The organism is Hymenobacter sp. BT559, from assembly GCF_016427535.1.
Classification (GTDB): Bacteria; Bacteroidota; Bacteroidia; order Cytophagales; family Hymenobacteraceae; genus Hymenobacter.
The window spans coordinates 57,672-110,956 of record NZ_JAELXV010000007.1; the positions used below are offsets into that span (position 1 = coordinate 57,672).

Here is a 53,285-nt window from a genome sequence, read left to right on the forward strand (position 1 = left end):
CAGTAGCGTGTAGGGGCCGTATCGCGGCACGCCGATAAACAAGCTCACGGCCTGCGAGGCAGTGACGGCCGAATAAGGAAGTCCATTTATTGTCACTCGCCTTCCCTCTTGGGTAAGGCTGGCCAGGGTCAGGCCGTTGCCGCTGGGGGGCACCGCATCGTACTCATCGTCGAAGCCCGTCGTTGCTCCTTCCTGCGCGTAGATATTGGCCTGGGCGGGCACCTGGGTGTCGGTGCCCTGCAAATCGAGGCGCAGCAGTGGCGTTTGCGCCTGGGCTGCCAACGCCAGCAGGGTTAGCAGCAACACCACCCACAGCCGGGCACCCCCTCGGATATGTTGCATAGTCTTCAACCCTTCTTGCTACCTAGGTGCCCGCAGGCCCGGCCAGCGCAGCAGCGGCACCAGCACCATCACGGGCAGCAGTGATAAAAGCCCGTGCAACAAGCGGCTGGCCAGGTCGGTGAGCAGTGGCAGTCCAGCCGCGTGGCCCGCTAGCAACAGAGCCGCGCTCACCAGCCCAATGCCCCCATACAGCCGCAGTCCCCACCGCCAGCCCTCACCTGCTGGCAGTAGCGCCACCAGCAAGCCTAGGCTCAGGGCTACGTAGCTACCAGCAAATAGCAAGGCCGAAACCGCTTTGTGGGGCCGCTCCATGAGGGCGCCTAGGTTGCTACCAGCTACTTTATCTAGGTGCGTGGTGGCGGGTAGCACTTGGTTAACCCACTGCCAAGCGGTGTCAAGCCATGTGTAAATGGTTTCCTCGTAGAAGCGGCAACTCAGCAACATGGCTAGCAGCAGGGCGCTCACTACTAGGCGCGGCGCCGACAGCCCACCTAGGGGGTGAGCAAGCCGGGGCCCTGGGGCCGGTGGCGGGCTGCTAAGCTGCTGCATACGCATCGGCTGGCAGGCGGCTGGTGGCAGCGCCGCGCGTAGCCCACCACATCCACAAGCCGAAGATGCCCGCGTAGACTATCGCCGTGAACGTGTAGTGGTGGTTGAAATCAACTGATTGGTAGTCGTAGTAATTATTGAAGCTCAGAGCTATAATGCGCAGCACGTTCAAGCTATAAATCAGCAGAATGCCTAGGGGTATAAACCACAGCTTGCGCCGAACCGGCCCTGGAAAGGCGATGATGAACCCGCTAAACAAGGCATAGAGCACCAGCCCATTGCACGGGTGCCAAATAAACACCACCGGCTGCCCGGCCAAGCTAATAAGCGGCTGCGCCCCACCCGATACCGTGGCGTCGTAGCCCAGCAGCCGCAGCCCGGCCACGCCCACGGCAGCTAGGTTGTGAGTAAGGGCCGCATCGAGGCGCCCGTCGGCCGCCAGGTAGTGCTCGTAGCCCAAAAACCAGAGCAGATAGAGCCCGCTGGCCAGCACCGCAAAGCGGAGCAGGGGCGAAGTAGCTCGAGACGGGGTAGGCAGTAGAGGAGTTGACATACGCAAAAAGGCCGCGGCAGCCAGGGCTACAGCCAGCTGAGCAAATGAAGAGCCGCGCAGCTAGCCGCTAAGGTGGCTAGCTGCGCGGCAAGTAAAAGACGCTAGGCGCGGCGACGCAACCGGCGCACCGCATACACTGCCCCGCCAGCCAGCAGCACCGATATACCACCATCGATGGGCACCCCGGTGGGCGTGGGGCCACCCGACCCAGGTTGCGCTTGGCTAGCCAAGGCAATTAGAAGTAGCGCTGCAATGGGTACAAGGCGAAGCATGGGCAGAAGGATTAAAAGTGAAAATAGAATGTAAATAAAGTAATAAAAAATGATAAAAAATGCGCGTTAATTATTCAGTAACGAGTTCTTTATCACGCTTGCCACTTGGAGCCTGCTCATGTGGCGCTACCAACGGTGCACGGCTGCTAGTACAGGGGTGCCACACGATATAAAGCAACGCTGGCAAGGGGCCGGGCTATACCACCCCTAGGGGTAGTATAGCCCGGCCCCTTGCCAGTGACTTCCGCAAAGAAGCCGACCTAGGTGCTAGTTTTTTGGCGAGGCTTCCAGCACCAGCACTACCTCCTGCCGGAGCGCCAGCGGCGGGGCAGGTAGCGTGCGGCGCTGATTCTTAGCCGTGAAGTCGCCGAGATAAGCAAATTGCTGGCCGGCCGGCGCGAAGGCTTGCACCCGCAGCCTTTGGGTGGTGGACAAGCCAAACGAGACGGGCACGCGGGTGGCCGTGGGGCTGTCGTTGAGCAGGTAGATAAAGTACTTGTTACCGCAGCGCATGCCGAAGCTTTGCACCACGCTGGCCTGCACCGCGAAGGGCTGAAACTGCCCCCGACCGGCGGCCAGCATCTGGCCGCTGATGGTGCGCACCGCCCGGAAGTAAGGCGTCATTTTTTGGTCGTCGAACAGTTCCCACCACCACGTTATGGGCAGCACGGGCGTGGGGCTGAAGAGGCCGTACCAACCGCGCGCAGGCCACCGCCGGCGTGTATCCGGCACTCTGGAGCGGCGACTTCCTGTTCTCGGCCGATGACGTGGCCAACCGCCGAACCATGATAAACCCTGGCGGCTGCCTACCCCCTTGGCAGCCAACTCACCCTCAGCAATCACCTAGGGTAGGTAGTACATCGCCAAAACCTGGTCTGCCTCGAGAACAAAGTCGACTTGCAGGGCCTAGCCACCGGCATCTACCTGATAACCCTGACTGGGCCGCAGGGCCAAACTACCCGCAAAACCACAAGCAGTAGGCTACGCCTCATTACACTGAACCGAAACTAGCCATAAACAACAAGACCCGCCGAAATTCGGCGGGTCTTGTTGTCTTGAAGCGCTCCCTCCTGAACTAAGGGCGCTTTCCTAAGCGTGCCACTGCTTGCTAGTCCTTGCCAAAATCTACCAGCTAGGCCAGCGTCCCGGCCGCTACAACTGGCAAGCTTTGGCAAGGACTGGCGTAGAGTTACCAATAAAAAGGCACACTACGCAGGCACACTAGGGTGTGGTGTGCCTGGTGCGGTGTCGTTCGAATGCCTCGCGCATCGTGCTCAGTCGTTCCTTTTCGCGGCTCTTGGTATAGCGGCGCGTAGTGTTAATGTCAGCATGGCCTACCGTGTCCTGAATGCTCACCAGGTCTGCCCCACCTTCGTGCTGGGTGGTGATGAAGGTATAGCGGGCAATGTGAGCCGACACCGTTTGCCAGAGAGGCACGCGCACCTCGTGACGGGTGGCGCCTGAGCCGCGTACCTCCTTTACCGTGCGCGTGATGCCGGCCTCTCGGCACAGCAACTTTATTTCTTCGTTGAACTTGCCGAGGCTGGGCACTGGCAGCTGACCACCGTAGCGCGCCCATATCTCTAGGGCCACGTGGTCGAGCGGCACGCGCAGCTTCGTTTTCTTGCGCCGGTTCTTATAGTGGAAGTACTCGAGCACCGGTACCTCGGTCTGGCTTACCTCGTCCCACTCCCACACCAGGGCGTCGGGCCCGATTTCCAGCATCGAGCTGAAGCGCGGCCCAGTGCGGCACATGAAGACGAACACGTCCCGGAGGCCTGCGCGCTTGAGGGCGCGGGTGCCCGTGCCTTCGCGCGGCTCATAGACTGGGTGCGCGTAGAGCTGCTCGACCTCGGCATAGGTTAGGGGCTCCCGCTCGACCTCTTCCGAAAAATCATCTTCCAGCCACTCGGTGGCGTAGCGCCCGAACTTGAGCAGCTTGCTGAGCCGCTTCACGTAGGACGATAGCGTATTGTTAAGCAGGCCAGCCTCGCCCTTGCGGTTCTTCGCCTCAGTGAGGCAGTACTGGCAGAACTGCTCGAATAGCTTGCACCGGCCAGTGGCGTCGGGCTGTAGCTCATCGGGCCGGGTGCCCGGCCGCCAGCGCTCCATCTGGTCGATGAGGCCCTGCGGCCCGCCTAAGGTTTTAGCCGCGCGCCGGCCCTGGTAGGCCTGCTGCCATTCAGCATAGAGGCTGACCATAGTAGGGACCGCGGTGGGGACCACTTCGCCGGCTGCAGAGACCGCGGTGGCTTTCGCTAGCTTGGTGGCCGCTGCCTTCGGCTTGAGCAGCGCCAGCAGCGCCTCGGGCGTTAGCTCGGCTTCGTTGGCCTCTGCTAGCTCCAGTTGCTTTTCAACTGCACCCGCAAACTTGGTTAGCTCGCGCCTGGTCTTGGCATAGGCCGGGGCGGCGCTGCTCACCGTGCCGGGGCTGGCATCGGTAGCTGGGCGGAAGTGCTCAGGCCGGCAGCTCTGGCCGGTACCGGTGCGCAGCCTAGCCTCAGTCCTAGTGCTGGCCGCTGCGCCCTTACCCCAACGGATATCGGCATAGATAGGCCGCCTACCATCGGCGTAGGTTTTGGTGTGGAGGTAAAAACGGACGGGCATCGCTAGTCTCCGACTGGCTCACTCATTACACGCTCTGAGTATGCGTCTATATGCCTCCTTCGAGATTGCTTGAAAACTTGCCCTGAATCTTTGTAAAGCTCTGTTATTACGGCGTCTACTATCTCTTTGCGTATCCTTTCCTTATTGGAGGATGTTATAGAATCTCTAAGTGCGCTATATAACCTATCGAAGAACTCTCTTTCTAAGGCTGGCATATCCGATATAACAGATGGCTGTTTAGAGGCATTTTTTACGGGGCTATGTTGCAGCCTTTTGATATCCCCACGCATAGATGCTACTTCTGCAAGTATTGTTTCTAATGCTTCATTCACACTCTGAGTAGAAGATTCTAACCTAGCAGGTTCGATAGTAACCTCTTTGAAATGACTTAAGAACGGGGCATATTCTTTATTCTTTTGAGCTTCGTGCACTTGCTTAATCTTTTCTGCAAGATTGTCCACGAACGTTTCCATTTTAAAAATGTGTAAGCTCTTAGGATAACCCTCCCTCAAAATATTTTTAATGTCGAATGGATAATCTTTTTCGCCATCGAATACTAACACGAGGGGTAGTAGCGTGGCCATTCGCAATCCTAACTCTAGCATAACATTTGGATTGAGGCTACTCACGTCGCAGACCACAACATCATTATGGTAGATGTTGCGCACAATACTTGCTTGAATCATATCCTCGGCAGCATTTTCACTCACCATTGAAGCGGTAAATCCTGCTTTGTTAGCCGCACGAATAATTAGACGCTGAACTTGGCCCCAGTGGCCGGGAGTATATGCTTCAGTATCGCTTAATGGCATTATGATACCGCAATGTGGCTTGCGCTCAGTAAGTGCTGGCGGTATGATAGGCTCGGGTATGGAGTTAGCTTCCGTGCTCATTGGCTTGATATCCTTAGTACGTCAGTTTATGGTTAACTCGAAGTTTACTCAGTAACCTTTTTGCGATACTTCCACATCTCCAGCACCTCGTTCGGCATGATGATATCCGGCTTATAGGCTGGGTTGTCAGACTCTATTAATAGGTAGCCCTTTTTCTCCACCATATTGGTAACGCGCTTGATGCAGATGCCCTCTGTAGTTACCAGCACATAGGGGTGCCCGTCTATAATGTCTTCCGGTCGCTCGATGTGTTCGCACACTACCAGGTCACCAGGTTCAAAAGTGGGTGTCATCGACGTACCACTTATCTCGAAGGCCCGGAAGTCTCCTTTGTCGAAACCTGGCAATGACATCGTATCCAGATTACCTAGGTACTCGCTATCAGTGAGGTGCTGCCGATAACCTGCTGCGGCCTTGTGAGGCACTATCAGTATTTGCGCACGGCCTTTGTTATCTGTAACGATGTAGCGGGTGGGCATAGAGGAGAATGATTCCTTGCCAGTGCGAGAACCAGTATTTAGGTACTCGACCGTGGTATGATAAAGCTTAGCTAATGCTGCTAAGGTGGAGGGCTTAATTCTAATTGTATCGTCTGTTTCATAGCGGCGCACCTGCGAGAAGCTTAAGCTCAAGTCTTGACGCTTGAACTCCTCTTCTACAGAGCGCAGAGTATGCTCGGCCGCTTCGCGCGCTAGCCGCAGACGCTCACCCCTTCCCTTTGTCATTGTAAATAAAATACTGATTACGACACAAAGCAACACACCACGACACATGAGGGCAAACTTTGTGGCTTAATGTGCCTTAATGTGCCTATTGGTGCCTATATTTGCAATGAATCAAACGCCGCTAGCACATGGAAACTTCAACCACCCAGAAAGCAGAGCGCACTTATGATGTGCGCATCGTCTCGCACCCCAAAGTGCAGAAAGCGCTTAAAATAGAGCAGAATAAGCGCCATGAGGCCGCCAACTATGCCGGACCTGAACCGAGGAAAGTCGATATATTGGCTGACTGGGTAGAAGAAAAAGCCGATGCTATCATTAGCGGCGGCTCAGAGTAGCGTTTTTTTATTTGTCTTTTTTGTGTCTTTTTGTTTCTCTTTCACATTATGCTACGCACCACCTATTCCGACGGGACAATCGTCGAAGCCACTGACACGGCTAGCCAGCAAAACCTAGCTGAAGTTTTATTAAACAGTCGCACCTACACGGTTAAGACGTTGGCCCAGCGCTTAGAAATCAGCGAGCGCAGTGCCTACGAGCTAATCCGTCAAGGCCTCATTGGCTATGGCTGCGCTGGCGCCAAAAATTACCGTGTGGGTGAACCTGCTGTACAGCGTTTTCTCCTAGGCCTTGCTCCCCTGGCTGCCTAGGTAATGGCTAAGGTCAAGCTACACGATACGCCAGCGTGCACCGACGAGCAAAGCCTAGCCCACCGTGCTCAGGTGAGCCCGCCCCACCTGCGCCGCAAGCTGCCACCCCGGGCCCTGCCGCCCCTCGATGGCCCTAGCCCTGCCAAGGTGCTACGCCAGCTAGTCCAGAAGCTCGAAGGCCCCAACGTCAACCTCTACACCCGCATTGCTAATCGGGCCCTGGAAGATGGTGACACCGAGAGCATTGCCAATGCCACCGAAAAGGTACAGCGCGAAATCGACGAGCGATTAAAGTCCCGCCGCAAGCTGCACGAAACCTATCCACTGCTTTACCCCAAGCCCGCCGCCTAATGGAAGCTCACGACGAACAGCCAGGCCTCTCGGCCGCCAACCTACGCAATGCGCTCATCGGTCTGGCCTTCGTCGCCATCGCGGTGCTCGCCTACTGCTTTCTCTAACTCCTCACTGTCAACATTTTTCGCAGAAATGGACACTACCACCCAACAACAAGCACCGCTGGTGCTCGACGCAGGCCCCGCCGCTGAAGGCTGGCTGCACCTTCCCTCGCTACATGCCAAGCTACTGCCGTTGGCGCAGGCTGCTGGCCATGCAGCGCTACACCTCAGCTGCGAGGTAAGCGGCCCAGGGCCCAGCGACTACACCTACCTGGCCTCAGCTAGCGGCCCCAACAACTTCCGGCGCTACATCAGCACGTTCGAGCCCGGCGGTGGCTACAGCTGGCACGACTTCGAGCGCGTGCTGACGGCCAAGCTGGAGGAGCAAGCTACTTACCTGCAAACGGTGAAGGGAGGCCAGCAAGATGCTTAGCCGCCAGCAATTCCTCCGCTACACGGCCAGCCAGTCTAGCCCCGCACCCCGCCCGCCCCGCAAGCTCACCCTAGGCCAGCGCGTACTCGCCGGCTTGCTCTGGGCCTGCCTCGCTCCCTTTCTGCTCATCGGCTTCCTGGTGGTAGGCGAACTGCCCCGCCTCAAGTCATAGAAATGAAAATGCCCGGCGTTCGCAGCGCCGGGCATTTCAGGACAGGATTAAGAAAAGCATCAAACCCTCTAACGCCCTGCTGGGCACAAATATAATGTCTGTTGCTATCACTACCGCCCAGGCCACCCAAGTGCTCACTTCGCAGCACATCGACACCATCACCAACCTAGTCCTAGGTGGTGACCTCTCTAAAATGGATAACGCGGCGCGCGTAGCCTACTACGTGCAGCTCTGCCAGTCGCTGAGCCTGAACCCGCATACGCAGCCCTTCCAGATTCTCAAGTTTCAGGGCAAGGAAATCATGTACGCCACCAAGTCGTGCACCGAGCAGCTGCGCAAGCTGTGGGGCGTGAGCGTCACCAAGCTGGACCGGCATCAGGAAGGCGACGTGTTAGTAGTGGTGGCCTACGTAGTTGACGGTACCGGCCGCACCGACGCCGGCACCGGTGCCGTGCCTGTCACTAACCTCAAAGGTGAGGCCCTGGCTAATGCCTTTATGAAGGCCGAAACCAAAGCCAAGCGCCGGGCTACGCTCAGCATCTGCGGCCTTGGCATCCTCGACGAAAGCGAGCTTGACACCATGCCGCAGGCCACCCAGGTAGCCATGCCGGCTACTGCCGAAGTTGGTACCAGTGCCACCGTAGTAGAGGAGCCGACCCCTGTAGCAGCCACGCTCGACGAAGCCAAGGTAGCTGGCCACCGCACCCGCATGATGTATGCACGCTCGCTGGTGGAAGTGCAGCAAATCTGGAAAGAGATTCCAAAGCACCTAGCCCCGCAGTTGCTAGCCGATAAGGATGCCGCGAAGCTGCGCCTCAGCAAACAGCCCGCGCCCCAGCCTGTGCATGACCAGGAATTGGTGAAGGAGTTTGTCGAGCATCCTACCACGGGCATGAACCTGCCGGAGGCCAGTGAGGAGCAACGGGCCGAAATCACGCGGCTTATGAAGCTGCCCATCATCACGGCCGGCGAGCGCGCTGACATGCTGAAGGTGTTTTATAAGCTAGACGAGGCCCGGGCTGAGCAGGCCATCTTCAAGCTGCTCAATGAGCAGGCGGTACGGGAGGGACGTGATGCAGATAAGGAGTGGCGCCAGGCCCTGCACAAGTTCATCTATAAGAACTCGGCCCAGCTAGGCGACTACGAGGTCAGCCGCTTATCCGCAATGAATGAAGACGGCAATGTGCACTGGCAAACACTGCGGGCTGAGATACTCAACGCGATAGCCACCCTCAAGCAGGCGCAGGCACTCGCGGCCTAGTCAGTTGAACGAAAAAAGGCCACCCCAGCCAAGGCGACCCTTTCATTTTCTTAATAGTTGCATCGTGAATATATGGCATTCAACGCAATGTTGCCCGAGCCGCCGCCAATTGGACAGGACTCAGATTTGCCCTGGCTGGCTAGTATGAGAGTTGCCGAGACTCTCGATTTAGGTTCGATTCCTAACGCAACTCATGTATGAGCAGCCAGGCCTTCTACTTCCTGCTGCAGGAAACAATGAGCCACAGCAAGTACTCCTGGCGACGGGAGTACTTGAAGCTGTCCCTAGGCAAGAAGCTGCGCCTAGAGAAGGTGGTGGAGTACGAGGATAAGACCATCTACCGGCCTACCAAGCTGTCTTTTGGCCTGCCTTTCGGCTGCGTGCTCAGCACGAAGGCTGAGTACGTTGGGGCGCTGCTGCGCTTCCGTAAGGATGCGGCTGACCGCAAGCGCCTAGCTGAACTGGAGAAGCTACTGCGCAAGGAGACCGACCAGAAGATGGAGAAAGCACGTGGCGTAGGCGCGGCCTTCGGTGCCTCGCCCCTACGTGTGGCCACGACGCCGGCGCTGGTACCAGCTGCCAACCTCTTCGACGACTTTACTATCGTCGACACCGAGTTTCAGGATAAGCACCTACTTGAAATAGCCGCCATCCGCTACCAGAACTGGGAGCCAGTCGACCAGATGGTGAGCTGCGTGCGTTTCCGCGAGTGGGTAGCCCCTCGCACGACCCAACTCACTGGCCTCACGGCTGACATGCTGCACAGTGCGCCCCTGGAAAAGACCGTGCTACAGGCCTTCGCCAAGCTAGCCGGCGGCTCACTGCTCATCGCGCACAACATCGGCGCCGACCGCAGCCAGATTGAGCGCGCCCGCCAGCGCCAAGGCGCCGAGGCGGACTTGCCCAATAAATGGTTCTGCACGATGGCCCTTGCCAAGGCACGCCTACCCAAGGGCACCAAGTGCGGCCTAGGTGAACTCTGTGACCGCTTCGGTTTCTCGCGGCGTGGCCACCACCAGGCGCTTACCGATGTGCAGATGTGCTTCCAAATCCTGCGCCACTTCCATCAGGAAGCTGCCCTCACTTCGCTCGACCCCAAAGCCCGCAAGGCTGCGCCCACCCTCGATTTCGCTGCCTAACCTATGCTTCCTATCCGCCAAACCATCAATGCCCTGCCCGGCCTCAAGCGTACCGAGAAAGCGGTGCTGATTGAGGTGTGCCAGCTTGCTGAAAACAGCGAGCCGGCGGGCTGGTGCACGGCTAAAAATGATTACCTGGTGCAGGCCCTTGGCGGAACCGAGCGCACCATGTCGCGCACCATCACGGCCCTCGAAAGCCGTGGGCTGCTGCTGAGCAAAGGGCAGGGTAAAGCCCGCAAGCTAGGTGCTAGCCCTGCGCTTCGGGCCTGCTATGCTGGCGCCGATGAGGCTACCCGCCGGGCTGCTATTGCGACGCTGAACCTAGACAAAAATGGTCACCAACCTAGACAAATAGAGCCCACCAACCTAGACAAAAATGGCGCTCAACCTAGACAAAATGACGAGGTTAAGGCCGCTGAACCTAGACAAAATGGGTCTGCCAACCTAGACAAAAATGGTCACCAACCTAGACAAAATGGGTCGCGCGTAATAGGAGACCAGCAATACCAGCAATTAACCAGTTCACCCCCTACCCCCGAGGAGTGGGTGGCGGCTCAAAAAAAAATTGCGAAGCTCGAGTTGGAGAACTCCCAGCTGAAAGCCAAAATCGAAGAGTTAGTACCCCCCGTTGCGCAGCCCCCCCGCGAAATCGCGGCCGAGTCGCAGGGGCCGCAGCATTCGCTAGCTTCGAAGGCGTTGGCTGCCGAGATGGCTAAGCTCTGGCACATCACCCAGCAGGGCAACGCCCGCAAGTGGATGCAGCTGGCCCGCTTTACCCACCTGATGGAGCAGGCTGGCCGCCTGGCCGAAGTCAGCAAGCAATTCACTGGCTACGCCCTCTACCGCGAGAAGCGGGGCATTGAGCCCTACAACCTCGACAAGTATCTCGGCAGTGAGGGCGAAGGCTACTGCGGCGAGTGGTGCGCCTACGAGTGGTCAACCAAGGCCAAAGAAGCCAAGGCAGACCGCGATGCGCCCCCAGCAGCCGCCCCCGCCCGCGCTGCCACTTCCCCCACCAAGGCCAGGGCCCAGAACTGGAGCTAGGCCCCCAACCTCAACTTTCCGATGACTGCCATCCTTCAAAAAACCACCCACCTGCCACCCCAGGCCCTACCCATCGAGCGGGCGGTCCTAGGTGCAGCGATGCTCGAGGCCTCGGCTACCGCTACGGCACTGAGCCTGCTTGCCCCGGAGGCGTTCTACCAGCCCGGCCACCAGCTGGTATTCTCGGCAATGCAAGCACTACAGGCCAGCGGCTCGGCCGTCGACCAGCTCACCGTCGTGCAGTACCTGCGCGGCAAAGGCACGCTGGAGCGCGCCGGCGGCATCGGCTACGTGGCCGGCCTCACCAGCCAAGTCAACAGCGGCGCTCACATCGAGGCGCACTGCCGCATTCTACTCGAGTTCCATGCTCGGCGCACTGTCATCACCGCCGGCACCTTACTGCAAACCCACGGCTATGACGAGGGACGCGACGCGCTAGAAGTGCTAGCCGAGGCGCAGCAGCAACTCATGGGCCTGCACACCGTGCTCGACCAACGCCCAGCCCAAACAGTAGCCGACCACTTCGATGCCGTGTTTGCCAAGCTCGAGCAGGACGTGCTCAAGCCTGGCATGACGGGCGTGCCCACTGGCTTGATGGAGTTGAACGACTCAACCGGCGGCTGGCAGCCCGGCGACCTCATCATCATCGCGGCCCGCCCGGCCATGGGCAAGACGGCGGTAATGCTGCATGCAGCTCGTGAGGCAGGCCTCGACCACGACAAGCATGTCTTCATTGCCTCACTCGAAATGCCGGCGGCGCAGCTGGTGCAGCGCCTCGTCTCGTCGGAGGTTGAGGGCTACAGTAACTCCGACCTGCGCCGGGGCAACGTGCGCGGCGGCGTGGAAGAGGTAGCCAGCATCCGCCAGAAGGCTGCCCGCCTCAAAACCCTAGGCCACCGCCTACACGTCGACGACACGCCTGGCGTCAGCATTCAGCAGCTACGGGCCAAGTGTCACCGCCTGCACGCTGAGCACCCACTGGGGTTGATTATGGTCGACTACATCCAACTGATGAAGGGCGACGGCAAAGGCCGCGGCAACCGAGAGCAAGAGATTGCCAGCATCAGCCGCGGGCTCAAAGAGCTAGCCAAAGAGCTAAACGTGCCGGTCATCGCCCTCAGCCAGCTGTCGCGCGACGTGGAGAAGCGCGGTGGCCAGAAGCGGCCCCAACTAGCCGACCTACGTGAGTCGGGCGCCATCGAGCAGGATGCCGATATCATCATGTTCCTCTGGCGCGGCGAGTACTACAAAATCGACGAGTACGACGATGGCAGCCCGACCGCCGGCACGCTGCTCATGGACATCGCCAAGAATCGCAACGGCTCGGTGGGCGAAATCATCGTGGGCTGCAACCTGCGCCGCGGCCTCATCTACGACCTAGGCACCGAGCCGGGCACGTCGGCCGAGGAGTTGCCTGCAGCAGCCGAGTACCAGCCCCGTCGCATCACCACCAGCACCCAGGACGACTTCAGCCAGCCGCTGGTACTACCCGACGCCCCACCTGACGCCCCTTTCTGATGGAACAGTACTCGCCCCGCATGGCCGTCGCGGTACGCCGTGAGCTACGCCAGGCCAATGGCAAGCGCTTCGCTGAGCTACTGGCCTACTACAAAGTGCGCGGCGGCCCAGGCCTCGGCCTCGCTCCCAAGGAACTAGCTGAGCGTCAGTCCCGCCAAACGCATAACAGAATTTATAACAACCCACCTCAAGCGGCCTAGGGCCACCTACCCCATGCAGCCTACCACCCTCAACCCCGAAACCCACTGCCTCGACTGCGGCGAAGTGCTCAGCGAGTACGGCCACTGCTGGCAGCACCACTGGCCACCGATGGACCCCGCGCAGGATGCTACAACCTCAGCCCCGGCGTTGGCGCACCCAGTCCAACAGCAGCAGCCCCCCTGCCAGCAGTAGGCTACACACTAGCGAACCTGCCAAACTATAGATTAAAGCTGCTCTCATGCAGCAAATAAACATCAATCCACTAAGTATTTACAAAAATGCAACCCGAAACCACTTCCGAAACTAGTCTCGTCGAGAACTGGGCCATCCTTGAAATTATGGGCCACGAGCGCCTCGCCGGCCGCCTCACTGAAACCACCATCGCCGGCGTGCCCATGTTGCGCGTGGAAGTGCCCGCCACCGAGAAGCTGCCCGGCTTCACCCGCCTGCTCAGCGGGGCCAGCATCTTCTCGCTTACGCCAGTACCGCAGGACGTGGCCACCCTCGTCGCCGGCCAGCTGCAAAAGACCGCCGTCAGTGGCATCCCGGCCTATGGCTTCACCTTCGGCCAGCAGCTGCAAATGAGCCAGGCCCTAGGGCTGCCCGCCCCGAAGGAGCCCAAGGCCAGCATTTTTCCCGGCGATGATGACGAGGAAGAAGACGACCCTTTCGAAGATGACTGCGAGCAGTGTGGCGGCCCCACCCGCGAAGGCTTTTGTCGCACCTGCCAAGCATGAGCCCCTACGATGACCCCGCTGTGTCGGCTGGCGAAATAGCCGACTACCTCGACCAGTTGCGTCTGTCCTTACCAAGCTGTGCCTTAGATAGTGCCTCTAGTACGGATATGACTCTCTCGATTGATAGTCTACCACAAGCATATTCCTCCAATAGCCACTCTTCATAGCTATTAGGCGCTATCGCTGTGCCTTTTGTCCATGCTAGGGCAGCGGCTATTACTCGACGGCGTTTTTCTTCAGTAAGCATGGACCAAAGGACACACACAGTTTCCGCACTCTAGTAGGTAGAACCACCCATTTACCATGAGTAAAACCCTTAGATACTAATGCTCCGACAAGCTTCCCGCGTGGATGCTAACCAAGCCGATATCGTGCACGCGCTGCGCGGTATCGGCGCTTCGGTTTTCCACGTGCACCAACTCAAGAATGCGTTTGACATCCTCGTCGGCTACCGCGGCCGCACTTTCCTGATGGAGCTGAAGGTTTCCGAGAAGGAGAAGCTCACCCCCGGCGAGGCTGAGTTTAAGCGCACCTGGCGCGGCAGCGAGTACCACATCGTCTACACCGTCGACCAGGCTATTGCCATCCTCACCGCCCGCCCTGGGCCCGCTACCTGCCCGCACTGCCAGGGCAAGCTCACGCCATGAATATCCCACCCATCACCAACCCTAGGGCCTACGCCACGCACCTGCTGGTAGCCTGGCAAGCTGAACTTGAACAGCGCCAAGCCCCCGGCAAGCCAGGCCGGCCAAATCCCTTGCTGGCGCTGATTACGGTGGAACTGGCCCGCCGCAAACAGGCCACTAATTAGGAACGAAACTACTTGCTTAATCATTTCTGCATTTGTATATTAGATACCTTTTCCGCCCTGCTTATGCTACCCACCTACGACCCTGTTCTTAACTTACCCGCACCCACCCCGCTCCCCACCTTGCAAGTCACTTCTGCAGGGCGGCTTACTCTGAGCATCGCCTTGATGCACGAGCTTAAGCTGGAGAACGGTAGTCGCGTCAACCTGGTGCCGCCTGTCTATGGCAGCGAGTACTGGCACCTCGACCTGCGCCCTACTGCGGCCCGCACGGTGGAGTGGCACAATGGCTCTGCCCCTCGGGTGAAGAACGTCGACCTGCCGCCCTGGCTGGTGCCTAATGCCATTCGCCTCATGCTCGTGCGAGAGAAGCAGACGCATCCAGATTACTACCCCTTACTGCCTACTCATGCCCTCGCTGCCTAGGTCCCCACGTCGGCCCTGGCAGCCTGCCCCTGCTAAGCGAGAGTATGTGCAGCATGCGGCTCGTGATAGCCGCTACGACACGGCTAGGTGGCAGGCGGCCCGCAAAGCGCAGATAGCCCGCTGCCCGTGTTGTGAGGAGTGCGAGCGTCAGGGCCGTGTGACGGCCGCTACCGTGACCGACCACATTATCCCTGTGCGCCTAGGCGGTGACTTCTGGGACGCTCGCAACCACCAAAGCTTGTGCCGAGCCTGCCACCAAGCTAAGAGTGCGTCAGAGCGCACGCAAATAGCTCCTAGGGGGTAGGGGGTCGAAATCCTCTAGGCCTATTGGCTCTACACCGTAGCCCTCAGTCAAATTCTCGTGCTGTCAGGTTAGACAGGTTTTTCATAGATTGTATTTTAACAACTTTTATAGCATTATGCCAGGCCCACCCCCAAAACCCGCTCGACAAAAGCGGTTAGAGGGCACCCATCGCAAGGACCGAGAGGCGCCTAACGCGCTGGACTTCAACCCCGCTGTAGACTTACCTGCCCCACCCGACGACCTACGCCCCGAAGCTGCGCGCCAGTGCTGGGAAGTGTGTGCAAAGGAATTGCACGCCAAAGGCATGCTGGCCTCGGTGGACTTGGCGCTACTACGCGCCTACTGCTACCAGACGGCACTGATGCTGGAGGCTGAGGAGGAGTTGGAGCTGAATGGCAAAACCGAAACCCGCTTCACGGCTAACGGCTCGCACCAAGTGCGCTCGCCTTGGGTGGCCATCCTCTCCGATGCCACCGAGAAGGTGAGCAAGATTGGGCAACAATTTGGCTTTAGCCCCAGTAGCCGCACGCGAATCAGTGTGCCGAAATCAGAGAAAAAGGAAGCCGACCCCTGGGCTGATTTGTAAATGAGTACTCCCCGCAATTACTGCGCGATTGCCACCCGCTATGCCAAGCAAATGGTGGACGCTTATGCTAAGGAAGAGGCCATTAAGGTCGAACTGCGCCCCGTGCAGCTCGACCTTAAAAAGCTGCGCCAGCAGGAGGAGCCCGACGCCGACGCCGTAGCCGCCCTGGAGGCCGCGATTGCCCGCCACCAGCAGCGCATCTACAGCCTAAAGGTGCGCTGCAATAAGTACGTGGCCCTGGCCTGCGAGCGCCAGCTAAACGACTTGAAGCGCAAGCGTTTTGCCTACACCTTCAACGAAGAGAAAGCCAACCGCATCTGCAAGTTTATTGAGCTACTGCCCCATACCAAGGGCGAGTGGGCGGGCCGCCCCATCGTGCTGGAGCCCTGGCAAATCTTCATCCTGACCACCGTGTTTGGCTGGCTGGATAAGAAGGGCCGGCGCCGCTACAAGGTCACGTACCTGGAAATTCCGCGCAAAAACGCCAAGAGCACGCTCAGCTCGGGCGTAGGGCTCTACATGCTAGCCGCCGATGGCGAGGGCGGGGCCGAGGTCTACAGCGCGGCCACCACCAAGGACCAAGCGAAAATCGTGTGGAAGGATGCCAAGGGCATGGCCCAGAAATGCAAAGGCCTGCAGGCGCGCTTCGGCGTGAAGACGGCCGCCCACAGCATCTATACCGAGGAGGGCAGCAACTTCCTGGCCCTGGCCCGCGACCAAGGCGGCAACCTCGACGGCCTGAACGTACACTGCGGCATCATTGACGAGCTGCACGCCCATAAGACCCGCGAGGTGGTGGAAGTAATCGAGACGGCCACCGGTGCCCGCACACAGCCGCTGCTCTGGCAGATTACCACGGCCGGCTTCAACCTAGCCAGCATCTGCTACGAGCAGCGCACCTACACGGCCAAGGTGCTGCAGGGCCAGTTCACCGACCACCAGCACTTCGGTATCATCTTCACCATTGATGCCGATGATGACTGGGCGCACCCCACCAGCTGGCAGAAGGCCAACCCCAACTGGGGCATCAGCGTGAATGAGGAGGATATTCAGCGCAAAGGCAGCATGGCCGTGAAGGTGGCCGCCAAGCGTGGTGGCTTCAAAACCAAGCACCTCAACGTGTGGGTAAATGCCAAGGAAGCCTGGATGGACATGCAGAAGTGGGCGCTCTGCGCCGACCCGAGCCTGAGCCTGGAGCAGTTTCGCGGCGAAGAGTGCGTGGGCGCCGTCGATTTGGCGACCAAGGTGGACATTGCGGCGCTGGTGCTACTCTTCAAGCGTGGCGAGCAGTACTACCTCTTCCCCTTCTTTTGGCTGCCAGAGGAAGCTATCGAGGGTCAGGATAATGCCCACTATGCTGGCTGGGCCGATGAGGGGTATCTGCAACTGACGACTGGCAACGTGACCGACCAGAACCTGATTCAAGACCAGGTGCGGGCCCTAGCTGCCGCGCACCAATTGCGTGGCCTAGCTTTCGACCCCTGGCAGGCCATGAAGTTTGGTACCGAGCTCACCGAGGAGGGGCTGAATGCCTCGGAGTTTCGCATGACCGTGCAGAACATGAGCGAGCCCATGAAGGAACTGCACGCCGCCATCATTTCGGGCAAGCTGACCCACCCTGATAACCCCGTGATGAACTGGATGATGAGCAACGTGGTGGCGCACACCGATGCCAAGGAGAACATCTTTCCGCGCAAGGAGCAAGCGCAGAATAAAATCGACGGGCCAGTGGCTAGCATTATGGCCATGGGCGAGTGGCTGACAGGCGAAGGCCCCGAAACCAGCATCTACGAAGAGCGCGGCCTGCGCATGCTCTAGGGCTTGCCCCTAGTTTCCCCCGCCCAAAATTGCAGTCCACCTAGGCAGCGTCGGAGCTTTGACACAGTTCAAGCCCCGACGCTGTGTCTTTTTGGTCTAATCCGTTTTCGCGTTCTACCTCCACCCCGCTGCAAGCGGCGGTGTCGGTAGAGCGTGAGCAGCGCAGCGCTGGCACTGACGTGCAGGTTAGCACCGAGAGCAACGATGCCCGCCTGCTGGGCATGCTAGGCTTTGGCGGTGGTAGTGTCGCTGGCGTACCCGTCAACCAGCAGACGGTGATGAGCATTGCTGCAGCTTATGCCTGCGTCAATAACATCAGCCAGGATATTGCGGGGCTGCCCTGCCAGCTGTTTCGGCGCGACCAAGGCAAGCGCACGCCAGTAGATGAGCACCCCGCAGTGCCGCTACTCAACTTGCAAGCCTGCGGCCTGCAGAACGCCTATCACTTCCGCCAGTCGATGACCGCGCTCACGTTGCTGCGGGGCAACGCCTATGCGCTGATTGTGCGGGCGGCGAAGCTGCGGCCCATCCAGCTGCTCTTCAAGCACCCCGACGAAACAGATGTGCGCAAATCGGGCGGCCGGCTTTGGTACAAGTTTAATGGTGACCCCAAGACCTACGCTGACTATGATGTCATTCACCTCAAGGGCCTGAGCCTCGACGGTGTGATGGGCGTGAGCGTCATTCACTATTTCCGCGAAACTTTCGGCAAGGGCCTAGCTGCGTCGAAAGCCCACACCAACTTTTACCAGAACGGCGCCAAGCCGTCGGGCACGTTGGAAATGGACAAGACGCTGACTGACGCCGCGGCAGCGCGCCTCACGGCCTCCTTTGCTTCCCAGTATTCGGGTGTAGAAAATGCTGGCAAGCCAATATTGCTAGAGGAGGGCCTGAAATACAAGGCTATCAGCCTAACGCCCGAGGATGCCGAATTTATCAGCACCCACAAGCTGACGCGCTCCGACATCGCCAGCATTTTCCGCATGCCGCCGCACAAAATCGGCGACTTGGAGCGCTCGACTAACAACAATATTGAGCAGCAGAGCCTCGACTACGTGGGCGATACACTGCTGCCTATCCTACTGGCCCAAGAGCAGGAGTACCGCCTCAAGCTGTTGCGCACCGATGAGGTGGCTACGCACTATTTCCGCCACAACGTGTCGGCGCAGCTGCGCTCTGATGCCACGGCCCGCGGCAACTTCTACGCCAAGCTCTTTCAGGTGGGCGCGTTCAGTCCTAATGACATTCTAGCCTTAGAAGACCGCAACGGCATCGGCGAGGCTGGTGACGAGCGCTTTATCCCCGTCAACATGGCCCCGCTCAGCCGCCTGGCTGAATTAACTGATGCGCAGATAGCTGGCCGCAAGGCGCCTGCCACGCCACCCGCTAACACGCCGCCCCCGGCGCCCGAAAATGAGTAAGCCACTTCAGCTACCTGAAGGCCGGGAGGCCCGCGTAGTTACCACCCCACCCAGCATTGAATACCGCGCCCTTGACGGTGGCGGCCAAGAGCCTGCGGCTTTTGTGGGTCAAGCCATTGTATGTGGCGTGCGTAGCAGCCCACTAGGCTTTCCTGGCTTCCGCTTCGTGGAAATTATCGACGCCCACGCGCTCGATGGCACCGACATGTCGGACGTGATTGGCGTGTTCAATCACGACGCCAACCAGCTCCTCGGGCGGACCCGCAATAACACGCTCACGCTGGAGCGCACGGCGGACGGTGGCCTGAGCTACCGCATCCCCTACGACGCGCAAGACCCCGACCACCAGCGGGTAATGCGCAAAATCGAGCGTGGCGACGTGGACGGCAGCAGTTTCCTGTTTCGGGCCAAAAAGGACGACTGGCAGGAAGAGCAGGACGCCGCTGGTGGTAGCCTGTACGTGCGCACTGTGCTGGAAATCGAGACGCTCTACGACGTGTGCCCGGTTACCTCGCCCGCCTACCCAGATGCTACGGCTGCCAAGCGCAGCCACGACGCCTACCAACAGGAGCACCCGACCCCACCAACTGGTTCCTGCCCCGATTTGCTTACCCGCCAGCTAGCCCTTAAAGCCCGCCGCTAATCACTTTCTCACCTTTTTTCTGCAAAAAATAATATGTACGACCTGAAGAAGCTGCGTGAAAAGCGGCAGGCCAAGATTGACGAGGCTCAAGGCCTTATTGACGCCGCAAACCAGCGGGCGCCCGAAGCGCGCAGCCTCACGGCTGACGAAAAGACCAAATACGATGCCCTGGATAAGGAAATCGATGAGTTAGAGCTTGATATCAAGCGCGCCGAAAAGGCAGAGCAGCGTCAGAAAGACGAGGCTGGTAAAACGCCTTCGCTTAACAACAACCACCGTACCCAGGAGGCTCGTGACATTGCCAGCTATTCGGTGCTGAAAGTGGTGCGTTCTATGTCGGGCGGTCCCGCTCTGGATGGCATCGAGCGCGAAATGCACCAGCAGGCCGTAACTGAGGCCCGCGCTCTAGGTCAAGACGTGAACGGCGTAGGCATCCCGCAGATGCTGCTCAGCCGCCGTGATAACTCGATTACCCAGCCTACCCAGCCCGAGGATGGCTCGGCCGTTAAAGCCCAGGACACGGTGCGCCCCATTATCGACCTGGCTCGCCCCAAGTCGGTGCTGCGCGCCCTAGGTGTTACGTTCCTAGGTGGCCTGGTAGGCGACGTTGGCGTGCCTTCGCTCTCGCAGGGTGCTAAATCGACTTTTAAGGGCGAAATCGAAACGCTCGACAAGTCGAACCAGAAATTCAAGGATGCGAAGCTCAGCCCGCACCGGATGGGTACCTGGGTGCGCCGCAGCAAGCAGTTTTTAATTCAGACCTCACCGGGTGTCGAGCTCCTGCTGCGCTCTGACCTGGAAAAGAGCATTGTGCAGGAGCTGGAGCGCGTAGCCATCAACGGCGACGGCCAGGATAACGAGCCGCTGGGCATCCTCAATTACAGCGACATCCTGCAGCTGGTGCTAGGTGCCAACGGCGCAGCACCCGACCGCGATACGCTGGTGCTATTGGAGTCGCTGGTGGAAGGCCAAGACCTGGCACTCGACTCGGCTGGCTACCTCATCAACGTGGCCACCAAGTCGAAGCTCAAGCGCACGAAGGTGGACGCTGGTTCGGGCTTGTTCTTGATGAACGATAACCGCGAGCTGAACGGCTACCCCGTGCAGGTAACTAGCAACGTGCCGCGCACGCTGAGCAAGGGCACTAGCGCCAACAAACTATCGGCAGCCGTTTTCGGCGACTGGAGCCAACTGCTCATTGGTCAGTGGGGCGGCCTCGACATCACGGTGGACAACATCACGCTAGCCAAGCAAGGCCAAGTGGAAATCATCATTCAGACTTTCCACGACGTGCTAGCTGCCCAGCCCAAAGCCTTCGCAGCCGTGAAAGACATACTCACCGAGTAATCACAGGAAGAGGTCGCACCTCAAAAGCCCCGGCTGCCCTGCGCAGTCGGGGACTTTTGGGTGCCAGAGGTCTGGTTTTCACCCTTTTTTCTGCTGGTTATGAATGATACTGATGCTCCGCTGAGCAATTCGGCCGCCCCAGAAGGTGGCACTACGCCTGCGCCTGCCGCAGATGCTACTTCCACGCCTGCCTCTACAGGCAGCGACGCGCCTACGCCTGCGCCTGCACCGGCCCCAGCTGCGCCGCCAGCACCCGCCCCAGCGGCCCAAAAAGCCCCTGCGTCGGCCCAAAAACCGGCTTCAAATGCGTCCAAATCGACCGAAAACGTGTCAAAATCCACCGTTTCCGTGTCCGCAGCGCCTCAAGGTGTCGCTATCAAGATGCTGCGCTCGCATCCGGCCGTTGGCGCGTTTGCGGGTGACACGACCACGGTACCAGCGGCGCTGGCCACCAAACTGATAACTGAAAAGTTTGCCGAGCGCACCACGGCCGCCCCGGTGGTCGAACTGGTGAAACCTACCGACGCCCAGCTGGTGCAGGCCAAGGCCGCTTACGCCCGCTATGGCGCCGTGACCGACTTCAAAAACTTCCAGGGCAACCCGATGCCCGAGTTTGAGAAGCTGCCCGAGGCTATCCAGTGCGCTTGGGCGGCTGCCGCTAACCTCGAATACAGCCACAAGCCTGCCTAACCTCCGCCATGCTCACCCTCGACGCCGCCAAAGCCCATCTGAAGCTCGACCCCACTGATACCAGTGAGGATGTGCTGCTGCAGGGCTACGTCGATTCGGTGCAGGCAGCCTTCGAAATCGAAAGCAAGCGCCGGTGGCCCGTTGAGGGTGAGCCGGCGCTTGTGACGGTGCTCGACCCGACTACCGTGCCGCCTACTACCCGGTTCGTGGGCTATGTAGACCCGGCTGTGCTCAGCGAGAAAGAGCAGAAGGTAGCCGGTCAGTGGCTGCGCCTGGTGCTGGGCCACTGGTATGAAAACCGCGGCTCGGTGGCGGTGGGGCTGAACCTGACGGAAGTGCCGCAGACGGCCAAAATGCTGATGAACCTAGTCCGAGTGCCTACGCTATGATTCCTGCCGCGCTTTTAACCGCACCAATTCAGCCTTCAACTCGCTGTTTAATTGCTCATTCACTTGGCGCAGGTTTCTCATACCCCGCTCCAGAGCTGGGGCCATCTGCTTTACCCCTTCACTGATTCGCTGTACTAGCTCCGCTGTAGTAGGTAGTTGGGTTTCCATACCGCAAAATACATCAGAATGAATTTCGGCAAGTTCGACCGCAAGCTGCTGCTGCAAAAGCCTGCTGCTACCGTGCAGGATAGGTTCGGTGCGTCGAAGCCGGTGGCGAACGCCTTTGAAGACGTGGCCACGGTCTATGGTGAGCAAAAGCCAGGCACTGGTACCGAAATCTTCCTGGCCCAGCAGCAAACCGCCCAGGTTACGGTCAACTGGCAGATACGCTACCGCGCTGATGTGCGCCCCACCTGGCAGCTCATCTACAACGGTGAGCTCTACCAGATTGTGGCCGTGGTGGAGATTGGCCGCCGCACCGGCCTGCTGCTCATTACCTACAGCCGGGGGCCTGCGCCCAAACCCGTTACGCCTGCCGCCCCTGGTACTTATCAATCAAACTACCGCACTGCTTACTAATGTCGCTCGCTTCCTATACCGCCCCCGCCCAGCGCCGCGAAGGCGATAAGACGCTCATTCAAGACCTGACTGCTGCCTATAAGCAGATTCAGGACTTGACTGGGGCTATGCAGACGTTAATGAACCGCGCAGAGGTGGAACTGCCGAAGCTGGCCAGTGTGGCCACATCGGGCAGCTACGGCGACCTGGAAGACGTGCCGACCATTCCGGCTGCCTACACCGACGAGCAGGCGGCTGAGGCCAGCAAGGCCGTGGTGGATGCAGCCGTAACAGGGCTGGAAATAGGCCTGCCTATCAACGAGCAGGATTTCACCGTGACCACTGATGAGGCAGGCGTCGCCACGGACATCGGCGTGAACTACAGCCACGTCCTAGGGCGGGCCACGGCTAGCTACAACGAAACAACCAAGACGCTTACCCTGCGCCTATCGCCCGAGGTAGAGCCCCTCGTCTTGACGCTAAATATTACTAGCTCCACCAGCAGCGCCACGGCCCCTACAAGTCCGACATTTACTGCTCTCACCAGCAGCGGCTTTATCCAAAATGATGGCGCCAACCCGCTCACCTATAACGCTGGGCCGCCTGCTTACTGGCTGGCCGCGCAATCGGCCTGGAACGGTGGCGGCAATACGGGCAAATGGCCGTTACGCCTGCCCATCAATACCGCCGGGGGCCTGCGCCAGCGCGTTATCGACCCGAGTGTTTTTAACTCGCTGTGCGGCCTCACGCTGCGCACGGTTGATAGCACCAACCACGCCAGCAACGTGGTCAATATCGAGCTGTATGTCAACAACGGTAAGATAGGCTACATTCTGAATGGGACCGAAAACCTTACCAGCATCAGCATTGCGGCCGGTGAATACCTGCTGCTCATCATCGGTACGACCGTTAAGGGCTACCGTAGTGTCGATGGTACGGCGCTGACTGAGCTCGTGAAGGAATTCACAAACGTAGACCCCACTACGGCCGTGCTTTACCCCGGCCAAAACGGGCACTTCGGCAGCAAGCTCGGCGAGCCGGCACACTATGGTTTTGTAGCGTAGTAGTCCCATGGCTGTTCTTATCATCAAACAAGCCGCGCTGCCCCAGGGCCAGGGCGTGCCGCTCAAAACGAAGGTCGTAGGCTCCAAAGCCGTGCCGCTGCGCCCCCATAAGCCGGGTGGCGTGCCGTCGCTGACTTCGCGCGTGGCAGCTGGCGCCTACAACGCCAGCGGCCAGCTGCTGCGCACGCTCTACGCCGGCACGTCGAAAACGACCTCCCAGGTGCTGGGCCTGCTCAGCTTTGACGGCAAAGGCGACCGCGGCCAGACCGTGAGCGGCGCCACGCAGCTGCGCAAGCAGCTGCCCAACAAGCTAGCTGCTCGGTTTGCCGGCATCGTGGCCAACACGAGCCCGCAGGCGATGACGAACAAGATTCCGTTTGCCACCGACGACCAGGGCAACAACGTGACCGGCAGCAATGTCTGGTTTGGCTACCGCCCGTTCAACTGCCTCAGCATCGGCCGCACGGCCACCCGTGCCTACATCGGCCAGGGCTACACCGAAGGCCCGCAGTCGCACGGCGCCTTCGCGCTCAACGACATCCAGACTCGCGTTAATTACCAGAAAATTCCCGCGGCCGACCGCTTGACGCAAGGCACCTGCTACCAGGACCAAGACGCTACGCTGCTCTACCACCTCGGCTACGATGGCATTGACGGCATCGACTCGGGGCTCTCGGGTACGCTGCCCGCGTACTACCGGGACTATAAGAGCAAGTGGTTTATCTACGCCACGAGCCTGGCCACGGGCGAGCGCGTGACCTTCGCCAGCGGCACCAACTACGCCGTCATGCAGGGCGTGCGGCCGCAAATCAACTACAACGGCTACCAGTTCAGTGTCCGCTGTGCCGGCATGGCCGTGCAGAAGACGGGCAACCTACTTTTTGTCTCGCTGCCCGACACGAACGAAATCATCGTGCTCAATAAGACCACGATGGCCTACGTGCGCACCATTACCAGCTTCACCCGCCCCGGCGCGCTGTGGGTGGACTACGAGGAACGCCTGTGGGTGGCCAGCCAGAACCCGGGCACCCCCAACACAACACCCGTGAAGCTTTCGGGCCAGCCCGTAGGCGCCGCCGGCTACGGGGATGGGTTCGAGTTCAGCATTGACAAGGCCTTCGACGGCAACCCCAGCACCTACTACGCCAGCAGCGCCAACGCGCCCAATGGTTGGCTGGGCCTGTACGTGGGGCCAGGCGTGGTGATTACGGGCGTCGAGCTGCGCCCCTCGGACGGCCGCGAGGCTGACTGCATGGGCTGGATTCAGCTCAGCAACGCCAACAACAACGATGATGCGCGCGACCGCCGCACGGTCTACCAGATTGCCACTAAGCCCGCGGCTGGCCAGTTCACGCGCTACAACTTCACCAATACCCGGCCCTGGAGCTACGTGCGCGTGTTCAACCCCGGCAAGCCGCTCAAGCTGGCCGATATGGTGGTGTGGGGCTACCGGCTCACCGATACCCACGTCGTGGCCAGCTACACCATCAGCAGCACAGGCACGCTGACGGCTACCGGTGTGAGCCTTAGCGGCCACCAGGAGGTGACGGCCCTCACCGACGACGCCAACGGCAACCTCTACACCCGCGAGGGCGGCAGTAAGCAGGCCGTCTGCTGCTACTCGAAAGCGACGGGCGGGGCGGCTACCAAAACGTGGACGGGCACCGAGGGCGTCAAGTTCTACTTTACCGACGTGTACGGCACGCTGCTGCACAACCAGGAAAGCCCCGCGCCACTGGCCTGCGCCCCCGATGGCTCGGTGTGGGTAGGGGACACGGGCAATGAGCGTTTGGTGCACTTGAGCGCCACCGGCAGCTTTATCGAGGCCATTTATTACGCCAGCCACTCGCGGGCCTGCCTAGTGGATGGTAACGACCCGACCCGGCTGTTTGGGGAAAACCGCGAGTACACGCTCGACCCGACCAAGCCCCTGGCTCCGAACAACGGCAGCTGGCGCCTGGCTTTCAACTGGAGCCAGACCTACAACACCACGATATACCGCTACCTCAAGGAGGTCAATACGCTCGCCAACGGCCGCACCTATGGCGTCGTGGCCCACGAGGAATTTGCCGGCCAGCCCATGCGCTACGTCGTGGAGCTTGTGAAGGGCGTGGGCGTGCGCTTCACCCCCACGGTACTGCCCCAGGGCACGCGCCTGGAGGCAGACGGCAGCCTGCTGCGCGTGGCCTACACCCTAGGCCAGGCCGTGCGTTCCTATCGCCGGGCCCTTACGGGCTTCGATGCAAACGGCAATCCGCAGTGGGCGGCTGAAGTGGCCCTGCCCGCCGGCCCCGTGCCGCAGAGCAGCGACCCGCGCGCTACCACGATTCGCCGCTTTGCCAGTGGCTTGCACGTCGTGCACGATGGCAGCCGCGTACAGGCGGGTGGCAGTCCCGACTACCACGTAGGAGGCTGGCAGGAAGGCCAGAACTACTTTCTGTTTAAAACGGCGCTGGCCACGCCCACGGACTACACGGGCGGCTATCCGCTTGATGGCAGCTTCGATACAGGCAACAACGTGCAGGACCCCGGCGGGCCGATGACGCTGCTGGTGGACAAGACGACCAAGCCCCTGCGCCTGTTCGTGTGGTGCTACATGGGGGAAAACTGGAAGGGCAAACAGTGCTGCTATTTCCACCTCATCGACGCTGATACGGGCCTGCTGCTGCTCACCTTCGGCTCGGATGCGTTCGAGAACCCGCCCAGCATGACGAGCGTGGTTATCGGCATGGGCCTGATACGAGTCAGCAATGACGTGGCCCGGCTCTACGTGCAGGAAGAGGGCGGCCGCGGCTTCCCGGTCTGGGAGATTACGGGCCTCTCCACCCTGGCCTATAGTGTAACGCCCCTGTGACATGGCCAACAAATCCGGCATCAGCTTCAAGGGCTTTGATGAGCTCGACCAGGTACTGGCTGGCCTAGGCCCGAAAATGGGCCCGCGGGTAGTCAATCAGGTACTCAACAAAGCCGCTAAACCCTTGGTGAAACGCGCCAAGGAACTCAGCAGCAACGCCGACCAATCGGGCGAAACCACGAAGAGTATCGGCGTCCTGAATAACCGCAAAAACGGCGGCATTTCGGTCGGCCCCCGGCGCGGCAATGGCTACAAGGGCTACACCGCCCACCTGCTGGAGTACGGCACCGCGCCACACATTATCCGAGCCAAGGCTGCCGATGGCCTGCTCAGCTTCGCGGGCACCTTCGTCAAGGAAGTGCAGCATCCGGGCATCGCAGCCCAGCCGTTCATGCGGCCCGCCGCTGACCAGATGCTGCCGCAGGTGATTGAGAACGCCAAGGCTGGCTTTCGGGAAATTATTGAGTCAGAGTTTAAATCAGTCTTTAAGTAGTGGAACCCGGCCAGCTCATTTACTCGCTACTCAGCCAGGCCCCTGACGTGGCGGCCCTGCTCGACTACGTGCACCCCGAGGATGGCTTGCAGCACCGCATCTATCCGCTGGTGGCCCCGCAAGGCACCCCGCGGCCCTATGTCTGCTTTCAGCTCATCAGCCGCGTGCCGGACGCCGGTAGCTCGGCGCTGTGCCGCCTAGGCGACGTGGCCCGCGTGCAGCTCAGCCTCTTTGCCGATGACTACGAAACGCTGGCCCAGCTCACGGCCGCCATCAAAGCCGAGCTGGACTACGCGGAGCCAGAGCCCGACCTGACCCTGGAGCCCGACAATCAGCACGACCACCACGACGAGCGGGCCATCTGCCTGTTTCGCTCGCTCGATTACCGCTTCGACATTCCCTAATCACCTCTCACCTTTTTTCTGCAAAAATTTTATGGCCTTAACAGTAATTAAGGGCTCCAAGGTGGGGCTCTATGTTGAGAAAGTACCTGGCAGCGGCCAGTTTGTACGCGTGCTCTGCGCCAATAGCTTGAGCCTGAACGTGACCACGGCCGAGTTGACCACCGACTGCCAAGTCGAAGAAGATGACGACGACCCTACTGCAGGCAACTTCGCCAATTCCGAGCCTGGCACAATCACCTGGGATGCCGGCGGCGAGATGACGCAGCGCGTGGCCGACGGCGCGGACGCCGACACCAACGTGACCGCTGGCAACCTGCTTGACCTGCAACTAGCTGGCGCCATCATGAAACTGCGCTACCAACTGGGCCAGCAGCCTAGCGCGCCCGCTTACGAGGGCAAGGTGTGGATTAACAAAAACGGTTTCGCGGGCGACAACAAGAGCAACGCCACGGCTTCGGTCGGCTTTACTGGCACGGGCCCGCTGCGCAAGCTTGCGGCTGGCGCCTAAACCATCAGCTAGGTTTCTCCAGAAAACCCGCCCGGCTTCCGTGGCGGGCTTTTTGGGCGAAACCCATTTCATTTCTACCTCTTTTTTCTGCCCCATGAAACTAGCAACCGACACCCCCAACACGGCCAGCGGCGAAGTATTCCTGACCGTTGCCGGCACCCAGCACCCCGTCAAGTTTGACCTGAAAGTGATGCGCGACTGGAGCAAGCTCACCGGCAAAGCGCCCAGCGAGTTTGGCCAGCTGCTGGCTGATGACTACCTCGAAGCGCTCACCAGCTTGCTGACGGTAGCCGTGCGCCGCTACGTGCCCGGCAATGCGCAATTCAGCCAGGACGATGCCACCGACGTGATGCAGGACATGACGCCGGCGGAGGCCGAGCTAGTAGGCCAAGCCATTGCCGATGCCACCCTCACGGTAAACCCTCTGCTGGCGGCCCTGAGCAAGCAGGTAGCCGCCAAGAGCGAAGCCTTGCAAGCCCCGAACTCGAATGGGACCAGCACCTCAGCTTCGGCCTAGGTGAGCTAGAGCTGAGCCCCAAGAAGTTCTGGAGTTTAACGCTCGCTGAATTTGACCAGAAGTGCCGCGGCTACCACCGCCGGGAGGAAGCCGCCTGGCAGCGTACTCGCCTGATTGCGCTGGAAGTGAAAAACGGGCTACGGCCGCCGGGCACCCGCGGTGAAACGCCCTACGAGTACTTGCCCTTGCCTAGTGATGTGGTGCCCATCAGCACCGCGCCGGCCACGGCCGAAGAAGTGAACGACCTATGGGCTGAGTTAGATGCCCGTGACGCTGCTATCCTATAAGTTTCTATGTCTGACATCCTTGCTTCCGTTTCTGTAGTCCTGGGCGCCGAAATCTCGGCGTTCAGGGCTGCCATGGCTCAGGCCAATAAAGACCTGAAGGGGCTGCGGCAGGCGGGCGAGGCCATGAAGGATGTCGGCACCAGCCTGAGCACCTACGTGAGCCTACCGCTGGCTGCCCTCGGCACGGCAGCCGTGGTGGCCAGCGCCAAGATGGAAAGCCTGAAAAAAGGCGTAGAAGCCATCACGGCGGCCGACCTAGGTAAGCAGGGCATCACGGGCCTGGCTGGGTTGCAGCTCGCCGCCCAGCAGGCCGGCGACCGCCTAAAAGTGCTGGAAGTAATAGCCAAGGCACCCGGCATCGGTTTCGAGCAAGCGGTGGCCGGTGACATTCGCCTGCGCGCGGTGGGTATCAGTGCGCAGCAATCAGCTAAATCGCTCAAAGAATTTGCCAACGCTATCGCCACCACGGGCGGCGGGGCCAGCGAGTTCGACCGCGTAACCACGCAGCTGGCCCAACTCAGCGCCAAGGGTAAGGTACTCAGCCAGGACCTGCGCCCCATCATCGAGGCGGCCCCGGCCGTGAGCCAAGCGCTGCTGAAGCTCTACGGCACAATTGACAGCGAAAGCATTTCGGCCAGCCTCACCAAGCAAGGCAAGTCGAGCCAGGACTTTATCGCTATCCTAACCGACGAGCTGGCCAAGCTACCCCGCGTAACGGGTGGCCTGGCTAACTCGCTTGAGAACTTGCAGCAAACTGCCGTGCAGGCCGCCGCCAAACTAGGCGATGGCATCAGTAAGGCCCTCGACCTGCCCAATGTCACCGAAGGCCTGGCCAACGGCATCGAGCGGCTGGGCAATGCGTTCGCCAACCTAAACCCCAGCACGCAGAAGCTCATCGTAGGCCTAGGGCTGGCCGCTGCGGCTACCGGCCCCGTGCTGGTGGCCGTGGGCACCCTAGGGGCGGCGCTGCCCGCGCTCACGGCGGGCTTTGCCACGCTGGGTATCACCTCGGCCGCAGCCCTGGGCCCGGTGGGCATTGCGGCCGCAGCGGTGGCAGTGGCCGCAGCGCTCATTATTGATAACTGGAGCGATTTAACGGCCTACTTTTCCAGTAGTGGCGAAGGTGGGCGCGTGTTCAGCGACCTGGCCACGTCGGTCACCAACTCAGTCAGCCAGATTACGGATGCGTTTTCGGCGCTGAACGGCGGCGGCAACTTTGGCGACCTGGTAAGTGCTACCGGCATTTTCAAGGCCATTTTCCGCGACATCACCGTGGGCATCACGGCCGTGTCGAATGTATTCGGCGGGTCCATCGGTGCCATCGTGAAGCTGCTCAGTGGCGACCTAGCCGGCGCCGCAGCGCAGGGCGAGCGGGCGCTGGCTGGCTTGCTACAGCCGCTGGCCAACGTGCTAGGCTTCCAGCTACGCCTGAGCGAAGCCACGCAGGGCGTAACCGAGAAGTTCGACGCCCTGGCCGTAGTTACGCCCGGCCTGGCCGCGGTGCTCAACAACCTGAGCACCACCACGCCTTTCCCGCCGGCCAACCTAGGTGGCATCACGCGCACCCTAGGGCTACTGGAAGAGTTAAAAGCCCGGCTCAAAGAAGTACAGGAGCAGCGCGACAAGGAAACTACCGTTGGCGCTATTAAGGTTGATAACACGGAAATTATCAGCCTGCAAAAGCGTATTGCTGAGCTAGAGGGCACTACTAAAAAAGGCACCGACGCGGTAGCTAAGCTACGCCTAGAGCTGAGCCGCCTCACAACGCTCGACAACCTACTAGGTGATGCACCCAGCCAGCTAGAAGTATTAGAACGCCGTTCCGATACGCTGCTCAAGGGCCTGAAAACGCTGGTAGATGCTGGCGTAAGCCCTAACTCACGGGCCTTCCGCAGCTTCGCGCTGGAAGCGGCCAACCTAGGCCAGCAAATCGACCAGCTCAAAGCCATTGGCGGCACGCTCGACCTCAAGCCGGTGGCCGTGAAGTCGCTTATTCCGCAGACTATTGGCGACACGCTGCCCCAAGACGTGGCCCGACTGCTGGGCGACTATGCCAAGCAAACCAAGCCGTTCGAGCTGCCGATAGCTGTCAAGCTTAACATGCAGGGTATTGCAGAGGCGATGCAGCCGGTACAGCTACTCAGCAAACAGATGGAAGGCTTGAATGACATCAAAATACAGCCCAAGTTTGATGGCTTCGTGCCCAAGACCCTGAAAGCTGAGTTGCTGTCCCTAGGTGCGGGGTTTCAACAAATCAAGGCTAATAGCGTCTTATTTGGCAGTAGCTTTGATGAGGCAGGGGCTAAAGCACAGGTACTTGGACAAACTATCCAAAATCTGATAGCCAGCGGCATGAGCCCTTATTCGCAGGCTCTGCAAGAACTAGCCCAGCAGCAGCGGGCGTACTCGGTAGAATCTGAGGTCGCACGCTTGAATAACGAAACACTGCAAGCCGGATTTGAAGCGCTAGGCACTAGTGTTGGGGAAGCTATCGGCAACATGGCCTTTAACGGGGCTAGCGCTGGCGATGCGCTCAAGGGTGTATTTGCTAGCTTGATAGATGTACTGGCGCAGTATGCCGCTAAGAGGGGTAAAATAATGATTGCTGATGGTCTGGTGGATTTATTGATACCAGGACAACAAGCACTTGGTGCGTTAAAGATTGCAGCGGGCACTGGCTTGCTTATCGCATCTGGTATTGCTAGCGCTGGCGCTGGCTCGCTACGTAGTTCGGCGGCTGGTGGAGGGGGGCGCCCAAGTAGCGCCCCATCCTCTTCGGTTCCCAGCTCGCCCCGTTCATTTACACCAAGTACAGCCCCTGGCGCTGCTGCCCAGCCCAGCGCTACCTACACGCATAAGGTTGAAATCGTGGCCAGCGGGCCCAACCTAGCAGGCGTACTAACGCTAAGCACTGACCGACTCGGGCGTGTAATAGGAAGACGTTAAGGCTTGAAATTTACAGATACTTCCTTGTCATCATCTTTAATAGACACTTCTCGCACTATCATTTGCCCCTGCATCTCTAAGGGATTGATACGCGACCTATTGGCAGAACGAATCAGAACAATGTAATAACCCGGCGCCAGTTTCTTCAGAAAAACGCCGTTGCCATCAGCGGTTACTTCCGAAGTAGAAGGGTTTTGAAGTATTTCTTGTTGAGCGGCTAATGCCTCCCCCTCCAGCGCCTGTATTTTATCTGCTGGCGTCATCTCGTCGGGTAGTTTCTCAAGCTTTGGGCCACTACTTGAACCCGTATGCTCAACTAGGTCGTGGTTAATCAGATATGTCTGAAGCGAGACAATGTTGGTGCCCTTCTTGATGGCTGATTCTTTAATAATGAAAGCCTTGGCCCCTATGTCTGGTTTATTACCTAGATTCTGATTAAAGAAGTAGGTAGCAATCCCTCGCAACTCATAACGGGTAGTAGTAGGGAGTGACTTAGTTTTTGTCTGAGCCACAGCAGGCACGGCGGCCAGCAGCAGGCCCGCGAGTAGGTAGTGTTTCATGCTACTAAGCTAATGCACGCTTGCCCCTAGTTTCCCCCGCCCGGCTTCGCTTCTGGGCTAAGGGCAATCGGAGCTTTGGTACATGCAAGTCGGGCTCTTTGCACTCTTCTACTCCGCGGTTAATTGCACGCGCTTCGTTGATTACAACGACAGCCCGCGGGCCATTGTGGTGCGTGAAGAAGCCACCGACCCTGACCAGCCCAAAGGCCGCCCTGGCACCCGCCAGCCCGACAGCTGGCCCTACGCTGATGGCGAGGATATTCAGACCTTCTACGAGCAGGCCGAAACGGTGCGCATCTACGCCACGCGCACCTATCCCTTTGCGCGCATTGAGGTCATCGCCGCCCCGCCGGCCAATACCTGCGACCTAGATGTAGGCTACGACCTCACGACCGACCAGCCAGGCTTTACGCTCAAGGTCACTACCAGCCACGGCCCCTGGAGTAGCAGCCTCTCGACAGAGGCTAATTCCTTCGTGCAGAACAAGGCGACTTACGCCGTGGCTTCGGGCACGACGGTCACGGTGTACGTGCGTGATGCCGCCGGCTGTCAGCAGTCGCGGCAAATAGCCGTGGCCGACCCTGACCAGCCAGACGGCCCCACCTACGCGCCCCCCGGCGCCATCCTGCTGCTGCGCTTCACGCTGCCAGGCCTGCAGAACCCCGACTACTTCCGCGTACAGGAGTACTACTACGACCCGGCTACGCGCACCGCCAAGCGCTATTTTCCGCCCGAGTCACCAGACGGCACCCGCTACAACCGCCCCGCGGCCGAAATCATTGACCGCTGGTGCGTAGACCCCGGCGCGCCGCCCTACCGCGAAATTCAGGTGCACCACGACCGGCAAGGAGGCATCGACCTCGTGTCAGTGGATGACGTGGCAGCCTGTCAGAACAAGTGCACGCTCACGCTCACCGTCACGCCCTCGGCCGTGGTGGATGGCCGCGGCGAACTGGTGGCCATCGCGGCCGGCGCGCAAAGCCCCGTCATCTTCAGCCTCGATGATTTCGACACGCCTGGCCTGAGCGGGGCAGCCACTACGCCGCTGCGCTACGATTTTGAGAACCTGCGCCCGGGCCGCTACACGGTGTACGCCCGCGAAACCCGCACGGGCGGCTGCCGTGCGCAGGTCACGGTCCTGCTCGTGACCAGCTACAGCGCGCGCTACCTGCACACCTTCCTGGACGCCGATAATGTGAAGTGGCGCCTGCGCATTATGCAGCGCGAGTACACCGGGCAGCCTGAGGTAGTGAGGGGCCAACCCGGCGCCGTAACGCTCGACTGGCCGGGCGGTGCCACCGACCACGTTTTTACCAACTTCCTGCGCGGCAGCGAGTGCCAGCTGGGCCTCTACCTCTGGTATCGTGAGCAGCTGCTACCGCTCTTCAGCGGTGACGAGCGCCTGCACCGCGTGGAGCTTGAGCGCGTGGCCGATGGGCTGCTATTCTGGAAAGGCTACCTACTGCCTGAGCAGTACGACGTGGCCTTCCTCAACCCGCCGGCCACCTTCAACCTGTCGGCCACCGATGGCCTGGGTACGCTTTCTGATGTGCCCTTTGTGGGCTCGGCTGGGCAGCGCCTGCGCGGGGACTGGACGCTGAAAGAACTCGTGCTTTTCCTGCTGGGCAAGCTCGACCTCGATTTGCCACTTAATACGCTGTTCAACTTCTACCCCAGCACGGCGTCACTGGCCAGCCCGGCTATCGAGCAAATTAAAATCGATGTAGGCCAGTACGCCGACGACAAGGGCAAAGCCTGGGACTGCGGCAAAGTGCTGCTGGCCTTGCTCACCACCTTTCAGGCCCGCCTCTATCAGGAGCGCGGCGCGTGGTGGCTAGAGCGCCTAGCCGAACTGAGCGCCGGCCGCGTGGTCTACCAGAGTTACGACCCGATGGGCCAGCCGCTGGCCGACGTGCCCCGCGAGCCGCTGGCAGAAGTACGTAACCCCGAAGAGAAAGTACTGCGCTGGGTGAAAGGTAGTCAGCGCCAGAGCCTGCGCCCGGCCGTGGCCACCATCACGGTACCCGCCGAGCCCGGCGAAAAGGTGAACCTATTGGCCCGCGCCCTGCCTAAGAATACCGACCTGCCCGCCTCGCTGCCCGCTAGCTGGTCGGCCTCCCCAGGCGCGCCCGTGAGCCAGCTGGTTTACCAGGGCAAGGACAAGGCCCCGCTGCTGCGCCTGGTAGGCGTCAACACCAACGGCCAGACGCCCGAGCTAGCGGGCTGGGTGCAAACCTCGGCCAGCGCGGCCGTGCCCCTGCGCGACCTAGGTGCGGTCACGAACTACGACGGCACGTTTACGCTCGCCTTCACGGCTAAGGCCTACGGCTTTACGCCCAACGCCGCGGTTACTGGGCAGAGCACGCTCTACTTCGCCGTGAAGTTCGGCAGCCGCTGGCTAGCGCCCTACTTGGCCTTCCCCGGCGACACCGAGGATATTGACCAGGTGCTGAAGCAATCCTACGTGCGCTTCAACGATAGCGGGGAAATCAAGGTGAACTACCGCGGCTACGGCACGAGCCTGACCGGGCCGCAGCCGGTGCTCATCCGCTTCTACCAGCCGGTGGGCGGGGCCACTGCTACCACGGTGGACATCTCGGATATCGAAATCAACTGGGAGAACGTGGCCGCCCAAACGGCTGACACCTATACCAGCTCCTACACCACTGACACCGGCCAGCTGGTGAGTCGTGTCGATGAAGCCACGACACTTTTCCACTCTGATACGCCCTGGGTGCGCCGCCAGGGCACGCTGCTCGATGGCGCCAGCCTGCCGACCCAAGGCTGGCGCGAAGCGGCCAACCCCACGGCGCCGCCTCGTGAAGTGGGCGATTACGTGGTGCGTGACCGCAACCTCTGGCAGCGCCAGCCCGCGCAGGTGCTGACTGGTGAACTGCTGGGCGGCCTGGCCGGGCCGGGCGTGCTGCTCACCGACGGGCGCGAAGTGCGGCCCGCCGTGTACCTGCTTACCGCAGCCACCTACCGGGTGAACGAGGCGCAGTGGCAGATAGCGGGGGCGCAAATGCGCACGCTGGCGCTGCCCACTGCCGAACTGCCCGAGGGCGTGATGCTGCACGAAGACGACAGCCCGATGCTGCACGAAGATGGCTCCTACATGATTTACGAAAATGCTTAATCCGCGCAAGTTCAGCCAAGACCCGGTTTTTAATAACCTGTTGCCCCGCGACAAGGTGGTAATACTGCGCTCGCCCCTGGATGAGTCTGACGCCGCCAAGCGCAACGGCACAGCCAGCCTTGATGCACTAGCGGCGGCACTGGCCGGACGCCTGACCGGCGACTACCTTGCTATAGCGCTGGCTGACGCGCAGGCCTTGCCGGATGCTGACCCGCCGGGCGTGAAGCCTACGCGGCTCTACGGCATTGCGGGCGACTGGAACGCCGCCGGTACCGACGCCACCGTGTACGTGCAGGGCGTGCGACCTGACGCCTACCACAGCCTAGGCGTCGTGTATGACGCGCAGGGCAAAGGCCAGCTGGTGGAAGTGGACGTGGTGGCGGGCACGTACAAGGAACTGAATGGCAACCTCTACGACCAGCCCGGCTATCAAACCGATGGCGCGCCAACCAACCGGCTGTTAACTGCCTCCCTCAATACGTTAGTTGCCAAGAACGTGCTGGCAAGCACAGGGGGTACTTATTCCACCGCGCAGGAAGCAATTACGGATGCCTTTCCCACCGGCATCTACCGTGATACGGTTGTATTGAGTGGCTACCAGGACGGCTATATCCTAGGCGAGAACTCACTGATAGTAGAGGCGACCGGCGCCGCGTTCCCCGATGGCGCCGTTGCTGCTATCGGACTCGCAGCAGGCTCTACCATAGCTTTTAATCAGACGCTAAGCGGTGGCTTCTACGCCGGTGGGGTAGTTTTCTACGCGCATAATAGTAACACGGCCAATAAATTGACCATCACGGATGTGCGAATATCCGATAGTACGGTCTTCAATATATTCCTAACCGAAGCGCAGGCCAGTGGCCTGTTTGATGTGATAGAGCTGGTGCGGGTGCGCGGCGTGCGCCGCACGCCGGCTACTAATCCGCTCGGCACCGCGCTCATCAGCTTCAAAGGCAACACCTACGAAGGACACCGACCCGTTCAGCTCATCCTAACAGACTGCGACCTACGCAGTACGTTCGGGCCGCTTTTCGGCGGCGTAGCACCTCGGGGCACCAAGATTTACCTGCGCGGCACTACCAAGGTTAGCGGCAGCACGCCTACCAACTTGCAGCAGGTACGCTCCGCTGACGCGGCCGGCGCTAACTCCGTGGCCTATACCGATGCGGAGATTATAGTTGACGAGCGCTCGGCTGGCTCCGGCTCCCCTGGTGCCGGTGGCTCTACCTACGTCACTGGCACCTACACCGCCCCGGCCGGCGGGCAGCAGACCATCAAGGCTACAGACCTAGCGGGCCTCGACCAAGCTACCAAAATTGTAAGTGTAGGCGTGCGCGGCGTGACTGGAGTTAGCGCCGACCCAGTACTCGACTTACTGCCTGAGCGGGATGCTAGCGGCCAACCAGTTTACAGCTTCGACCTCGCCAGCCACACGCTCACCGTGCTGCCCAGCGCGGGCATCGACGGCGGCAACGTGCTGGAAGTGGCTTGGTTGACCGGCGGCTTGGCGGCGGGCTACACCGACGCGCAGGCCCGCGCGGCGCAGCTCAACCGCACCGCCGCGGCTGGCACTACTACCGTGACGCTCACGGCGGAGTCAGCAACGGACTACGGTACGATTGCCAACGGCAGCTTTACTGTGAACGCCACGGGCTGCGTGGTGGGCAAGTGCGTGCGCTTCGCCGTGGGGGCGGGTGCCGGGGCTCCCGTTTTCAGCAATGCCCCGAGTGGCCAGCCCTACAAGTACCTGGGCGCTACCTACGCTAGCGGCAAGGCCTTTAGCTACTCGCTGCTGGTGTGCGTGGATAGAATCGAGGTAATCATTCTAGCGGAGTAGCCATGTCAATACTGCATCACCACGCCCGCCGCCGCTTAGCCGGCTCCGCCGCTCTAGCGCCTGTCTACCCCACGCTGCCGCTCTATTTCGAAAGTTATAGTGGCCAGAATGATATGTACCGCTGGCAGAACATGGGCACGCTCGGCGGCTATATGAACACGCGCGGCAACATCAACTCGCCCGGCCGCATGCTCACCAGCGAGGCCCTGCCGCTCTACACGATTCCCTCGGGCTCGGCCTACGACCCCTGGGATATTCCCAACGTGAGCGCTGGGGCCTCGGACTACACCTTTTACCTGCTGCTGCGCGGCACCACGTTCGACACGGACAACTTCGGCGGCTATATCATCGACTGGCAGCAGCCACCGGGCGGGGGCGACCGCACCATTCTGGGCTACGCCGGCCCCCAGGGCACGGCGGAAATCGGCACGTTCTACCAGTCGGGCCAATTCACCAACATGGGCGCCGCACCACGGGCACCAGTAGACCAGCTCAAAATATTCACCTGGGTACTGCAGAACGGGCAGCCCGTGCGCGTGTACGACGAAACCGATGCCCTGCTGTTTTCCAGCAGCTTCAACTACCTGCGCGTGGCCCTCAACGGCCTAGGCCAGCCAATTGGCGCGGGTAATCTCTCCAACCAGTCGCTGGGCACCTCCATTGGCTCAGGCCGGCCGGCCTCGGCTGATTTCGGCGGCTTCGCCCTGGATACGGTAGCGCACACCACCAAGGCCCAGCGCGACGCAGTACGGGCAAAATGGCGTCAAGACCTCAATTTCTAAGCATTATGCCACGCATTACTTCCCCCCGTCAACACATTCGCATTCTGCTGCCTGACATCGTACTAGGTGGCACCCGCATCAAACAGGTCGGCTTTGTCATCGAGCAAAACTGGACGCAACCGCTCAGCACGGGCGAGGTCAGCGGCGTCATCGTGGTACGAGTCAAGCGCTACGCCTTCGATGAAAGCCAGCCGGAAGGCCTAGGCCCGGAGCTGGCCGAGTTCAACCCCCGCCAACCTGTGCGGCTTATCGGCACTAATGACACGCTGCTCTACGCCAATAACGGCGAGGTAGCCCTGCAACGCACCACCGAGAGCCCAGACGACTGGCAGGCCGCCATCGAGGCGAAAGCCGCGGAGGCTGAACCTCGGCCGGTGATTCTGCAAGGCGACGGGCTGGAGCTCATACGCGAGCAGCCGACCGTCATCACGGCTGAAATCATCCGGCACCTGCAAGCGGCCCCCGCTTACCACTGGGCGCCCAAAGACGAACAGGGCCAGCCTATTCTACCCCATGCGCCCGACCTGGCCTAGGCTGCTGCTTTTCGTGCTGGCCGCCGCCCTGGTGTGGTGGCTCACCAGCCTATACCCCGCCTTTTTACTGCCTGACTAATGCGTACCAAGGACCTGCTTTTCTTTCAAGCTGTAGGGGCCCAGCTGGGCCTGCCGGTGGGCCCGCCCGACCCGGCCAGCATTAGCGCGCCCGAGCCGGCGGCGGTCAGCGACCGCATTGCGGCGGCTGTTCAGCCGCTACTCGCCACCATCGAGCAGCTTACCAGCTTGCTGAATGGCAAGGCCAGCGCGAACAGCTTAGCCGACCTGCGCCAACGGGTTACGACCCTGACCGGCACGGTAGATGCAAAAGCCGACGCCGCTACCGTAGCGCAGCAGTTTCAGGCCAATTTCGAACTGGACCAAGGGCAGGCGGCGGCTATTAAAGCCGCGCAAGACCTGCTCGCCAATGACGGCAACCTGCTGGCCAACCTGATGGCGGCGCAGACGCAGCTCGGCAACCTGCTGACTGGCCTGCGCACGGATGTGGACCTGAAGGCCCCCGCCTCGACAGTCAGCGCGCTAACAGGCGAAGTAACCAAGGTGCGCAACACAGTAAACGACGCCAATACGGGCCTAGCTGCTACCAAAGCCCTGGCTGACACGGCCAACACGGAAGTAGCCAAGCGCCTGCTAAAAACCGGCGACGTAGCCACCGGGCCTATCATGGTGCCGAAGGCGACGCAGGATGCCGCCGCCCCGCGCCTAGAGCAGACCTACGGCGGGCTAAACGCACCGATTCGCTACGCCACCGCCGTGGGCGCTGCGGCCGTGGCCATGCAGCCGGGCCCGCTCACCGACCCGACGCCCCAGGGCCGCAAGGCCAAGCCCTACAATGTGATTCTGACCATGCGCAGCGCGCCCGCCGCGAACCTTGGTGCCACTATCACTATCGGCACTACCAGCGGGGGCAGTGAAGTCTTTAGCAAAACCTTCCTGCTCACCGCCTTGCCCGGCCTAAACGCGGTGCTAGCCCCCATGCAGCCGGTCTTTATCGAATTGCCCGCTGGCACCACGCTCTACGCCAAGGCCACGGCTGGCCAGTGGGACGTGGAAGTTCTCTCTTACTACAAATCCTAGGACTATGTGCTGCCCTCTACATCCCGAGTTCGACCCCAAGCTGCTCAAGCCTGTGCATGTGAGCGGCCCCGAGCCAACTGGCCTACACCCCGAAGACCGCCAGCGCCTTGAATCCGAGCGCACCTGCCTACAGCGTGAGCTCGCCACTACCCAGCGCGGCATCGACCGCCTCACCCACTTGCTCGCTGCCTAATGCCGTTCCGCGCCATCTATTCAGAAACCATCAAACTGCTGGGCTTTCGGTCGGGTGGCGATTTCCTGTCTTCTACTATCGGCGTGAAGCTCTACAGCGGCGCTGCGGTGCAGGGCCTGGCCATTGGCACGCTCGTGGCAGGGCTCACGGCCTTCTGCACGCGCTGGATATGGAACCCACCCAGCGCGCTCTACCTGCTGCTGTTTCTGGACCTGGCTAACGGCCGCTACGGCTACCAGGTGGCTAAGAAGCTCAAGGGCGAGCCGTTCCGCTGGAGCGAGTTTCAGCGCCTAGGTGGCATTCTCATTTCAACTGTCATCGTGATGGCGGTAGTGCGCAATGCCATCAACTCCTATCCCTACTACGACTGGATGGCCGACCTCGTGTTTGGCTGGCTCTTTACCACCAAGGCCCGCAAGGTGGTCGAGAAGATGGTGGCGCTCAAAGTACAGGAAGAAGGCGCGGCCAGCCTTTTCCAATATGCGCTCAAGTGGCTGCTTAACTCGAAGCTAGGCCCCATCCTCGTCGATTCGATTCAGCAGCCCCCCGCCCGGGCGGCTGCCCCGGCTGAGCCCGACCCGGCCACCGACCCTACTGCCACTCCCTAACCTTTTTTCTGCAACATGCCTACTAAAATCGCCCGCCATGCGGGCACCGCCGCCGTCCTGGGCTTTCTGCTCATCCTTGTGGTGCTGGTCACTGCCTTCAGCTGCAGCACGCAGCGCCAGCTCACGCCCGCCCACCCTCACAGCGAGGGCGCGGCCTACACCCCGGCCATGCTCACCGAGCGCCACGACTCGGTAGTAGTGCAGCCCGCGCCTTCGGTGCTCGACAAGCTGCTGGGCCGCACGCCCGCGCCATTTGTAGTGGCTACCGTGCCAGCGCGCATCGGTAAGAAGTCAACTATTAATGTGTACAACGCGCCAGCTACCGTCACTACCCTAGGTAAAAACGCCACGGCAGCCGTGGGCGCGGGTGCCAGCACCATCCAAACGGGCAAGAAGTCGGGCGACATTATTAAGGCCGACAGTGGCGCCATCGTGAGCAAAGTAGCGGGGCCTGGCAATAATCAGGTTACTCGCGGCAACAACAACGCCCCGCAGCTCAGCGCTCCTGTACAAGAAGCCAGTGACTGGCGTGCCGAACTGGCCAAGCCCGCGGGTGAGGTAGCCGCCTCGGCCGTGGGGCTGCTGCTGGTGGCAGGTTTGGTCTGGGCCGTCATCGCTTACAAACGCCGCAAGGCACTATCCCCTAACCAAGCCTAAGCGATGCGCCCGATTCAATGGCTTGTGGTGCACTGCACCGCTACCCCGCAGAACACGACGGTAGCCAGCATCCTCAACTACTGGCGCACCCAGCTAGGCTGGAAGAACCCCGGCTATCACATCGTCATCGAGCCCAACGGCAAGAGCCACCGTCTGCTCGACGATTCTATCCCGAGCAACGGCGTGGCAGGATACAACAGCCACGCGCTACACGTGAGCTACATCGGGGGCATCGATGCGCAGGGCCATGGCCTCGACACGCGCACGCCCCAGCAAAAGGCTGAGCTGCTGCGCATCCTGCAGCGCTGGAAGAAAGCCTACCCCAATGCCCGCATTCAGGGCCACCGGGACTTTCCCAATGTTCACAAGGAATGCCCCAGCTTCAACGCGAAGGCTGAATACGCTACCCTTTAATTTCTTTTTTCTGCCATGACAAAGTACCTCATCACCGCCGCCGCCTGGGCCGCGCTGAGCTATCCCATCTACCAATTCATTGCGCCCTGGGCCGTCATCGTGTACGGCGTGGTGTCGCTCATCTGCCTGCTGGTATGGGCCGGCACCCGCAAGGGCTCGACGGTTAAGCGGTCTTAGGGCCAGCAAACAAAAACCCCAGCTCTTTCGGGCTGGGGCCAAACCGTCTTCTCTATTGGGGTTTTCGTGCCTACCGGGCCGGATAGGGCGGCCTAGCTGTACGGCTGCGAATTGGAGGTATCCGGCTCCTATCAATGCCGGCCTTTTTACCACTGCACAGAGCTGGCAAACCAGATAGCTGAGCGGCCTAGAGTGTTGTAAATATAGTACATAAACATTTGTTAGGCAAATGATTAAATACATTTATTGGCCGGCCGCCGTGCTGCTCATGGCCCTAGGGCAAGGCCTGCTGCTGCCAGCCATCAAGCGCACGCCGCCCGGCCCTGAAGCCAAGCGCCAGTCCTTCGCCCTGCACTACGTGCTTACTGCTGCCTATTTCCTGCCGCTGGTGCTGGCGCCTGGTACCTGGCTAGAAGCCGTGCTCAGTCGGCTGCTGCTGTTCGACCCTGTGATAAACCTGGCTAGCGGGGGCAAGGTGTTTGCCGTGGGCGCCACGGCCGCTACCGACCGGGCCCTGCGCTGGCTGGCCGCCCGGCTGAGCTGGCCACCTGAGCGGCTGCGGCTGGTGGTGTGGGTGGTGAGCCTAGCTATTAGCTGTTGGCTATTAGTTATAAGCTATAAGTAATAAGCCCTAGGTGTGCAGCCTATTTGCACACCTAGTACGATTCTATACTGGCGGGATGAAGGGACTCGCCGCGTGACCTATTGCTCGTGACTTATTAATTATAACAAAAGCCCCGGCCTGCCATTGCCGGGGCTTTTTATTGACTTTAAAATAGGTCTGGCTCTGCATCGTTCCACATTTGCTGAAACTTCTCAAAGCCAGGAGGCATATCAACCATGAGCGTCTTGCAAATATGATACATCATAGTGCGGTCGATAAGCGCATGGTTGGCTGGTACAGAAGAGCAAATACCATTTTCGTTGTTGCGAACTGAGTATACTGCCCCAGGGAAATTTACTGTCACCTCACAGTAACAGTAACCCAACCAGCTCACAAAGCGTCTTACATCAAGGTCTAGTGGACCATACTCATCTGATTCCATTAAGCAAGCTCTAGCTCTTGGACCTTATGAGTAAAATGGATTTTGCCTTCTGATTGCACAGTCGAGGGCACTTGATTTTGCTTTTTCAGCAACTCCAGAGCTTCTGCTCTTTTAGAGGGCAGCATAATGGCAGTGTTGCGCACTAAGTCATCATAGACTTCTTCGCGTGAACTGCCCTGCGCAAAAATGCCCGAAATCTCATTTATGCGCCCAATGAATACGCCGGGCTTTGCAGCCTCCTTAATCGAGGAGGTAAGCGTGAGGGTGGGGAGTGACATAGCTGCGTGGGTTTGTTCCGTTGCAAACATAACGCGGCGTTACACTTTTTAGTTATATAAACTCTTGGCATAACGACAGGAAGTTATATAATCTTGGCATTATACCGCATTCCTTCGAAACGTTATGTGCTACCTTAGCTAGTGTCAATAAGACGTAACATTGGGCTGTAAGCACTCAGGCACCAAGCAAAAAGCCCCGACCTGACCGGCCGGGGCTTTTTTATTTTGTAAACCACTTCCCCCACTGCTCAGGCGTCACATTCGTCGTGCGCCCATTGGCCAGCTGGATAACCACGCGCCGCACGGGCACGGGGTCAGCGCCTTCCTCCTTCGACGGCACGAGTACGTCTTGCTCGGCTCCTTCATAGCGAGTGCCTAGGACCAAGCCAGCATAACCGTCAAAGCCACCGGGGCCGCTGGTGGAGCCGATGTAGGTGCGGGATTCGGTAGTGTTCATGGTGCAAAGAAAAACCCCGCTGGTGGGCGGGGCTTATATAATACTACTCACCAGCATCTGCTTCGAGCTCTGTCAGGTAATCTAGTATTGACCTTTGGATTGGTTTCATTTGCAAGGTCTGCTCTGGTGGCAGGCACAGTGAAATGAACTTGAATCTAGGTGCAGGAAAGGCATTTTGAATTCTGCTGTATATCTCTTTACTACTCTTCTCATCTGATGTGAGGTAATGAGTAATATCTAGCTTTAAGTCTGCTTGAGCAAACAGTTTAGTATCGTTTTTAACAAGGGGCCTATATCCTTCAACTGGAGGTGTATTGCGATGCTTAAGAGCTAATGCCGTGAATTCACCCGCCCGTTGTGCATGGCTTGCAGTGAAGGGTATTAGCTGGAGGTTGTTCATGGGCAATTCATCCATGCTGCCTTTAACACACCATTCCGCTAAGGCAATTGTGGATAAATACATGGACCAATCGCTATCCATAAAGCACTTCATATACTTATGAGCATGCTCATTCCATTCCTTGCCACTATCCAGCAAGTGCATGAAGAAACTAGTGTCCAATAAAACGGCTCCGGCCTTACTCAGCATGGTCACGTAATTGATTTAGCCATGCCTCTGGGTCTTCCAAATCGCCTAGCCAGTTCTGCGTTGCTTTTTTACCTAGTTCTTCAATGTAGCTTCGGTCATAAAATGACCTATTGTATGGCTTTATCTCCTTTAGCTTTAAACTAGAGTAATCTATTTCCCCTGTTACTGCATCCTCTTTTCCGATAGCTATTACGCGACATAACTTGTAAACTAGATTTGCTTCAATAGAGGTAATTAACTCCTTTGTTGTAGGAATGGTAATTGTTCCTTTATCCGATGTCAACAAGTGTATGTTGGAACGATTGGCGCCGCCCCAATCAACTAATTGTCCATAGAAGTACAATTCAGTTTCAAACCACTGATTAGAAACAGGAGCTACATAGTTCGTTTTATCAGTAAGTAGCAATGGTCTATTCTCATCAGCGATGCCAATAGAGTAAATTCTTTTTTTCTTCTTAGCAAGTTGTTGCATCGAAGAAATTGCTTTTGCTCTTACTGGGTCTATGCTATTCAAAGAGCCAGTGCGTTGAACGTCATCTAGCTGCTGACCCGCAATACTCACAACCGTGACCAACGTCGTTATCACGTGCTTTACAGAACCCTCTTGCAACTCATAAGAAGCAAGAGGACGTTGCTTTTTATCAGAGCCAAAGACAAGATCGACTGCAAGGGCAAGCATTTCCTGTACCTCTCGGATGTCATAGTTCCGAGGGTTTATAGGCTCATCTCCGGCCCTGCCTTTGATGGTAATAGATATGCTTGCTGTCTCTGCCACCTATATGCGACTCTACTGTATTAGATGAGTCTGTAATACTACGGTTAAAGCTGATTAGCCCACACGTTTTGAGGCTATCAAAAGGAATTGAGGCACACCGACAGGCACACCATAAAAAAGCCCGTTGCAAATACTTGATTCACAACGGGCTTCTTAAAGAAAGCGCTCCCTCCTGGGCTCGAACCAGGGACCCTCTGATTAACAGTCAGATGCTCTAACCGGCTGAGCTAAGGAAGCTTTTTGTATCCGAAACCGGCGCTTTCGGGCTGCAAAGATAGGAAAGGCTATTTTGAATTTGCAAGCAAATTGACAAAAAATATTCTTCAAATTAATTCGAAATGGTCAACAAGCTGCCACTCAAGCTAGTAGTATACTGCCGCAAGGGACGCCGCGCCGGCCCGCCCGTCACATTGCCGCGAAAGTCGAACTGCGAGGTGCAGCAGCTATCGCGAAAAAACAGCCGTGAGCGGTCGAGGCTCACCGTAGAGCAAGCATCGTAAGGCTGGTAAGGGCAGTTGCGGTCAAATGCGAGGTAAGTGCCAGCATTTAGTCGCACCACCAGCAGGCCCTTCACGCCGCCGCCATTGATGCCAGTGGCGGGCAGCGCTACCACGCCGTTGTCGAAGCGCAGTGCTTGGTACTGTTGATTAGTAATATTAATCTGGGTACTAAACGAAATTGACGGAATCGTTTGAGTGGTCGTCGCCGAATTACAGGCAGCTAGCAGCACCGCCAGGGGCACCAGAGTAAAACCGCGCATAGGAAGGGGTGAATGGACTCAGCCTAAACGCGGATGAGCCCTTATTTATTCCGCTGGCGCTCCGCAAGCTTGCCTGCGGGGCCCTAGGTTACTTTTTAAACAGCGAATTGACGAACGTGTGTCGGTCAAATAGCTGCAAGTCCGTCATCTTCTCACCCACCCCGATGTAGCGCACCGGAATGCTAAACTGGTCGCTAATGCCGATAACTACGCCGCCCTTAGCCGTGCCGTCGAGCTTGGTAATAGCCAGGGCCGATACCTCGGTAGCGCGGGTAAATTCCTTGGCCTGCAAGAAGGCGTTTTGGCCGGTGCTGCCGTCTAGCACCAACAGCACTTCGTGCGGCGCTTCGGGAATAACCTTTTGCATCACGCGCTTGATTTTGCTGAGCTCGTTCATCAGGTTCACCTTGTTGTGTAGGCGGCCTGCCGTGTCAATAATTACCACGTCGGCGCCCATATCCACACCTTTCTGCACGGCATCATAGGCCACGGAAGCCGGGTCGGTATTCATGCCGTGGCTGATGACGGGCACGCCCACCCGCTGGCCCCACACAATGAGTTGGTCCACCGCAGCGGCTCGGAAGGTATCAGCGGCACCTAGGACTACTTTTTTGCCTGCCGCGTGGAAGCGGTGCGCCAGCTTGCCGATGGTCGTGGTTTTACCTACGCCGTTTACGCCCACCACCATAATCACGAAGGGGTGGCCGGGGCTGTCGGGCCGGTCGAGGATGGCGCGCGAGCCGGTGCTATCGCCGTGCGCGTCGAGCAGGCTCACAATCTCCTCGCGCAAGATGCGGTCGAGTTCACCAGTGCTCACGTACTTGTCGCGAGCCACGCGCTTTTCGATGCGGTCAATGACCTTCACCGTTGTGTCGATGCCCACATCGGCGTGCACGAGCAGGGTTTCGAGGTCGTCGAGCACGGCCTCGTCCACCGTGCTTTTGCCCACTACGGCTTTACTGAGCTGGTCAAAGAAGCTGGTTTTGGTTTTCTGCAAGCCTTCGTCGAGGGCTTGCTGCTGCTCCTTATTTTCCTTGTCTTTCTTAAAAAAATCGAAGAGGCCCATATAGCGGCAGGGTCATGCTGAGCGCAGCGAAGCATCTTATCACGCCTGCGCCAGTGAACTGGATAATTTCTGACGAAAGCCGCCGTGATAAGGTGCTTCCTTCGTCAGCATGACAAAAAGGAGGATACGGATAACACGAAAAAAGTCCCACGAAGGTGGGACTTTTTCACGTCATTAAACAGTGGCGCAGCTTATTTGCCAGCCAGCGTGTCTTGCACTTTGTCTACGGGTACCATTTCCTCCTTGAAGGTATAGGCACCAGTCTTCTCCGACTTCACGGCGCGAATCACTTTCGCCCAGTCTTTGCCGCCGGCGGTTTTCAGCGTTGCTACTACTTTCTTAGCCATGACGCGAGTTATTTAATTTCTTTGTGAACAGTCATTTTACGCAGAATCGGGTTGAATTTCTTCAGCTCGATGCGCTCGGGGGTGTTCTTGCGATTCTTGGTAGTGATGTAGCGCGAGGTGCCCGGCATGCCCGAGTTTTTGTGCTCGGTGCACTCCATGATAACCTGCACCCGGTTTCCTTTCTTGGCCATCGTGACGGGGGGTTTACTTTTTTAATTTTTAGGACTGCAAAGGTACGGCTTTTTCGGGAAACTGCAAAACCCTGTTGGCCTGGCTCCTGCGCGCTACCGGCAGCGGGCTAGGTAGCCCCTTGCGTGTAGCAGCAGCGCCGAAGCCAAGTAGTACCTAAGGCAACTTGGCTCCGGCGCTGAGAGTGGCCCGAGAAAACAGCGATTGGCTGCTGACTAGTAGGTGATAAAGCCCTGCTCCTTAGCCTTCTTCAAGGTGGCCATGATGCCATTCTTGTTGATGGTGCGGATGGTAGAAGCGGCTACGCGCAGCGTTACCCAAGCATCTTGCTCGGGGATATAGAAGCGCTTTTTCTGCAGGTTGGGGTAGAACTTGCGCTTGGTCTTGTTGTTGGCGTGCGACACATTGTTACCCACGCGGGTACGCTTGCCGGTCAAATCACAAACTCGGGCCATGATATCGAAGGGTTAATTGATGCTATTCCGAAACGGGCCGCAAATATCGGCATTTTTTAGCCAACTAGCAAATAGTAAATGAGTAAGTGCGCAAATGAGTAGTCGCTGCTCTCTTAACGTAGGTAGGCATTTGGCCTTTTATTATCTGAAAACGAAGGTTGGCTGCCCAAATTCTCCTCTGCTCCGGCATATTTCTCTACGGCTTGGCCTTGCGCCAAGGGCAGTGGCGGCAGCCATTGCCACAGCAAAAACCGCGGCGGCGGTGGTACTGCTCGGTGAAAACGAGGTAGCCCTCGGGCGTGTAATAGAAATCGCCGGGCTGGAGCGGCTGGGCAGCAAAGGCGGCAAGGCGCGGGTCGGCAGGAGGCATAGCAACACGAAAGTACCAGCCAACGGCTACGCACCTCAAGCTTGGGCGCTGAAGCTTTACGGCGCCACGGACCGTATAGCCTGGTAGTTTTGTTGAGTATTCCTACCCTATTTCTACTCTGTATGTCGAGCCCCGCCGCCCCTGCCCACTTCACTACCCACGCCGAGCACCTGATGGCGCTCGAAGACCAGTACGGCGCCCACAACTACCACCCGCTGCCGGTGGTGCTGGCGCGCGGCAAAGGCGTGCATCTGTGGGATGTGGAAGGCAAACGCTACGTTGATTTTTTATCGGCTTATTCGGCAGTCAATCAAGGGCATTGCCACCCACGCATTATCAAGGCACTCACCGAGCAGGCCCAGCGGCTCACGCTCACTTCGCGGGCTTTTTTCAATGACCGGCTCGGGCCGGCCGAGCAGCAGCTCTGTGAGCTGTTTGGCTACCAAAAGGCCTTGCTGATGAACTCGGGCGCCGAAGCTGTAGAAACGGCTCTCAAGCTAGCTCGCAAGTGGGGCTACCAAGAAAAAGGTATTGCGCCCAACCAGGCGCGCATCGTAGTGGCCGAGCATAACTTTCACGGGCGCACCACTGGCATCATTTCCTTTAGCACCGACGGCGATAGCACAGGCGGCTTTGGGCCTTTTGTGCCGGGTTACCAAGTAGTTCCCTACGACGACCTAGAAGCCCTAGCCGAAGCTCTGCAAGACCCACACGTGTGCGGCTTCCTGGTCGAGCCCATTCAGGGCGAGGCGGGCGTGGTGGTACCGCATGAGGGCTACTTAAAGGGTGCCGCCGAGCTGTGCCAGCAGCACCGCGTACTACTCATCACTGACGAGATTCAGACTGGCCTAGGGCGCACCGGCAAGCTGCTAGCCACCGACCACGAGGGCGTGCGCGGCGACATCCTCATTCTGGGCAAGGCCCTGAGCGGTGGCGTACTGCCCGTATCGGCGGTGCTAGCCGATGATATCGTGATGCTTACCATTCAGCCGGGGCAGCATGGCTCCACGTTTGGCGGCAACCCGCTGGCGTGCGCGGTGCTCCAAGCCGCGCTTACGGTATTGCAAGAAGAAAAGCTTGCCGAAAATGCGCAACGCTTGGGCGAGGTTTTTCGGGCACAAATGCGAGAACTGCAAGCCCAGCGACCCGAGGTAATAGACGAGGTGCGTGGCAAAGGCTTACTTAATGCCTTGGTTATTAATCCTTCGCCCGATGGCCGCACGGCCTGGGACGTGTGCGTGACGCTAATGGAGCGCGGCCTGCTAGCCAAGCCCACCCACGGCGACATCATCCGGTTTGCGCCGCCACTAGTCATCACCGAGGCCGAACTGCGCGACGCCTGCGCCGTAATTGCCGACGTTATCCTGGCTTTCTGAGTATAAGGCGTTATGAGAAAACCTTTATGGCTGGCTCCGGCCATCCTGCTGGCGGGCTGCCGCAGCGAGCAACTCGTGTTTCAATCGCAGTCGGCCACGTCGGTGCCAGTAGTTGCCACTACCCCTAGGGTGCTGACCGACACCACGCTTACGGCAACCGTAGCCACCGCGCGGCCCCTAGAGCCCACCGCGCCCATTGCCCCGGCTCCTGCCCGCCAACCTTTGGCTGCAGCTACACGGCCTATTGCGCCGCAACTGCGGCATAAGGCGTCACCGCAACTACTCGCCTTACCAAAGGCATTCATCACCAAGCCAATAGCCAGAAAACTAGCGCCTCACCTACGCCAGCATTCTACCGAGGGTGCCGCCGAAAGTGGCTTGGGTGGCATTGGGCTGTTCGTGATTGGGGTAGTACTGGCGCTACTGGCCGGCCTAGGGGCACTGGTAAACGTGATTTTTAGCGTTGGCTTCTTTACGGGGGTGGGCTACGCGGCCGCGGGGCTGGTAGTGCTGTTTCTGCTTTACTCGCTGTTTAAGGGCGGCAAAAAGAAGAAGTAGTGCAGCGGCCTAGGCAGTAATATGGGCCGAATCTGTAACGATACCGGGTTTTGCTTGTTGGTAGGGGTGTACAAGTTTAGTTTTTGATTCTTTTAGCAATGCCTATTCTCCCCACGCATCGCCCCCGTCGCAACCGTAAGTCGCAGGTTATCCGTGACATGGTGCAGGAAACCCGCCTCACTACTCACGATTTTATTTACCCGGTTTTTCTGATTGAGGGCCAAAACCAAAAGTTGGAAGTGAAGTCGATGCCAGGCGTATACCGCTACTCGGCCGACCGCATTATCGACGAAATTGGTGCTGCCGTTGACCTAGGAATTAATTCGTTTGCGCCTTTCCCAGCCATCAATGATGACCTGAAGGACCGGCTGGCCCGCGAATCGACTAACCTTAACGGGCTTTACCTCAAAGCAGTAGCCGATATCAAGCGGCAGTTTCCGGACGTGGCCATCATGACCGACGTGGCCATGGACCCTTATAGCAGCGACGGACACGACGGCGTGGTGGACGTGGACTCGGGCGAGATTCTCAACGACGCTTCGCTTGAAGTACTCGGCCAAATGGCGCTGGCCCAGGCTCGCGCCGGTGCTGATATCATCGGGCCATCCGACATGATGGACGGCCGCGTGGCCTGGATACGCGAGGTACTGGACAGCAATGGTTTTAGCAACGTCAGCATCATGAGCTACACCGCTAAGTATGCGTCGGCGTTCTATGGTCCGTTCCGCGATGCGCTGGACTCGGCGCCCAAAAAAGGCGACAAAAAGAGCTACCAGATGAACCCCGCCAACCGCCTCGAAGCCCTGCGCGAACTGGCGCTGGACGAAGCTGAAGGCGCTGACATGGTAATGATTAAGCCAGCCCTGAGCTACCTAGATATCATTCGGGAGGTGAAAAACCACACCAACTTGCCCGTGACGGCTTACAATGTGAGCGGCGAGTACGCGCTAGTGCGCGCCGCCGCCCTCAACGGCTGGGTCGATGGCGAGCGCACCATGATGGAAGTGCTCATGAGCATCAAACGCGCCGGTGCTGACGCTATCCTAACGTATTTCGCTAAAGATGCGGCCGAGGTGTTGCGCCGCGGGTAAGTATGGCAGCTGACGTAACTATTCGCCGCGCCACGATGGCTGACCTGTCAGCCATCGTGGCGCTGGTGCGCGAAGTGGTGCCGCTGATGAACGCTGCCGGCAACTACCAGTGGACGAGCGAGTATCCTAACGAAGCCGTTTTTCGGCAAGACATCGAGCGCCAGCACTTGTGGGTGGCCACCCTAGGCGGCCAGTTGGCGGGCATAGCGGCCCTTACCCAAGACCAAGATGCCGAGTACGCCGATGCCAACTGGGATGCCGCCGAGCCCGCATTAGTGACGCACCGACTGGCTGTATCACCCACGGCGCAGGGCCACGGCGTGGCCCAAGCCTTGCTAGCGCAGGCTGAGCACGAAGCCCGCGCCCTAGGGCTGCGCACGCTACGGGTAGATACCAACTCGGAAAACGCTGCCACGCAACGGCTGTTTCCGAAGCTGGGCTACCGGTTTGCGGGCGAGATAAAGCTGGCGTTCCGGCCGGGACTGCGATTCTTCTGCTATGAGAAGCAGCTCTCTGCTGTATGACGTTCCTGAAAGTAGTTAACTGGTCTAGATTTGGTTTATGAATCTAGACCAGCTAGACTATGTGCTACGCCACTTAAAGGCAGATGGTGTGAGCTTTGACGCGGGGCTGACGACAGACGAAGTGCAACAATTAGAGCAAACTTTTGGCTTCCGTTTTCCTGCCGACCTACGGGCGCTTTTGCAAGCGGCATTGCCCGTGAGTGATGGGTTTGTACCCTGGCGCTGGGGGCTGCGCAATTCGGATATTGCTCATAAAATAACCGAGCGCCTGCAGTGGCCGGTAGACGGGATTGTGTTTGATGTAACACAAAACTCTTTCTGGCTGCCGCAGTGGGGCACCCGGCCAGCCGATAAGTGGCAGCAGGAAGCCGTGGCGCGGCAGCAGCTGGCTAGCTGCCCACAACTTATTCCTATCTACAGTCACCGTTACCTACCCGCACTGCCGTGTGAGTCAGGCAACCCGGTATTCTCGGTTTATGGCACCGACATTGTTTATTACGGGTACGACCTGTTTTCCTATTTGGTGCACGAATTCAACTTACACTACCCTTTAATTGGTCAGGCACCAACCAAGCCAAAGCACATAGCATTTTGGAGTGACTTCGACGAGCCAACGGACATCAGGTCTTGGGGATATTGGGATGAGATGGAGGAGGAAACCACCTAGTTCGTCTTAGCCCCTGTAAACGGCCACTTGGCTTGGCGGCGGCTCCAGAGCAAAAAGGCGACCGTACCCAGCGCCATCATGCCAATGGCCGCCACCTGAAAATACAACTTGAAATGCAGCCCGCCCCAGGTTACCTCTACCGGCGCGATGCTCCAGAACACGGCCAGCCACACGGCTATGGCCACGATAACCGGCAGCGGAAAGAGGGGCATTTTGAAAGGCAGACTGGCGGTGCCGCGCCGGCGACGCAGCAGCACCAGCCCCACCGCTTGGCCCACAAACTGCACCAGAATGCGCATGGCCAGAATAGCCGAAATAACCTCGCCTAGGCGGAACAACAGGCTGAACACGAAGCCCACGCCGCCCAGCAGCAGCAGCGACACGTAAGGGAACTGCTTGGTAGGGTGCAGTTTGCCAAATACGGGGAGAAACTCGCCATCGGCCGCCGCGGCGTAGGGAATGCGCGAGTAGCCCAGCAGTACTGCAAACAGCGAGGCAAATGCCACCAGCAGCACCAGCCCCGTGGCCGCCGTAGCGGCAGCCGGCCCGTAGAGCCGCTCCACAAACACGCTCACAATAAACTGTGACTTGTCGCCGGCGCCAGCTTGCCAGGCCTGCACCTCCTGCCACGGAATAACGGTGCCCACGCTCCAGTTGAGTAGCAGGTACAGCGCCGCAATACCTAGGATACTCAAGAAGATGCTGCGCGGAATAACCCGCTGCGGGTTCACGATTTCGGCCCCTAGATGGCATACATTGTAGTAGCCTAGGTAGGAATAAATGGCCTTCACGGCCGATTGGCCCATGGCCGCTGATAGCAACAGGCCCGGCAGCGCCCCAATGCCGCCCGCCGGAAACAGGGCCACCGGGTGGTGCGGGTGCGTGACGCCGCCCACTATCAGCCAGCCCATAAGGCCTAGCACGCCCACCCACAGCGCTACGCCGAGCTTGCCGATGTCCTCGATGCGGCGGTAGAGCAACACAATGAGCAGCAGTACCACCGCGCCGGCCACCACCTTGGGCTGCCACCACTCGGTGAGCGGCACCAGGTAGCCGAAGTACTGCGCGAAGCCAATGGCCCCCGAGGCCAGCACCAGCGGCGACTGAATGAGCGTTTGCCACACGTAGAGAAACGACATGTAGCGCCCCCAGCTTTGCTCGCCGTAGGCCAGCTTTAGGAAGCGGTACGAG

69 protein-coding genes and 1 tRNA gene (2 of these 70 cut by a window edge) are annotated in these 53,285 nt (G+C 59.2%); 49 read left to right on the top strand and 21 right to left on the bottom strand.

Annotation, left to right across the window (positions count from 1 at the left end; all coding sequences use genetic code 11):
* From JAO77_RS20045 to JAO77_RS20065, 5 genes are all read right to left on the bottom strand, one after another.
* Positions 1-342, bottom strand: the 5' portion of a protein-coding gene (locus JAO77_RS20045) for a fibronectin type III domain-containing protein (RefSeq protein ID WP_198992222.1). 747 nt of this gene lie to the left of the window's left edge; 342 of the gene's 1,089 nt are visible here — the first part of the coding sequence; the start codon lies at positions 340-342; its stop codon lies off the left edge, out of view.
* An 18-nt stretch (positions 343-360) separates the two neighbouring features.
* On the bottom strand, positions 361-891 hold the full coding sequence (locus JAO77_RS20050) for an XrtX-associated membrane protein (protein ID WP_198992223.1): 531 nt from the start codon (positions 889-891) through the stop codon (positions 361-363).
* The gene (gene xrtX / locus JAO77_RS20055; protein WP_235998531.1) at positions 878-1,444 is read right to left on the bottom strand and encodes an exosortase X; all 567 of its coding nucleotides are present in this window, start codon (positions 1,442-1,444) and stop codon (positions 878-880) included. Before xrtX ends, JAO77_RS20050 begins: the two co-directional genes overlap by 14 nt.
* Before the next feature lie 101 nt (positions 1,445-1,545).
* Complete coding sequence (locus JAO77_RS20060; RefSeq protein ID WP_198992225.1) at positions 1,546-1,716, bottom strand: PID-CTERM protein-sorting domain-containing protein; 171 nt, start codon at positions 1,714-1,716, stop codon at positions 1,546-1,548.
* 267 nt (positions 1,717-1,983) lie between these two features.
* A complete protein-coding gene (locus tag JAO77_RS20065; protein WP_198992226.1) occupies positions 1,984-2,448 on the bottom strand; it encodes a hypothetical protein in 465 nt (154 codons plus the stop codon).
* 138 nt (positions 2,449-2,586) lie between these two features.
* On the opposite strand from JAO77_RS20065, the gene JAO77_RS24685 reads away from it, so the two are divergent.
* A complete protein-coding gene (locus JAO77_RS24685) occupies positions 2,587-2,727 on the top strand; it encodes a T9SS type A sorting domain-containing protein (protein WP_502213824.1) in 141 nt (46 codons plus the stop codon).
* Between the two features lie 210 nt (positions 2,728-2,937).
* On the opposite strand, the gene JAO77_RS20070 is transcribed toward JAO77_RS24685, so the two are convergent.
* Genes JAO77_RS20070 through JAO77_RS20080 form a run of 3 tightly spaced genes read right to left on the bottom strand, consistent with a single transcriptional unit; the run spans position 2,938 to position 5,941 of the window.
* The gene (locus tag JAO77_RS20070; RefSeq protein ID WP_198992227.1) at positions 2,938-4,323 is read right to left on the bottom strand and encodes a tyrosine-type recombinase/integrase; all 1,386 of its coding nucleotides are present in this window, start codon (positions 4,321-4,323) and stop codon (positions 2,938-2,940) included.
* 2 nt (positions 4,324-4,325) lie between these two features.
* Complete coding sequence (locus JAO77_RS20075; RefSeq protein WP_198992228.1) at positions 4,326-5,216, bottom strand: hypothetical protein; 891 nt, start codon at positions 5,214-5,216, stop codon at positions 4,326-4,328.
* 44 nt (positions 5,217-5,260) lie between these two features.
* Positions 5,261-5,941, bottom strand: coding sequence for a S24 family peptidase (locus tag JAO77_RS20080; RefSeq protein ID WP_198992229.1), 681 nt, complete (start codon positions 5,939-5,941; stop codon positions 5,261-5,263).
* A gap of 128 nt (positions 5,942-6,069) precedes the next feature.
* Here JAO77_RS20080 and JAO77_RS20085 point away from each other — a divergent pair, with 128 nt between their 5' ends.
* The 32 genes from JAO77_RS20085 (at position 6,070) to JAO77_RS20235 (ending at position 31,551) form a co-directional block, all read left to right on the top strand.
* The gene (locus JAO77_RS20085; protein WP_198992230.1) at positions 6,070-6,276 is read left to right on the top strand and encodes a hypothetical protein; all 207 of its coding nucleotides are present in this window, start codon (positions 6,070-6,072) and stop codon (positions 6,274-6,276) included.
* Positions 6,277-6,324: 48 nt separating this feature from the next.
* Positions 6,325-6,588: a helix-turn-helix domain-containing protein gene (locus tag JAO77_RS20090; RefSeq protein ID WP_198992231.1), complete on the top strand. Its 264-nt coding sequence runs from the start codon at positions 6,325-6,327 to the stop codon at positions 6,586-6,588.
* 3 nt (positions 6,589-6,591) lie between these two features.
* Positions 6,592-6,939, top strand: coding sequence for a hypothetical protein (locus JAO77_RS20095; protein ID WP_198992232.1), 348 nt, complete (start codon positions 6,592-6,594; stop codon positions 6,937-6,939).
* A 135-nt stretch (positions 6,940-7,074) separates the two neighbouring features.
* Complete coding sequence (locus JAO77_RS20100; protein WP_198992233.1) at positions 7,075-7,416, top strand: hypothetical protein; 342 nt, start codon at positions 7,075-7,077, stop codon at positions 7,414-7,416.
* Positions 7,409-7,588, top strand: coding sequence for a hypothetical protein (locus tag JAO77_RS20105; RefSeq protein WP_198992234.1), 180 nt, complete (start codon positions 7,409-7,411; stop codon positions 7,586-7,588). Before JAO77_RS20100 ends, JAO77_RS20105 begins: the two co-directional genes overlap by 8 nt.
* Positions 7,589-7,682: 94 nt before the next feature.
* Positions 7,683-8,849 carry a hypothetical protein gene (locus tag JAO77_RS20110; RefSeq protein WP_198992235.1) on the top strand — a complete coding sequence of 389 codons (1,167 nt, stop codon included), beginning with the start codon at positions 7,683-7,685 and terminating at the stop codon, positions 8,847-8,849.
* Positions 8,850-9,046: 197 nt separating this feature from the next.
* Entirely contained in the window at positions 9,047-9,988 is a 942-nt protein-coding gene (locus JAO77_RS20115; protein WP_198992236.1) for a 3'-5' exonuclease, read from the top strand.
* A gap of 3 nt (positions 9,989-9,991) precedes the next feature.
* The gene (locus JAO77_RS20120; RefSeq protein ID WP_198992237.1) at positions 9,992-11,032 is read left to right on the top strand and encodes a helix-turn-helix domain-containing protein; all 1,041 of its coding nucleotides are present in this window, start codon (positions 9,992-9,994) and stop codon (positions 11,030-11,032) included.
* 21 nt (positions 11,033-11,053) lie between these two features.
* Positions 11,054-12,550, top strand: a complete 1,497-nt coding sequence (dnaB, locus tag JAO77_RS20125) for a replicative DNA helicase (protein WP_198992238.1) — start codon at positions 11,054-11,056, stop codon at positions 12,548-12,550.
* Entirely contained in the window at positions 12,550-12,750 is a 201-nt protein-coding gene (locus tag JAO77_RS20130) for a hypothetical protein (protein ID WP_198992239.1), read from the top strand. Before dnaB ends, JAO77_RS20130 begins: the two co-directional genes overlap by 1 nt.
* A 13-nt stretch (positions 12,751-12,763) precedes the next feature.
* A complete protein-coding gene (locus JAO77_RS20135) occupies positions 12,764-12,943 on the top strand; it encodes a hypothetical protein (protein WP_198992240.1) in 180 nt (59 codons plus the stop codon).
* Between the two features lie 86 nt (positions 12,944-13,029).
* The gene (locus JAO77_RS20140) at positions 13,030-13,488 is read left to right on the top strand and encodes a hypothetical protein (RefSeq protein ID WP_198992241.1); all 459 of its coding nucleotides are present in this window, start codon (positions 13,030-13,032) and stop codon (positions 13,486-13,488) included.
* Positions 13,489-13,814: 326 nt separating this feature from the next.
* Positions 13,815-14,135, top strand: a complete 321-nt coding sequence (locus JAO77_RS20145) for a hypothetical protein (protein ID WP_198992242.1) — start codon at positions 13,815-13,817, stop codon at positions 14,133-14,135.
* Positions 14,132-14,299, top strand: coding sequence for a hypothetical protein (locus tag JAO77_RS20150; RefSeq protein ID WP_198992243.1), 168 nt, complete (start codon positions 14,132-14,134; stop codon positions 14,297-14,299). Before JAO77_RS20145 ends, JAO77_RS20150 begins: the two co-directional genes overlap by 4 nt.
* A 63-nt stretch (positions 14,300-14,362) precedes the next feature.
* On the top strand, positions 14,363-14,722 hold the full coding sequence (locus JAO77_RS20155; RefSeq protein WP_198992244.1) for a hypothetical protein: 360 nt from the start codon (positions 14,363-14,365) through the stop codon (positions 14,720-14,722).
* On the top strand, positions 14,706-15,026 hold the full coding sequence (locus JAO77_RS20160) for an HNH endonuclease (RefSeq protein WP_198992245.1): 321 nt from the start codon (positions 14,706-14,708) through the stop codon (positions 15,024-15,026). Before JAO77_RS20155 ends, JAO77_RS20160 begins: the two co-directional genes overlap by 17 nt.
* A 115-nt stretch (positions 15,027-15,141) precedes the next feature.
* The gene (locus tag JAO77_RS20165) at positions 15,142-15,612 is read left to right on the top strand and encodes a phage terminase small subunit P27 family (RefSeq protein ID WP_198992246.1); all 471 of its coding nucleotides are present in this window, start codon (positions 15,142-15,144) and stop codon (positions 15,610-15,612) included.
* The gene (locus JAO77_RS20170) at positions 15,613-17,430 is read left to right on the top strand and encodes a terminase large subunit (protein ID WP_198992247.1); all 1,818 of its coding nucleotides are present in this window, start codon (positions 15,613-15,615) and stop codon (positions 17,428-17,430) included.
* Between the two features lie 83 nt (positions 17,431-17,513).
* Entirely contained in the window at positions 17,514-18,851 is a 1,338-nt protein-coding gene (locus tag JAO77_RS20175) for a phage portal protein (RefSeq protein WP_198992248.1), read from the top strand.
* Positions 18,844-19,494: an HK97 family phage prohead protease gene (locus tag JAO77_RS20180; protein ID WP_198992249.1), complete on the top strand. Its 651-nt coding sequence runs from the start codon at positions 18,844-18,846 to the stop codon at positions 19,492-19,494. Before JAO77_RS20175 ends, JAO77_RS20180 begins: the two co-directional genes overlap by 8 nt.
* 33 nt (positions 19,495-19,527) lie before the next feature.
* On the top strand, positions 19,528-20,841 hold the full coding sequence (locus JAO77_RS20185; RefSeq protein ID WP_198992250.1) for a phage major capsid protein: 1,314 nt from the start codon (positions 19,528-19,530) through the stop codon (positions 20,839-20,841).
* A 99-nt stretch (positions 20,842-20,940) separates the two neighbouring features.
* Positions 20,941-21,531: a hypothetical protein gene (locus tag JAO77_RS20190; RefSeq protein WP_198992251.1), complete on the top strand. Its 591-nt coding sequence runs from the start codon at positions 20,941-20,943 to the stop codon at positions 21,529-21,531.
* An 8-nt stretch (positions 21,532-21,539) separates the two neighbouring features.
* On the top strand, positions 21,540-21,920 hold the full coding sequence (locus JAO77_RS20195) for a head-tail connector protein (RefSeq protein ID WP_198992252.1): 381 nt from the start codon (positions 21,540-21,542) through the stop codon (positions 21,918-21,920).
* A gap of 186 nt (positions 21,921-22,106) precedes the next feature.
* Positions 22,107-22,499, top strand: a complete 393-nt coding sequence (locus JAO77_RS20200; protein ID WP_198992253.1) for a phage head closure protein — start codon at positions 22,107-22,109, stop codon at positions 22,497-22,499.
* Positions 22,499-23,542, top strand: coding sequence for a hypothetical protein (locus tag JAO77_RS20205; protein ID WP_198992254.1), 1,044 nt, complete (start codon positions 22,499-22,501; stop codon positions 23,540-23,542). Before JAO77_RS20200 ends, JAO77_RS20205 begins: the two co-directional genes overlap by 1 nt.
* Positions 23,543-23,549: 7 nt before the next feature.
* Positions 23,550-26,396 carry a YncE family protein gene (locus tag JAO77_RS20210; RefSeq protein WP_198992255.1) on the top strand — a complete coding sequence of 949 codons (2,847 nt, stop codon included), beginning with the start codon at positions 23,550-23,552 and terminating at the stop codon, positions 26,394-26,396.
* 1 nt (position 26,397) lies between these two features.
* Entirely contained in the window at positions 26,398-26,889 is a 492-nt protein-coding gene (locus tag JAO77_RS20215) for an HK97-gp10 family putative phage morphogenesis protein (RefSeq protein ID WP_198992256.1), read from the top strand.
* Positions 26,889-27,293, top strand: coding sequence for a tail completion protein gp17 (gene gp17, locus JAO77_RS20220; RefSeq protein ID WP_198992257.1), 405 nt, complete (start codon positions 26,889-26,891; stop codon positions 27,291-27,293). The genes JAO77_RS20215 and gp17 overlap by 1 nt, the downstream gene beginning before the upstream one ends.
* A gap of 31 nt (positions 27,294-27,324) precedes the next feature.
* Entirely contained in the window at positions 27,325-27,801 is a 477-nt protein-coding gene (locus tag JAO77_RS20225) for a hypothetical protein (protein ID WP_198992258.1), read from the top strand.
* 94 nt (positions 27,802-27,895) lie between these two features.
* Positions 27,896-28,318: a hypothetical protein gene (locus JAO77_RS23920; protein ID WP_213019446.1), complete on the top strand. Its 423-nt coding sequence runs from the start codon at positions 27,896-27,898 to the stop codon at positions 28,316-28,318.
* Between the two features lie 11 nt (positions 28,319-28,329).
* Positions 28,330-28,605: a hypothetical protein gene (locus JAO77_RS24690; protein WP_213019451.1), complete on the top strand. Its 276-nt coding sequence runs from the start codon at positions 28,330-28,332 to the stop codon at positions 28,603-28,605.
* A 6-nt stretch (positions 28,606-28,611) separates the two neighbouring features.
* Positions 28,612-31,551 carry a tape measure protein gene (locus tag JAO77_RS20235; protein ID WP_198992259.1) on the top strand — a complete coding sequence of 980 codons (2,940 nt, stop codon included), beginning with the start codon at positions 28,612-28,614 and terminating at the stop codon, positions 31,549-31,551.
* On the opposite strand, the gene JAO77_RS20240 is transcribed toward JAO77_RS20235, so the two are convergent.
* On the bottom strand, positions 31,548-32,111 hold the full coding sequence (locus JAO77_RS20240) for a hypothetical protein (RefSeq protein WP_198992260.1): 564 nt from the start codon (positions 32,109-32,111) through the stop codon (positions 31,548-31,550). The two genes, JAO77_RS20235 and JAO77_RS20240, sit on opposite strands and share 4 nt — an antisense overlap.
* An 82-nt stretch (positions 32,112-32,193) precedes the next feature.
* Between JAO77_RS20240 and JAO77_RS20245 the strand changes: the two genes are divergently transcribed.
* The 11 genes from JAO77_RS20245 to JAO77_RS20295 all read left to right on the top strand — a co-directional run bounded on the left by JAO77_RS20245 (position 32,194) and on the right by JAO77_RS20295 (position 42,171).
* A complete protein-coding gene (locus tag JAO77_RS20245; RefSeq protein ID WP_198992261.1) occupies positions 32,194-35,247 on the top strand; it encodes a hypothetical protein in 3,054 nt (1,017 codons plus the stop codon).
* Complete coding sequence (locus tag JAO77_RS20250) at positions 35,240-37,084, top strand: hypothetical protein (RefSeq protein WP_198992262.1); 1,845 nt, start codon at positions 35,240-35,242, stop codon at positions 37,082-37,084. Before JAO77_RS20245 ends, JAO77_RS20250 begins: the two co-directional genes overlap by 8 nt.
* A 2-nt stretch (positions 37,085-37,086) precedes the next feature.
* On the top strand, positions 37,087-37,866 hold the full coding sequence (locus tag JAO77_RS20255; protein WP_198992263.1) for a hypothetical protein: 780 nt from the start codon (positions 37,087-37,089) through the stop codon (positions 37,864-37,866).
* Between the two features lie 5 nt (positions 37,867-37,871).
* Positions 37,872-38,399, top strand: coding sequence for a hypothetical protein (locus JAO77_RS20260; RefSeq protein ID WP_198992264.1), 528 nt, complete (start codon positions 37,872-37,874; stop codon positions 38,397-38,399).
* Between the two features lie 78 nt (positions 38,400-38,477).
* Positions 38,478-39,497: a hypothetical protein gene (locus JAO77_RS20265; protein ID WP_198992265.1), complete on the top strand. Its 1,020-nt coding sequence runs from the start codon at positions 38,478-38,480 to the stop codon at positions 39,495-39,497.
* A 4-nt stretch (positions 39,498-39,501) separates the two neighbouring features.
* Entirely contained in the window at positions 39,502-39,690 is a 189-nt protein-coding gene (locus tag JAO77_RS20270) for a hypothetical protein (protein WP_198992266.1), read from the top strand.
* Complete coding sequence (locus JAO77_RS20275) at positions 39,690-40,298, top strand: hypothetical protein (RefSeq protein WP_198992267.1); 609 nt, start codon at positions 39,690-39,692, stop codon at positions 40,296-40,298. The genes JAO77_RS20270 and JAO77_RS20275 overlap by 1 nt, the downstream gene beginning before the upstream one ends.
* A gap of 15 nt (positions 40,299-40,313) precedes the next feature.
* Positions 40,314-40,955 (top strand): hypothetical protein, encoded by a 642-nt coding sequence (locus JAO77_RS20280; protein WP_198992268.1) that lies wholly within the window; start codon positions 40,314-40,316, stop codon positions 40,953-40,955.
* 3 nt (positions 40,956-40,958) lie between these two features.
* On the top strand, positions 40,959-41,369 hold the full coding sequence (locus tag JAO77_RS20285) for an N-acetylmuramoyl-L-alanine amidase (protein WP_198992269.1): 411 nt from the start codon (positions 40,959-40,961) through the stop codon (positions 41,367-41,369).
* 15 nt (positions 41,370-41,384) lie between these two features.
* Positions 41,385-41,546 (top strand): hypothetical protein, encoded by a 162-nt coding sequence (locus JAO77_RS20290; RefSeq protein ID WP_198992270.1) that lies wholly within the window; start codon positions 41,385-41,387, stop codon positions 41,544-41,546.
* Positions 41,547-41,775: 229 nt separating this feature from the next.
* Complete coding sequence (locus JAO77_RS20295; protein WP_198992271.1) at positions 41,776-42,171, top strand: hypothetical protein; 396 nt, start codon at positions 41,776-41,778, stop codon at positions 42,169-42,171.
* 420 nt (positions 42,172-42,591) lie between these two features.
* Here the strand turns inward: JAO77_RS20295 and JAO77_RS20300 are convergent, their stop codons facing one another.
* The 11 genes from JAO77_RS20300 to JAO77_RS20350 form a co-directional block, all read right to left on the bottom strand.
* Entirely contained in the window at positions 42,592-42,900 is a 309-nt protein-coding gene (locus JAO77_RS20300; protein WP_213019447.1) for a hypothetical protein, read from the bottom strand.
* Positions 42,901-43,090: 190 nt separating this feature from the next.
* Complete coding sequence (locus JAO77_RS20305; RefSeq protein ID WP_198992273.1) at positions 43,091-43,327, bottom strand: hypothetical protein; 237 nt, start codon at positions 43,325-43,327, stop codon at positions 43,091-43,093.
* Between the two features lie 43 nt (positions 43,328-43,370).
* Positions 43,371-43,871 (bottom strand): hypothetical protein, encoded by a 501-nt coding sequence (locus JAO77_RS20310; RefSeq protein WP_198992274.1) that lies wholly within the window; start codon positions 43,869-43,871, stop codon positions 43,371-43,373.
* A 34-nt stretch (positions 43,872-43,905) separates the two neighbouring features.
* A complete protein-coding gene (locus JAO77_RS20315) occupies positions 43,906-44,595 on the bottom strand; it encodes a hypothetical protein (RefSeq protein WP_198992275.1) in 690 nt (229 codons plus the stop codon).
* Between the two features lie 259 nt (positions 44,596-44,854).
* Positions 44,855-44,928: transfer RNA gene (locus JAO77_RS20320), tRNA-Asn, on the bottom strand.
* Between the two features lie 91 nt (positions 44,929-45,019).
* Positions 45,020-45,451, bottom strand: coding sequence for a Rieske (2Fe-2S) protein (locus JAO77_RS20325; protein WP_235998533.1), 432 nt, complete (start codon positions 45,449-45,451; stop codon positions 45,020-45,022).
* 88 nt (positions 45,452-45,539) lie between these two features.
* Positions 45,540-46,517: a signal recognition particle-docking protein FtsY gene (gene ftsY, locus JAO77_RS20330; protein WP_198992276.1), complete on the bottom strand. Its 978-nt coding sequence runs from the start codon at positions 46,515-46,517 to the stop codon at positions 45,540-45,542.
* A gap of 191 nt (positions 46,518-46,708) precedes the next feature.
* Entirely contained in the window at positions 46,709-46,864 is a 156-nt protein-coding gene (locus JAO77_RS20335; protein WP_144847817.1) for a DUF4295 domain-containing protein, read from the bottom strand.
* Positions 46,865-46,872: 8 nt separating this feature from the next.
* Positions 46,873-47,055 (bottom strand): 50S ribosomal protein L33, encoded by a 183-nt coding sequence (gene rpmG / locus JAO77_RS20340; protein WP_133659579.1) that lies wholly within the window; start codon positions 47,053-47,055, stop codon positions 46,873-46,875.
* 213 nt (positions 47,056-47,268) lie between these two features.
* Complete coding sequence (rpmB, locus tag JAO77_RS20345; RefSeq protein WP_144847815.1) at positions 47,269-47,508, bottom strand: 50S ribosomal protein L28; 240 nt, start codon at positions 47,506-47,508, stop codon at positions 47,269-47,271.
* Positions 47,509-47,704: 196 nt separating this feature from the next.
* On the bottom strand, positions 47,705-47,878 hold the full coding sequence (locus JAO77_RS20350; RefSeq protein ID WP_198992277.1) for a C1orf53 family protein: 174 nt from the start codon (positions 47,876-47,878) through the stop codon (positions 47,705-47,707).
* A gap of 122 nt (positions 47,879-48,000) precedes the next feature.
* Here JAO77_RS20350 and rocD point away from each other — a divergent pair, with 122 nt between their 5' ends.
* The 5 genes from rocD to JAO77_RS20375 all read left to right on the top strand — a co-directional run bounded on the left by rocD (position 48,001) and on the right by JAO77_RS20375 (position 52,094).
* A complete protein-coding gene (gene rocD / locus JAO77_RS20355) occupies positions 48,001-49,254 on the top strand; it encodes an ornithine--oxo-acid transaminase (protein WP_198992278.1) in 1,254 nt (417 codons plus the stop codon).
* 12 nt (positions 49,255-49,266) lie between these two features.
* Positions 49,267-49,812, top strand: coding sequence for a hypothetical protein (locus JAO77_RS20360; protein ID WP_198992279.1), 546 nt, complete (start codon positions 49,267-49,269; stop codon positions 49,810-49,812).
* Between the two features lie 98 nt (positions 49,813-49,910).
* Positions 49,911-50,903: a porphobilinogen synthase gene (gene hemB, locus JAO77_RS20365; RefSeq protein WP_198992280.1), complete on the top strand. Its 993-nt coding sequence runs from the start codon at positions 49,911-49,913 to the stop codon at positions 50,901-50,903.
* 2 nt (positions 50,904-50,905) lie between these two features.
* Positions 50,906-51,427 (top strand): GNAT family N-acetyltransferase, encoded by a 522-nt coding sequence (locus tag JAO77_RS20370; RefSeq protein WP_198992281.1) that lies wholly within the window; start codon positions 50,906-50,908, stop codon positions 51,425-51,427.
* Between the two features lie 37 nt (positions 51,428-51,464).
* A complete protein-coding gene (locus JAO77_RS20375) occupies positions 51,465-52,094 on the top strand; it encodes an SMI1/KNR4 family protein (RefSeq protein ID WP_198992282.1) in 630 nt (209 codons plus the stop codon).
* On the opposite strand, the gene JAO77_RS20380 is transcribed toward JAO77_RS20375, so the two are convergent.
* On the bottom strand, positions 52,091-53,285 hold the 3' portion of the coding sequence (locus JAO77_RS20380) for an APC family permease (RefSeq protein WP_198992283.1). It continues 218 nt past the right edge of the window; only the last 1,195 of its 1,413 coding nucleotides appear in the window; its start codon lies beyond the right edge, outside the window; its stop codon occupies positions 52,091-52,093. The genes JAO77_RS20375 and JAO77_RS20380 overlap by 4 nt on opposite strands.

What these genes read in the sequence shown, in the direction of transcription:
- JAO77_RS20050 (WP_198992223.1), bottom strand. Translation starts at nt 891, where the DNA reads ATGCAGCAGCTTAGCAGCCCGCCACCGGCCCCAGGGCCCCGGCTTGCT.
- xrtX (WP_235998531.1), bottom strand. Translation starts at nt 1,444, where the DNA reads ATGTCAACTCCTCTACTGCCTACCCCGTCTCGAGCTACTTCGCCCCTG.
- JAO77_RS20060 (WP_198992225.1), bottom strand. Translation starts at nt 1,716, where the DNA reads ATGCTTCGCCTTGTACCCATTGCAGCGCTACTTCTAATTGCCTTGGCT.
- JAO77_RS20070 (WP_198992227.1), bottom strand. Translation starts at nt 4,323, where the DNA reads ATGCCCGTCCGTTTTTACCTCCACACCAAAACCTACGCCGATGGTAGG.
- JAO77_RS20075 (WP_198992228.1), bottom strand. Translation starts at nt 5,216, where the DNA reads ATGAGCACGGAAGCTAACTCCATACCCGAGCCTATCATACCGCCAGCA.
- JAO77_RS20080 (WP_198992229.1), bottom strand. Translation starts at nt 5,941, where the DNA reads ATGACAAAGGGAAGGGGTGAGCGTCTGCGGCTAGCGCGCGAAGCGGCC.
- JAO77_RS20085 (WP_198992230.1), top strand. Translation starts at nt 6,070, where the DNA reads ATGGAAACTTCAACCACCCAGAAAGCAGAGCGCACTTATGATGTGCGC.
- JAO77_RS20090 (WP_198992231.1), top strand. Translation starts at nt 6,325, where the DNA reads ATGCTACGCACCACCTATTCCGACGGGACAATCGTCGAAGCCACTGAC.
- JAO77_RS20095 (WP_198992232.1), top strand. Translation starts at nt 6,592, where the DNA reads ATGGCTAAGGTCAAGCTACACGATACGCCAGCGTGCACCGACGAGCAA.
- JAO77_RS20100 (WP_198992233.1), top strand. Translation starts at nt 7,075, where the DNA reads ATGGACACTACCACCCAACAACAAGCACCGCTGGTGCTCGACGCAGGC.
- JAO77_RS20105 (WP_198992234.1), top strand. Translation starts at nt 7,409, where the DNA reads ATGCTTAGCCGCCAGCAATTCCTCCGCTACACGGCCAGCCAGTCTAGC.
- JAO77_RS20110 (WP_198992235.1), top strand. Translation starts at nt 7,683, where the DNA reads ATGTCTGTTGCTATCACTACCGCCCAGGCCACCCAAGTGCTCACTTCG.
- JAO77_RS20115 (WP_198992236.1), top strand. Translation starts at nt 9,047, where the DNA reads ATGAGCAGCCAGGCCTTCTACTTCCTGCTGCAGGAAACAATGAGCCAC.
- JAO77_RS20120 (WP_198992237.1), top strand. Translation starts at nt 9,992, where the DNA reads ATGCTTCCTATCCGCCAAACCATCAATGCCCTGCCCGGCCTCAAGCGT.
- dnaB (WP_198992238.1), top strand. Translation starts at nt 11,054, where the DNA reads ATGACTGCCATCCTTCAAAAAACCACCCACCTGCCACCCCAGGCCCTA.
- JAO77_RS20130 (WP_198992239.1), top strand. Translation starts at nt 12,550, where the DNA reads ATGGAACAGTACTCGCCCCGCATGGCCGTCGCGGTACGCCGTGAGCTA.
- JAO77_RS20135 (WP_198992240.1), top strand. Translation starts at nt 12,764, where the DNA reads ATGCAGCCTACCACCCTCAACCCCGAAACCCACTGCCTCGACTGCGGC.
- JAO77_RS20140 (WP_198992241.1), top strand. Translation starts at nt 13,030, where the DNA reads ATGCAACCCGAAACCACTTCCGAAACTAGTCTCGTCGAGAACTGGGCC.
- JAO77_RS20145 (WP_198992242.1), top strand. Translation starts at nt 13,815, where the DNA reads ATGCTCCGACAAGCTTCCCGCGTGGATGCTAACCAAGCCGATATCGTG.
- JAO77_RS20150 (WP_198992243.1), top strand. Translation starts at nt 14,132, where the DNA reads ATGAATATCCCACCCATCACCAACCCTAGGGCCTACGCCACGCACCTG.
- JAO77_RS20155 (WP_198992244.1), top strand. Translation starts at nt 14,363, where the DNA reads ATGCTACCCACCTACGACCCTGTTCTTAACTTACCCGCACCCACCCCG.
- JAO77_RS20160 (WP_198992245.1), top strand. Translation starts at nt 14,706, where the DNA reads ATGCCCTCGCTGCCTAGGTCCCCACGTCGGCCCTGGCAGCCTGCCCCT.
- JAO77_RS20165 (WP_198992246.1), top strand. Translation starts at nt 15,142, where the DNA reads ATGCCAGGCCCACCCCCAAAACCCGCTCGACAAAAGCGGTTAGAGGGC.
- JAO77_RS20170 (WP_198992247.1), top strand. Translation starts at nt 15,613, where the DNA reads ATGAGTACTCCCCGCAATTACTGCGCGATTGCCACCCGCTATGCCAAG.
- JAO77_RS20180 (WP_198992249.1), top strand. Translation starts at nt 18,844, where the DNA reads ATGAGTAAGCCACTTCAGCTACCTGAAGGCCGGGAGGCCCGCGTAGTT.
- JAO77_RS20185 (WP_198992250.1), top strand. Translation starts at nt 19,528, where the DNA reads ATGTACGACCTGAAGAAGCTGCGTGAAAAGCGGCAGGCCAAGATTGAC.
- JAO77_RS20190 (WP_198992251.1), top strand. Translation starts at nt 20,941, where the DNA reads ATGAATGATACTGATGCTCCGCTGAGCAATTCGGCCGCCCCAGAAGGT.
- JAO77_RS20195 (WP_198992252.1), top strand. Translation starts at nt 21,540, where the DNA reads ATGCTCACCCTCGACGCCGCCAAAGCCCATCTGAAGCTCGACCCCACT.
- JAO77_RS20200 (WP_198992253.1), top strand. Translation starts at nt 22,107, where the DNA reads ATGAATTTCGGCAAGTTCGACCGCAAGCTGCTGCTGCAAAAGCCTGCT.
- JAO77_RS20205 (WP_198992254.1), top strand. Translation starts at nt 22,499, where the DNA reads ATGTCGCTCGCTTCCTATACCGCCCCCGCCCAGCGCCGCGAAGGCGAT.
- JAO77_RS20210 (WP_198992255.1), top strand. Translation starts at nt 23,550, where the DNA reads ATGGCTGTTCTTATCATCAAACAAGCCGCGCTGCCCCAGGGCCAGGGC.
- JAO77_RS20215 (WP_198992256.1), top strand. Translation starts at nt 26,398, where the DNA reads ATGGCCAACAAATCCGGCATCAGCTTCAAGGGCTTTGATGAGCTCGAC.
- JAO77_RS20225 (WP_198992258.1), top strand. Translation starts at nt 27,325, where the DNA reads ATGGCCTTAACAGTAATTAAGGGCTCCAAGGTGGGGCTCTATGTTGAG.
- JAO77_RS23920 (WP_213019446.1), top strand. Translation starts at nt 27,896, where the DNA reads ATGAAACTAGCAACCGACACCCCCAACACGGCCAGCGGCGAAGTATTC.
- JAO77_RS20235 (WP_198992259.1), top strand. Translation starts at nt 28,612, where the DNA reads ATGTCTGACATCCTTGCTTCCGTTTCTGTAGTCCTGGGCGCCGAAATC.
- JAO77_RS20240 (WP_198992260.1), bottom strand. Translation starts at nt 32,111, where the DNA reads ATGAAACACTACCTACTCGCGGGCCTGCTGCTGGCCGCCGTGCCTGCT.
- JAO77_RS20245 (WP_198992261.1), top strand. Translation starts at nt 32,194, where the DNA reads ATGCAAGTCGGGCTCTTTGCACTCTTCTACTCCGCGGTTAATTGCACG.
- JAO77_RS20250 (WP_198992262.1), top strand. Translation starts at nt 35,240, where the DNA reads ATGCTTAATCCGCGCAAGTTCAGCCAAGACCCGGTTTTTAATAACCTG.
- JAO77_RS20255 (WP_198992263.1), top strand. Translation starts at nt 37,087, where the DNA reads ATGTCAATACTGCATCACCACGCCCGCCGCCGCTTAGCCGGCTCCGCC.
- JAO77_RS20260 (WP_198992264.1), top strand. Translation starts at nt 37,872, where the DNA reads ATGCCACGCATTACTTCCCCCCGTCAACACATTCGCATTCTGCTGCCT.
- JAO77_RS20265 (WP_198992265.1), top strand. Translation starts at nt 38,478, where the DNA reads ATGCGTACCAAGGACCTGCTTTTCTTTCAAGCTGTAGGGGCCCAGCTG.
- JAO77_RS20270 (WP_198992266.1), top strand. Translation starts at nt 39,502, where the DNA reads ATGTGCTGCCCTCTACATCCCGAGTTCGACCCCAAGCTGCTCAAGCCT.
- JAO77_RS20275 (WP_198992267.1), top strand. Translation starts at nt 39,690, where the DNA reads ATGCCGTTCCGCGCCATCTATTCAGAAACCATCAAACTGCTGGGCTTT.
- JAO77_RS20280 (WP_198992268.1), top strand. Translation starts at nt 40,314, where the DNA reads ATGCCTACTAAAATCGCCCGCCATGCGGGCACCGCCGCCGTCCTGGGC.
- JAO77_RS20285 (WP_198992269.1), top strand. Translation starts at nt 40,959, where the DNA reads ATGCGCCCGATTCAATGGCTTGTGGTGCACTGCACCGCTACCCCGCAG.
- JAO77_RS20290 (WP_198992270.1), top strand. Translation starts at nt 41,385, where the DNA reads ATGACAAAGTACCTCATCACCGCCGCCGCCTGGGCCGCGCTGAGCTAT.
- JAO77_RS20295 (WP_198992271.1), top strand. Translation starts at nt 41,776, where the DNA reads ATGATTAAATACATTTATTGGCCGGCCGCCGTGCTGCTCATGGCCCTA.
- JAO77_RS20300 (WP_213019447.1), bottom strand. Translation starts at nt 42,900, where the DNA reads ATGTTTGCAACGGAACAAACCCACGCAGCTATGTCACTCCCCACCCTC.
- JAO77_RS20305 (WP_198992273.1), bottom strand. Translation starts at nt 43,327, where the DNA reads ATGAACACTACCGAATCCCGCACCTACATCGGCTCCACCAGCGGCCCC.
- JAO77_RS20310 (WP_198992274.1), bottom strand. Translation starts at nt 43,871, where the DNA reads ATGCACTTGCTGGATAGTGGCAAGGAATGGAATGAGCATGCTCATAAG.
- JAO77_RS20315 (WP_198992275.1), bottom strand. Translation starts at nt 44,595, where the DNA reads ATGCTTGCCCTTGCAGTCGATCTTGTCTTTGGCTCTGATAAAAAGCAA.
- JAO77_RS20325 (WP_235998533.1), bottom strand. Translation starts at nt 45,451, where the DNA reads ATGCGCGGTTTTACTCTGGTGCCCCTGGCGGTGCTGCTAGCTGCCTGT.
- ftsY (WP_198992276.1), bottom strand. Translation starts at nt 46,517, where the DNA reads ATGGGCCTCTTCGATTTTTTTAAGAAAGACAAGGAAAATAAGGAGCAG.
- JAO77_RS20335 (WP_144847817.1), bottom strand. Translation starts at nt 46,864, where the DNA reads ATGGCTAAGAAAGTAGTAGCAACGCTGAAAACCGCCGGCGGCAAAGAC.
- rpmG (WP_133659579.1), bottom strand. Translation starts at nt 47,055, where the DNA reads ATGGCCAAGAAAGGAAACCGGGTGCAGGTTATCATGGAGTGCACCGAG.
- rpmB (WP_144847815.1), bottom strand. Translation starts at nt 47,508, where the DNA reads ATGGCCCGAGTTTGTGATTTGACCGGCAAGCGTACCCGCGTGGGTAAC.
- JAO77_RS20350 (WP_198992277.1), bottom strand. Translation starts at nt 47,878, where the DNA reads ATGCCTCCTGCCGACCCGCGCCTTGCCGCCTTTGCTGCCCAGCCGCTC.
- rocD (WP_198992278.1), top strand. Translation starts at nt 48,001, where the DNA reads ATGTCGAGCCCCGCCGCCCCTGCCCACTTCACTACCCACGCCGAGCAC.
- JAO77_RS20360 (WP_198992279.1), top strand. Translation starts at nt 49,267, where the DNA reads ATGAGAAAACCTTTATGGCTGGCTCCGGCCATCCTGCTGGCGGGCTGC.
- hemB (WP_198992280.1), top strand. Translation starts at nt 49,911, where the DNA reads ATGCCTATTCTCCCCACGCATCGCCCCCGTCGCAACCGTAAGTCGCAG.
- JAO77_RS20370 (WP_198992281.1), top strand. Translation starts at nt 50,906, where the DNA reads ATGGCAGCTGACGTAACTATTCGCCGCGCCACGATGGCTGACCTGTCA.
- JAO77_RS20375 (WP_198992282.1), top strand. Translation starts at nt 51,465, where the DNA reads ATGAATCTAGACCAGCTAGACTATGTGCTACGCCACTTAAAGGCAGAT.